This is a genomic window from Allochromatium palmeri, assembly GCF_009720725.1.
Lineage (GTDB): Bacteria > Pseudomonadota > Gammaproteobacteria > Chromatiales > Chromatiaceae > Thermochromatium > Thermochromatium palmeri.
On sequence record NZ_WNKT01000013.1, the window covers coordinates 1 to 57,671 of the forward strand.

Here is a 57,671-nt window from a genome sequence, read left to right on the forward strand (position 1 = left end):
CTCAGGGGCACGCCACCAGGGGCGCAATGGCTATGTCACGCAGATTGGCAACGACTTTTTTGCCTGGTTCTCCAGCACCGAGCGCAAGAGCCGGATCAATTTCCTTGAACTCCTGCAAGCGGGCGAGCCCGTCTATGGCCTCAATGATGAGGCACTGACGTACTGGCGCGAGCAGGGCCTGGCGCAGGCGTTGTGCCACGCGCTGGCGGCCTCACCCATCCTGGAGATCGCGACCACGGCGGCGTGGGAGGAACACCTCAAGGCCCTTGGGATCACCAAGGAACGCCATCGGCGCATCGCCACCGAGGGGGCCTTGCTCGGCGGGCTGTTGGCGAAAGGCCTCTCGCGCGAGCTGGTCATTGTCAGCGATGGGGCCGGACAGTTCGCCATTCTGCTGCATGCCCTGTGCTGGGTGCACGCCGAACGCCTGATTCACACACTGATTCCGCTCAATGAGCGCCAACGTCTGGATCAGGAACGGGTGCGCGACGAGATCTGGACGCTGTATGCCGACCTCAAGGCCTATCAACGCGCCCCCGATCCCGCCGCCGTCGCGGATCTGCGCGCGCGTTTCGAGACCATCTTTAGCCAGAAGACCGCCTTCGCGACCCTGAATCAAACCCTCAAGCGCCTGAAGACCCATCAGCGCGAGCTGCTGCTGGTGCTCCTGCGCCCAGACATCCCGCTGCACACCAACGGCAGCGAGAACGACATCCGGGGCTACGTCAAATGGCGCAAGATCAGCGGCGGGACGCGCAGCGATCTGGGGCGCCGCTGCCGAGACACCTTTGCCAGTCTCAAGAAGACCTGCCGCAAGCTCGAGATCTCGTTCTGGGATTATCTCAATGACCGCATCGGGCACATCGGAGACATCCCGCCCTTGCCGCAAATCGTGCGCGAACGGATCTTGGCCGCTCAGGCTGTGCCGTGAGTTATTGAGAAGTTACGCATGGAAGCGCGTCAAGTCGCATCAAAACGCCTCAATTTCGTCCTGTAGTGGTACCTGAATTGGTACCTGCCCTTTTGATCCTCCCCGCGTCCTTGCTGGCGTTGCGCACGATTGGCGCGGCTTCGGGCTAGGCGGCGTTGCGCTCGACCACCTTAAAGGCCACCTTGCGGATTGAGATCAGGTGCCATGCAGCAGGCGGCGGGACTGGTACCGCGTGGTACCTGGACGTTATTCACTTCGCGTTGAAATTTTAGGGATGCCTCTGGAGCGGTGATAGGTTGTGCCGATTGGCACGGCCTTGCGTGGCGCCGGTCTTGCCTATCGCTTGATAGGTGAAAGTCTCGATACGCAAGGCCATGCCAACAGGTTTTGCCTATCGTCGCCTCGAAAGCGTCTCCAGTTTTTCCACGGACTGCCTACTAAGCGGCTTCGGTACGGCCTGCCCCGGCCTTGGGCGTGGTAGCGCGTCCGACTCCCGACAGTTGCAGCAGGGCAATACAGGCACGCAGCCGTACCGACGAATCGAACTTGTAGTGGATCAGTTGCTCCAGTTCGTCCAGGGCAGACTGTGATAGCTCCATCAAACGCCCGCCGATCTCTGCGCGAACCTCCCCGGTGATGGCGTCAACGGCGGCTTGCCATGCGGGCAGCTTGCGCCAGCGTGAAACCGTCTCCGGCCTGATCCCCAATTCAGCGGCGATGTTGACCCCAGAGATCAGTGTGACGAGGACATTTCGCATAGCGTATGGTGTGTCTGGAAACGGTCGACGCCATGGAAAACACCGTGATGGATTCGTAGGATAGGCAGGGCGCTGCAATGTTCGGGAGACAGGCATTTTCCCTACCCTACTCCCCAGACGCTGGTTTGTCGCCAGGCAGACCAACCTGCCCCCCCAACCCGACCGGCTGGAGATCCCGATGCTCTTCGACCCCGTGCCTATCCGCTCGCTGTCACTGAACAATCGCCTTGTCATGGCCCCGATGACGCGCAGCCGTGCCATCGAGGCCAACACCCCCAACAGTCTGATGGCCGAATACTACGCCCAGCGCGCCTCGGCCGGACTGATCGTCTCCGAGGCGACCGCGACCTCGCCCAATGGACTCGGCTATCCGCGCATTCCGGGACTATACGACACGGAGCATGTCCGGGGCTGGCGGATGACCACCGAAGCCGTGCACGCGCGTGGCGGGACGATCGTGGCCCAGCTCGTCCACACCGGGCGTGTGGCGCATGTGGCGAATCTGCCCGCCGGCGCTGAGGTGCTGGCTCCGGTCGATGGCGTGTGCCCAGGTGAGATCTACACTGACACCCTGGGTCTGCAATCCTTCAGCCCCGCCCGGGCGATGACCGAGCCCGAGATCACCCAGGCCATCGAGGAGTTCGCCCAGTCGGCGGCGCTGGCGATCGAGGCCGGATTCGACGGCGTGGAATTGCATGCGGCCAATGGCTACCTGATCGAGCAGTTCCTCAATCCCAACGTCAATCAGCGCACGGATGGTTACGGGGGGAGGATCGACGGTCGTAACCGGTTCGCGCTGGAGGTCACGCAAGCGGTCTGCGCGGCAATCGGTGCCGACCGGGTCGGGATCCGGCTGTCGCCCTACGGCGTCTTCAATGCCACGGGGGCCTTTGCCGAGGTCGAACCCCAGTATCTTGCACTGTGCGAGGCGTTGTCGGCTCTCGGACTGCTGTATCTGCATGTCCTGGATCATTCGGCCATGGGGGCGCCGCCGGTGCCGGACACGCTCAAGCGACAACTGCGTCAGCGTTTCGACGGTCCCTTCATCCTGGCGGGCGGTTTTGATCGGGCGAGCGCGGAAGTCGCACTCGCTGAAGATCGCGCCGACCTCATCGCCTTTGGCCGTCCCTTCCTGGCCAATCCCGATCTGGTCGAACGGATGCGGGCCGGGGTCGCGCTGAACACGCCCGACATGGCGACTTTCTACACGGCTGACGCCAAGGGTTATACCGACTATCCAACGCTTGGGTCTTGAGTCTGCCTATGGATCAGGAGCGTGAGTCTGGGATACAGGCGCATAGGAAACCTCGCTCGATTCAGTGGCTGTCGTTCAGGTGCTCCCGGAGTGAGGTGTACTTTCAATAACGGACACTTCCACTCCAGTTATCCGGCCTGTTCGTAATAACGCGGCTCGAACACGGCAGGAGCCAAATAGCCAAGGCGCGAGTGGCGCCGTTGGTGGGTATAGACGATCTCGATGTACTCCTGGACCGCGCCCTGGGCTTCGCGGCGTGTGGCAAAGCGGTGGTGAACCAACTCGTTTTTCAGGCTGCCCCAGAAGCTTTCCATCGGCGCGTTGTCGTAGCCGTTACCGCACCGCGACATGGATAGCGCCAATCCGAACTGTGTGACCAGGGCGCGATAGTCGTGGGCGCAGTACTGGCTGCCACGATCGGAGTGATGGATCAACCCGGGTGGCGGTCGTTTGCGCTGTATCGCCCGGCACAGCGCTGATGAGTGGCGACCCCTCGAGGGTGCCCGTTGTCAGCGAAAACGGAGCCGACCGACATACATGCCCTCCCCGACGCCTGGCAGGACATCCTCGCCCCACGCATCGCCAGGCCCGACACGTTCTCGAGCAGGGCGAGTGCCGGTACCTTTCACCTTCGTCGGCAATCTGGCGCAGCACTCGATCGGGAACACGAAGGGACGGCGGGCCTTCAGACGGGTCTTTTCGCCCGTCGACCGGCTCAAATGCACCAGTGAGTGGTGCTCCCTGATATCACCCTCTGAGCCCATGGGACGTCGCTTTCGCGTGCTCCCCTGAAGCGGCGAGCCCGGCAGCGTCGGTGCGCACCGATCGCTCCTCCGACATCCCGCAACCGTTGTTGGCATTCTTCTTGTTCAGGTCATGACGGAAGGGTCGATGACCTGCAACCCGAATACCGCGCTGGGATCTGAACGTATCGCTGTCGCGCTCTGGGGAATCGCAAAACGGCTCGGAACGATCGACACACGAAACAACCATGGGAGCTCGCCATGCCAGACTCATCGGAAGGACTACTGCACGAAGCGCCGGAAACACTGAGCACGATGGCGCGCGACATGCATCGCGCGCTGATTTCTCTGCAGGAAGAGCTGGAGGCCGTCGACTGGTACCAGCAACGTGCCGAGTCCTGCGTCGACGAGGACTTGCGCGCCGTGTTCGAGCACAACCGGCGCGAGGAGATCGAGCATGCGGCGATGCTACTGGAGTGGTTACGCCGGCATGATCCGATCTTCGCCGCTCATCTACGAGACGACCTCTTTTCCCACGCACCGATCACCGACGTTGAGGCCGCGGCAACGGAGGATCCACAAACCCAGCCTGAAGAACCTCGTGCCGACAGCGCGGGTTTCACGATCGGCAGCCTGAAGGAGCATCCCTAATGCACGCACACAACCGCACTTCCAGCGGTATCCCGGACGAACTCTGGGACCGGATCGACAACACCGCCGTCGAGGCCGCCAAGCGACTACTCACGGCGCGCCGCTTTCTGGGGGTCGACGGACCCTTTGGGGTCGGCCTGACCAGCCTGGAGCTCGGTGACGAGGCCTGCCTCGACGGCGGTGACGGCGACCTGGCTAGCATCGTCGGTAGCCGCTCGCTCTCGGTGCCGATGCTGCAACAACCCTTCAAGCTCAGCATTCGGCGTGTCGAGGGGCACCTGCGGCTGGGACTGCCGCTCGATCTGCGGCCGGTGGAAGACGCCGCCGAGGCGGTGGCCAGGCGTGAAGAAGACCTCATCTATCATGGCCTCGGCACGCTCGCCCTGCCAGGCCTGATGACGGCCGAGGGGCGCGACACACAGCCGCTGCATGATTGGTCTGCGGTCGAGCAGGCGCTCAACGATGTACTCGCCGGCGTCGAGCGGCTCGATGCCCAGGGCTTCAACGGCCCCTATGTCCTGGCGCTCTCGCCATCGCGCTACAACGCCCTGTTCCGCCGTTACCAGGGTTCGGACATGCTCCAGCTCGACCACCTGCGCCGACTCTGCCAAGGCGGGGTCTTCAAGGCGCCGATCCAGGGCGCCGTACTGCTCGATACGCGAGCCGGCGATCTGAAGATCGGCCAGGATCTGCGTGTCGGCTTCGCGGCCAGCGACGGCGTCCATCTGCGGCTCTTCGTGTCGGAGAGCTTGGCCCTTCTGCTCGACGCGCCCGCAGCCATCTGTACCCTTGAAGAAGCCTGAATGGATCAGCGGCAATCGCCACCGACGGCTACCCTTCATCGGATCAGAACCTCGCGCCGCTGATCGAGCTCTCAACTGAGCAGGATCGGCCATCTAACTTATGAGGCTCGCCAAATGTCCAAGCAGCCAACGTGTCGATTCGATGGACGTCAGGATTCATCGAAGCTGGCGGCATTGCGTGTCGCCGCCGCCTATTTCCTCGCCGGCCTGCTATGGATCCTGATCTCTGATCGGCTCATGGCGGGACTCAGTCCGAGTGCCGATGCGATGGCTTGGCTGCAAAGCCTCAAGGGTGGGTTATTCGTCGCCCTGACGAGCCTTGGACTGTACTTTCTGCTCCGACTCAGTTATCGCCAACTGGGCGCCAGCGAGGCGCGCAGCCGGATCGCGCAACACCTCTCGGGCGTTGGCGTCTGGGAATGGACCCTGGGGACTGATCAGGTCTACTGGTCATCCGAGGTGAGAGCGATCTTGGGTGAGGAGTCAAAGGCACTCGTGGGGACCATCGACGCCGTCGAGGCACGGGTGCATCCCGACGACCGGCAACGCTGGCGGGACAACGTGCGCGCCTGCCTCAATGAGGGCAAGGGACACGATATCGAGTTTCGCATCCTCAAGCCCGATGGCCAAATCGCCTGGGGCGCGGCACTGGGCGACATCGAGCGCGACGCCTCGGGCCAGGCCTGTCGCCTGGTCGGCGTGCTCATGGATGTCACCGCGCGCAAGCAAGCCGAGCAAGACCTGCATGAGCGCCTCGCCCTTGAGGCGGCTTTGGCCGATGCCGCGACGCGACTGGTCCAGTCCAGTGACGAGACCTTGGATTCAGCGATCGGTCAGTCATTGCAATGCATCGGCCATGTGATGGCGGCCAATTGCGGCCTGTTGATCCGCGTGGATAACAACAGCGCGTTGAGCAGCAGCCATCCGTTGAGCAGCAGCCATCCCTGGTCAGCTCAGGATCCGCCCAAACACCAAACACCTGTGCTGCAGGCACATCCAGAGATTCTTCATAGCGCACTCGCACGCCTGAGACGTGACGAGATCCTGCACCTCTCGACGTCTCGCGACCCGGTCGGCGATCTGGCGCCCCTGGCGGCCTTCATGGGTCGGCATGATCTCCCAACGCTGGTGCTCGTCCCCATCCTCAGGGAGGGCCGTCTGCTGGGCGCGGCGAGCTTCGAGTCCGCGAAACCGAGTGCGGTCTGGACAACGCCAGATGGGCGACTCTTACGCACCCTTGGAGCGATTCTCGCCGCAGCACTCGACCGGCAGGCCGCAGATCGGCGCAATCGGGAGCATACCTGGTATCTGGAAGCCCTCGACCGGGTATCGCGGACCCTCGTCGAGCAGCGCCCGCCGAAGGAGCTGCTACGGAGGCTGACCGACCTCATCCTGGAGATCTTCGCGGCCGATCGCGCCTGGCTGCTCTATCCCTGTGATCCGCACGCAGCCAGCTTCCAGATTCCTGTGGAATCCACGCGCCCCGATTTCCCCGGAGCCTTCGCCGAGGGTACCGAGGTGCCCATCGATGGGTTCACGGTCGAAGTGATGCGCCTCGCGCTTGCCAGCGACAACCCCAGGATCCTGCACACCCAAGACATCGCGGAACCGCCTGAGTACCTGCATCGCTTCGGCGTTCAAAGCCGAATGATGATGGCCTTGCGTCCAGAGGTCGGAGATCCCTGGATACTGGGTCTCCATCAGTGTGCGCATCCACGCCAATGGACTGCGGTGGAGCGACGGCTGTTTCGGGCCATCGCCGAGCGGGTCGCCTCCGCGCTCTCGAGCCATCTGCTCCTCGATCAGGTCCGCGACAGCGAGAATCGCTTGCTCGAGGCAGAGCGCATCGCCCACCTCGGGCACTGGGAACTGGACATTGCCCGCGATCAGCTCAGTTGGTCCGACGAGGTCTACCGCATCTTCGGCGTCAGCGCCAACCAGATGATGACCCCCGAGCGGCTCGCCCCGCTGATCGACCCGGCCGATCGGCCTGCGGTCGATGCCTCACTCCAGGCCGCCATCCACGAAGGCAAGGAGCATGCAATCGACTATCGTATTCACCGCCAGGACGGTGAGCAGCGTTGGATCCACTGCAAGGCTCGCCGACATCTGGATGCCAAGGGTCGACCCTTGAAACTGACGGGCGTCATACAGGACATCACCGAACGCGTGCGCGATGAGCAGCATCGGCGCCTCGTCGCCAGCGTCTTCGAGAAGTATGAAGCGCAGTTGCACCACCTGTCCCAGCATGACGCCCTGACCAACCTGCCCAACCGTCTGTCGCTCGACGAACGTCTCGCGCAGGCGCTCAGGCGGGCCGAGCGACAGCATCGAACGCTCGCGGTGCTTTTTCTGGATCTCGACCACTTCAAGCACATCAACGACAGTCTGGGTCATCCGACCGGAGATCGGCTCCTGCAGGCGGTCGCCAAACGCTTGACGGAGCAGCTCCCCCGCGACCATACCCTAGCCCGGATCGGCGGCGACGAGTTCGTGCTCCTGCTCGAGGACATCGCATCCCCGGAAAGCGTGGGACGGGCCGTCGAAAAACTACTCGCCTCCGTCGCGCAGCCCTTCGACCTCGATCAGCGTCGGCTGACAGTGTCCGCCAGCGTGGGGATCGCCCTCTATCCGCGCGATGGTCAGGATCCAGCGACCCTGCTGCGCAACGCCGACGCCGCCTTGCATCGCGCCAAGCGCGAGGACCGCGACAACTATCAGTTCTACACGGAAGCCCTCACCCGCGACGCCACGCAGCGGATCTGGCTGGAGAATGGCCTACGCCAGGCGCTCGCCCGCGAGGAATTCCGCCTCGTCTACCAGCCCCAACTGGATCTGGCCTCCGGATGCTTGATTGGCCTCGAGGCACTGATCCGCTGGTCACATCCCGAGCGCGGCGAGATCAGTCCCGGGGAGTTCATCCCGATCGCCGAGGACATTGGCTTGATTCATCGCCTTGGCGACTGGGTCCTACGCGCCGCCTGCAGGCAAGGCGTCAAGTGGCTGGAGCGCGGACTGGAGGTCGGTCGCATCGCCGTGAACGTGGCTGGCCCTCAGCTCAAGCGCGGCAACCTCGCCGCGAAGGTCACGCGGATCCTCGCCGAAACCGGCTTGCCGGCCAAGCACTTGGAGCTGGAAGTCACGGAGGGCTTCATCATGGCGCAAGCCGAGGCGGCGATCGCCCAGCTCGACGCCATTCGCGACTTGGGCGTCGCCCTGTCCATCGACGACTTTGGCACTGGTTACTCGTCGTTGAGCTATCTCAAGCGGCTCCCGATCCACAAGCTCAAGATCGATCAATCCTTCGTGCGCGACATCCCGGGCGACCCCGATGACATGGCGATCTCGACCGCCATCATCGCCATGGGAAAGAGCCTGAAACTCACCGTGATCGCCGAAGGCGTGGAAACGCCGGAGCAGGCCCGTTTTCTCCAAGAACAGGGGTGCCAGGAGGTCCAGGGCTATCTGTACGGCCGGCCGGTGCCCCCCGAGGAGCTGGAAGAACGGCTCGCCTCGGCGACGCGCGGCTAGCCTGAGCATCCAGCGCGCCCGCCTCATCGGCGCTGACCCGATACGCGGAAGCGCGCCATCAAGGGCAGATGGTCGGACGCCAAGCGCGTCTGGCGGGTGCGAACCACCCAACTGGACTCCAGCTCGAGCGATCCGCCATACCAGATGCGGTCCAGCGCCAGCAAAGGCCAGAGCGCGGGCCAGGTAGCCCGCCGCCCGACCCGCTCGAGACGCGCGTCAAGAGGTTTCAAACGTCGGCTCGGGTACCATTCATTGAAGTCGCCGAGCAGAATCACTGGCGTCGTATCACCTGAACCCTGTCGGATCGCATCGAGACGTGCGGCGATGCGCGCGATTTGGACTCGCCGTTCCGCCACCCTAAGCCCAAGATGCGTCGCCAGACAATGCAGTGAGCGCCCAACAGGGCCATCGGACTCAGCGCGGCCTGGGTCGGTCAATCCGAGCCGGATCTCGATGAGACCACGCGGCTCGCGTCCGGGTCGGCTCAGATCCAGGCGCGCGCGCTGACGCACCGGCAACCGCGTCAGCAAGACATTGCCATAGTGGTGGGCGTCGGAGCGCATGGTCGGACCCAGGACGGGCGCATACCCCTGCTCGATGAGCCGGCTGAGCAAGATGATGGGAGCGGGTGCGTGCGGCGTCTCCACCTCCTGCAGCGCCACCAGATCGGCATCAAGCGACAGGATCACCTCGGCGATCCGCGGCGGATCCAGGCGCCCATCGCCTCCCAAGGCACGATGGATGTTGTAGGTGGCGACCCGGAGCACGGGTGGCGCAAGGCTCATCGCCGAGCACCTCGCGCGGCGGTCTGTCCCATCGCCGTCGACGGCGCTTGCCGATCGCTCAAGCACCCTGCTCCCGCCGCAGCATCCGCCGGCCCAGCCAGGCCAGACCGATGAGCGCGAGCAAACCGACCAGCACCAGCGCCAGCGAGCGCAGACTGGCCTGACCGAGCAGGGCGACCAGTCCCTCGGCGAACACCGCCATGGCCAGGATGGCCGGCGTCATGCCCAGGAAGGTACCGATCAGAAAGTCCCGCAGTCGCACATGGGACGCACCGGCAATGAGGTTCAGCACCGCGAAGGGCGCGACCGGCACGATACGGACCGTCATCACCGTCAGGATGCCCCGGTGGGCCAGGCGCCGGCTCAGTCGCTCCAGGGCGCCGCCCGCCATCCGCTCGAGGCTGTCGCGCGCGGTGTAGGCACCGATCCCATAACCGCCCAGCGCCGACAGCAGGGATCCGGCCATCGCCACCAAGGCGCCGGTGAAGGGCGCGAAGATCAGCGACGCCACCAGGATCAGAAAGGTCACCGGCACCCCCGCCACGGCGGCTAGGCTGAAGCCGGCCACGGCCAACGGCGGACCCCAGAGGCTGCGCCCCAGACCGCGCGCCGCCTCGGCGAGCAGATGCGGATCCATCCAGGCGCCGAGCGGTGTCCAACGCCAGGCCGCCGCCAGCGCCAGGAAGAGCAGCAGCAGACCGCCGCCGATCAGCAGTCGACGCCGCAGATGCGGCGTATTCTCCTGGCCGACGACGATGTCCGCGACCCGCTCCGGGGCCAAGGGCCGGTCAGGATCGATCAGACGCGCATCTGGCAGTTGTCGATCCCATTCCGGGTCCACTCGCCCGTCCAGTTCGACCAGTCGGGGTCTTCGGTGGCGCTGGACCGACCCGGCAGGCGGCTCCGGCCCGTTCGCGTCAGCGGCGCGTAGTTGCTCAATGGCCTCGGTGACCCCGCCACCCGTTTGCGCCGCACGCTGCTCGGCGCGGGCGACGACATCCGGTTCCAGAGAGAGGAAATTGGCGATCAAGCGGTGCCGAAACCCGGCGATCGTCGCCCGCGCCTGCGTGCTGTCGGCCACGATGCACAGATCGCACTCGCTATCGAGGCCCATGGAGCGGTTGCTCAGGTTCGATGAGCCGACGCGAAGCACGCGATCATCGGCGATCATCAGCTTGGAGTGGACCATCATGCAGTCATCGCCGAGTCCAGGCACCTCCGGATAGTAGACCCGTAGACGTCCGTGATGGTCGACATCGCGCAAACGCGCCAGGATCCGGGCGCGCAGGATGTCCATGGTGTGCTGCTCCAACCAGTGACCCGTCTGGCGCGGTAGGATGATGACAACCCGAGGCCCGCGTGGTTGCGCGAGTGAACGGCACAGGGCGTCGGCGATGGTCCGCGCGGTCAGGTATTGATTCTGGACGTAGAGCAATTCCCGGGCGCTCGCGATCATGTCCAGATAGAGCCGCTCGGACTCGCGCACCTCCGCGTGGCCGGCGTATTCGGGCAGGGTGCGCGCGATGCCGATGGGCTGGTCGCGCAGCATGGGGGTGATCCCGCGGGGCCAGGGATCGGGATCCGCGCGGCGAGCGTCCGGCACGTCGCGCAGGGCATCGGACAGCCGACCGCCGGCGCGCTGCCAGCGCTCCCGAAAAAGCGCCAGCAGCGCCAACGCCGCCTCGCCGTCGACGAGCATTTGAACGTCGTGATACGGCGGATAGGGATCGCCGTCCGGATCGCGCCGACGTGGATCGTCGGCAACGTGGGCGCTGGTGTCCCAGCGCCATTGACTGAGATCGAAGCCGCCGCACCAGGCGATCCGCCCATCGATCAGGACCAGCTTCTGGTGTTGACTCGCCAAGGCCGGATGAGCGTTGTCCATGATCAGATGCAGGCGCGGATGGTCCGGCCATGGACCATCGCCGAGTATGGCCGACTCGCGCTCCAGTGCGTAGATGGGCGCATGCGCCCAGAGCAGCAGCGACACCGAAAGGTCTGGATGACGTTCCAACAAGGCGATCAGGAGCGCGCCGAGCGCCGTCGGCAAGGCGTCGTCGCCGACCGTCTCCTCGGCGTCGCCGCGCACCAGCTCGACACGGCTATGGAGATCCCAGGCGGAGATGGCGATGCAGCGGCGCGCGCCGATCAGGCTGCGACGCAGCGCGGCGAAATAGCCCTCGCCGTCCACGCATGCCGCCACCCGGTTGGCGTGCGCGACGCGCCAGCAGTTCCGGCCGGGTTCGAGTGCGAATGTGGGCCGCCGATCGCGGTCGCTTGGGGTAGCGGGTAACACGTCTTCCATCGATTGCTCCAGCGAATGCCGCGATCGCGTCGGCTCGCGCTTGGTTTGAACGGTCGGTCCGCCGCAGTCAGCACCTGGCATGCCTAGCCCATAGGGATTCTCAGACTGAATTGCAAACAAAGCGCCAGACGTCAGCCCTTGAGCGAAAAAGGCGGGTCGACCTGTCTCAAGACGCGCCTGACAATCGTCCATGCGGGGCATTCGCACCAGGCCCGCCCCGATATGGGTGCATTTCAACCGATTGAAGCGCGGCACGGAGCGACTGACGGAGCCCGAGCCTGTGTCGTCTCGGGCACGAACTTCGCTTGAGAGGCGCCATCTGTCATCGCTACCATGGTGTTCGAGCGCTAAGCGTGCTCGATTCGTAGTCGGCGCGCCGTCAATCGACAACTCAATCGGACGATACCTTTGAAACCAGACCCACAGCCGGATCCAGGCGACCTCATCGCCACCGAGATCGACCGTCTGCGCGAGATGCTCGCGCACGACCAGGGTCAGCGGGCACGCCGCCTGCTCAAGAAGATGCATCCGGCGAAGATCGCCAGCCTGCTTGAGACACTCACGCCGCCGCAGCGGGTAGCCGCCTGGCACCAGATCGATGCGCGCACGGAGACCAAGGTGCTCGCACATCTGTCCAGCGCGCTACGGGCACGGCTGGCCCGCGACCTCGAGGCCGACACGGCCATGGAGTCACCCCATTCCGACGCCGGCGCGGACGGTGCCGACACCCCGATGGCGGATGAGCCGGAGACCCAGTTGCGTCTGGTCCTGGAGGCACTGGAGCTGGGCAAGCTCAAGCGCATCGCGCGCCTGTTCCGCAAGTTGCATCCGGCGCGCATCGCCGGACTGCTGGAATCGCTGCCGGCGACCGAGCGCGGGGCCGCCTGGGACATGATCGAGACCGAGCGCACTGCCAAGGTTCTGCGCCATCTGCACGAGGAGGTCCGGCGACGTCTGGCCGCCGAGATGGACCTGGAGCATCTGGTCGAGGCGGCACGCGGACTCGAGCCCGATGACCTGGTCGATCTCATCCAGGATTTGCCGGCGGCCACCGGGCGCCAGATCCTGGAGGCCATGGACCGGCGCGAGCGCGAGCGGCTACGCTCGATGCTGTCCTATCCCGAGGACAGCGCCGGCGGCCTCATGAACATGGACCAGATCGCGGTGCGCGCCAACATCAAGATCGGCACCCTGCTGCGCTATCTGCGGCTGCGCGAAGACCTGCCACCGAACACCGACAAGCTCTTTGTCGTCGACCGCCAAGGCCAGTATCAGGGCATCTTGCGCACGCGCCGCGTGCTGACCGCGCGCCCTGAGACGCGGGTCTCGGAGCTGATGGAGACCGACTTCGAGCCGGTGCCGGCGGACCAGGCGAGCGACGCGGTGGCGCGGCGCTTCGAGGAGGAGGATCTCAGCTCGGCCCCGGTCGTGGACACGGACGGCCGCCTGCTCGGGCGCATCACCATCGACGACGTGGTCGACGTCATCCGCGAGCAGTCCGCGCACGCGATGATGGGCATGGCCGGTCTGGACGAGGAGACCGACATGTTCGCCCCGGTGCTGGCCAGCAGCCGGCGGCGCGCGGTCTGGCTCGGCATCAATCTGATCACCGCCTTCCTGGCGGCCTGGGTCATCGGTCTGTTCGAGGGCACCCTGCAACAGGTGGTGGCGCTCGCGGTGCTGATGCCGATCGTCGCCAGCATGGGTGGCATCGCCGGCAGCCAGACGCTCACGCTGGTCATCCGCGGGCTGGCGATGGGCCAGCTCGCCGGGGGCAACACCCGCCTGCTGCTGTTGAAGGAGGCCGGGATCGGACTGCTGAACGGCCTGCTCTGGGCGCTGGTGGTGGCGGCCCTGGCCATCGTCTGGTTCGGCAACTGGACCATCGGCGCCATCATTGCTGTGGCCATTCTCCTCAACCTGATCTGCGCGGCGGTCGCCGGGGTCGCCATTCCGCTGCTCATGCGCCGCCTCGGCATCGACCCCGCCCTGGCCGGCAGCGTGGTGCTGACGACAGTGACCGACATCGTCGGCTTCTTCGCCTTCCTGGGACTCGCGACACTCATTCTGCTCTAGCCGAGGGAGCGCGTTCGCCGCTCGCGACCGTGCAGAGCCCGTCGACAGCGGGGCATTTGAGCCCCTCATCGGTCGCTATCCCCCAACCATGCACGCCAAGCCCCTGCGGATCGATCTGCTACGCCCGCGGGCGCTTGAGCGCGGCGCGATTGGCATTGGGCTTGCTGAAAACCCCTTCGAGATGACGCGCATCGAGGCGCTGCACCCATCTCGTGGGCTAACCGCCCATTCCATCGAAATCTCGCTATTCCTGACCACCTCCACCATGAGGAATGCCGCATGAAACCGATGACTCCCATGAACGTCACACTCTTCCTCGCGCTGTTCACGCTGAGCGCGATGAGCCAAGCCGAAATGGCCAATGATGCAGCGGCGAGCGACACCCAGCCCCCCTCGGTCGAGGCGATCGAGCAGGACACTCAAGACCTGCTCGAATCGCTCAAGGCCTACGGCGCCGATCAGCGTCAAGAGGCGGTCGAAGCCACCAAGACGGCGCTCGACGCCGCCGACAAACGCATCGATACGCTCCAGACTCGCCTCGACGACAACTGGGACAGCATGAGCGAGGCCGCCCGCGAGAAGGCACAGGCCAGCATGAAGGCTCTGCGCGAGCGACGCACCCAGGTCGCCGAGTGGTACGGCAGCATGAAGAGCAGCTCCGAAAGCGCCTGGGACGAGATCAAGGAAGGCTTCGCGCAAGCCTATCAGGCACTGGATGAGGCTTGGGACGACACAGTTCAGGCCTTCGATTCCGAGCACTAGCCCCGAGTCAGCGGTGCGCCCGAAAGCACGCCAGGATCGGTGTCATCCGAAGACGGCTGCGACAGCCGTCCAACCACGTCTGAAATCAAACTCGATCCGAGGAGAAACATCATGATGCATTGGGCTCTCATCTTTCTTATCGTCGGCATCATCGCCGGGGCACTCGGCGCCTCGGGGGTTGCCAGTGTCGCGACCCAGATCGCGTGGATCCTCTTCGTGGTCAGTCTCGTACTTGCCGTGATCTTCTTCATTCGCGGACGCGGTCCGCGGGTTCTCTAGAGCACAGCTTTGTCCGCGATCTCCGGCTGGCTTCTTGGAGTTGGCCGGGAGACCGATCCCAAAGCCGCGACGACACACAGATATCCGTTCGTGGAGGAAAGACGTCATGAGGCATTCCATCACCCAATCGATCTGGCAGCTCTTGCTGCTGTTTGCGCTGATGAGCGTGCTGGCCGGCTGTAACACCATGGCCGGCGTTGGCGAAGACCTCGAGGCCGCCGGCGATGGTATCGAGAAGTCCGCGAAACGCGAGAAGGACTATTGAGATCCTGACCCAGACCGCCGGAGGCGATCGGGCCTCAGGGAAACGGCGGGATACCGGTGGGATCCGATCCCAGCACCGCGACCTCGGGATGGCGCGCTTTGATCCGGTCTTGGATCGCTCCGATGGCGGCGTGATCGCCAGCAAGAACGAGCAGCAACTCGCCACGACGCAAGGCGCTGAACTGCGGCGCGATGTCGCGATTGGCGATTCTGGCTCGCAGCGCGGCGAAGACACCGCCGACGCCCGCCCCAAGGACGAGCACCGATACAGCGAATAGGACGTCGCCTATCAACCACAACGCGGCCGTGATGGGACTAGCGAACAGGGCGCCAAGGATGCCGCCTTCGACCAGTGCCCGCCCCCAAGTCCGGTGGATGATCAGTGTCACTGGCAGATCGGCCCCTTGCGGCCTGCCCGCGGCATGGACGCAGACCCGCGCCGGCTCGATTCCCTCACTCAAGAGTTCGTCGATGAGCTGGCGGACCTTCCCGAACGTCCGCGCCTTCAGATAGATGTTCGTCGTCATGGTGTTCTCCTTTATGTGGATGCGGGATTCCGGTCAGATCGCGTCTGCGCATCGTGCCGCACGCCTACTGTCGGATGACATCCCCAGTCCGAGCCAGGATCGACTCCAGACGGCGCACGAACCGCGATGTAAAGCGCTCCCCAGAGCCACCTCAAACCAAGGCACACCACATGCCAACCAAGCCGACCCAGAGACCTGTCGGCAAGATCGCCGCACGACAACGGTAACGGGGGCTTTGCACCGCCGACTGTGGTTTTACACCAACGCTTTGCAGAGGCCCTGGGAGGATCACGACCCGTATCGGCGGACACCGCGGTCAGGCGCCTCCTGTGGGCGCGCTGCCGCAAGTCCAGTGTCGTCGGCATCGCCCACCAACGGCTGGCGCACGTCTTGCTTATACCCAAGAGATTCAGTGCCACGCGCACCGGATCGCCGCGACTGGCGCCGACCGAACCACCAAGTGAACACGCCGCTCGCACAGCGTCGTCGTGAACCCTCGACCAACGACCCTGGAGACCACCTCATGACACATCGCCTACCCGATCTACCCTACCCCGCGGACGCCCTCGAGCCACGCATGTCCAGCGAAACCCTGTCGCTGCATCACGGCAAGCACCACGCCACCTATGTGGAAAAGCTCAATGCCCTGATCGAAGGAGCGGCGTTCGGCGACGCGACCCTGTCCGACATCGTGGCCCAGGCCCACGGGGGCATCTTCAACAACGCGGCTCAGGCTTGGAATCATGCCTTTTTCTGGAATTGCCTTCGCCCGGACGGCGGAGGTGATCCGCGAGGCGATCTGGCGGCCGCGATCGACCGGGACTTTGGCAGCACCGAGGCCTTGCGTCAGGAATTCTCGAGTCAGCTGATGACGCTGTTCGGCTCCGGTTGGGTCTGGCTCGCTAAAGACAGCGATGGCAAGCTCAGCGTCGAATCCTGCGGCAACGCGGGCAACCCGATCACCGATGGCAAGTTGCCGATCCTGACCTGCGACATCTGGGAGCATGCCTACTATGTCGACTACCGCAACCAGAAAAAGGACTACATCGATGCCTTCTGGCATCTCGTGAACTGGGACTTCGCCGCCGAGAACTTCGACCGTGACGCACCCTTCGAGCCTTGAACGAGACTCATGGACAAGGGCTACGACAAGGACGTCATGGCACTGGCCCTGTGACTGCTCGAACAACCCGGTTACAGCGTCGCTGGGCGCTTCCAATGTCAGCGCTGGCTGGCCGATGTCAATGGCCATCACTCCTCCCCGTCTCAACCGGCACCGACCGAATGCCGGCGTCCTATCTCACAACCGACAGAAGAGTTGCATGCGATGTACGGATTTTCCACAACACTGAAGATTCCCTTCGACGAGGTCGTCGCTCGCGTCACCGCTGCCCTGAAGGACGAGGGCTTCGGTGTCCTGAGCGATATCGACGTACAGGCCACGCTGAAGGCCAAGCTGGGGGTCGAGAAGCGGCCCTACCGCATCCTCGGCGCCTGCAATCCGCCGTTGGCCAATCGGGCCCTGGAGGTGGAACCCGATATCGGGTTGCTGCTGCCCTGCAATGTGGTCGTGCGCGAAGAGGTCGACGGCGCGATCGTCGTCGCCTTCATGGACCCTGAGTCAGTCCTGCAACTGGTGGACAAATCTGAGGTGGCCGAGATCGCCTCGGAGGTCAAGGAGCGGATGGAACGGATCCGCGACGCCCTTGCGGCGGCTTGAGGTGATTTGACCCACTAGCCCCAACCGCCCGCCCTGCGAAGGAGTGCGCGCGAGGGGCCGGGCGACTAGACCGATTGCCCAAGCCAGACTGCGACCACCAGGTGACGACATGGCAATTCTCCTGTAGAGCGAAAGGTCGAGCCGGTGTTCGAGGCCTTCGGACTCCGGGAGAGCGCGAACAAAATCGGCACAGATTTCGCCTTTTATCTATCACCGATACCACCCTGGAAGAAGCGGCTCTGTCTTTCGGCTGCTCATGAATGCGATGACGACTCACACACGACGAACCCTGCTGCTGTTGTTGCTGACGCTGGTCGTCGGAACAGCCCTCTCCGCCTGGCTCTTCCGCGAGACCTTGTTATCAAACGGCAGCAAGGAAGACTCAGCACGGGGACGACCGCCACCGACGGTCGAGACCGCGCAGGTAGAGCGCGCGATCATTGCCGATCACATCCGCGCGACCGGCACGCTGCAAGCGCCGGAGGCTGTGACCATCACCGCACGCACAGCCGGGCGTGTCGCCAAGATCCACTTTGAGGAGGGCCAGCGCGTCACCGCGGGCGCGCTCCTGGTCGAGCTGGAGCGCGATCGCTCCGAGGCGGCGGTCGAGCGCGCCGCCGCGCGTCTGGAGCAACGCTCCAGCGCCGAGGCGAGACGTGAGGAACTGATGGCGAAGGATTTCGTCTCCGCCGCGGAGCTGGACAGCGCCGAGGCCGCTGCCCGGGAAGCCAAGGCACAGTTGCGCATCGCCAGAGAGGATCTCGACGACCGGAGTATCGAGGCGCCCTTCGCCGGCGTCATCGGGCGTCGCCTGATCAGCATCGGCGCCCTGCTGCAGCCCGGCGACCCGATCGCGCGTCTCAGCCGCACCCAACCGCTGGATCTGTTGTTCATGGTCCCTGGCGTGGAGATCGGACGCATCGAATCCGGCCAGCGCGTCGAAGCGACGACGCCGGCCTATCCGTCGCGCCGCTTCGACGGCGCCCTGACCCTGATCGGCACCGAGGTCGATCCGGGCACCCGCACCCTGCCGCTGGAGGCAACCTTCGACAACTCGGATGGCCTGCTCAAGCCGGGGATGTTCATGCAGGTAGCATTGCTCGTCGGCCAGCGCGACACGCTGCGCGTCCCCGAGGCCGCCGTGATCACCGAGGGGCCGAACACCTTGGTCTATGCCTTGAGACCACCGGCGGAGGATGAAAAGAACAGCGACGCCACGGTCGAGCGCCGACGGGTCGAGACCGGCACGCGCCGCGACGGTTGGGTCGAGATCCGCGGCGGCGTGACGGCGGGCGAGCGCGTCGTGGTCGCCGGACTCCAAGGGCTGCGCGACGGTCTCGCCGTGCACCCGACCTCCGCGACCGAGCCATCCGGTGCCGGCGCGCCCCCCGCCGAGTCAACGGAGGCGCGGCGATGAAGCCGACGACCCTCGCCGTCACCCGGCCGGTTGCGGCCACCGTGCTGTCGCTGCTGTTGCTGGTGCTGGGCATCGCCGTCGTACTGACGCTACCGGTGCGCGAGTATCCGGATGTCGACGAACCGACCGTGACCGCCACGGTCATCTATCCCGGCGCCTCCGCCGAGGTGGTCGAGCGCGAGGTGACCGAACCCATCGAAGAGGCGCTCAGCGGCATCGACGGTGTGCGCCAGATCCGCTCCAATTCGCGCGACGGACGCAGCCGCGTCGAGGTGGAATTCACGTTGGACCGCAACCTGGATCTGGCCGCCGCCGACGTGCGCGACCGCCTCTCCACGGTGCGCAACGAACTGCCCGAACAGGCCGAGGCACCCGAGATCGCACAGCGCTCGCTCCAGGCCCAGGTGGTGATGTGGCTGCTGCTGACCAGCGACACCATGGACCGCCTGGAGCTGTCGGATCTCGCCGATCGCGTCCTCGTCGATCCCCTGTCGACGGTCTCCGGCGTGGCGACGGTGCTGTTCGGCGGCGAGCGCCGCTATGCCATGCGCATCGATCTGGATCCGGCCAAACTGACCGCGCACGCACTGACCGTGCTCGACGTGGAACAGGCCCTGCGCGCGCGCAATCTGGAACTCCCAGCCGGGCGTCTGGTCTCGGACAGCCGCGAGCTGACCCTGCGCACCATGACCGAGCTGGAGAAACCGGAGGCCTTTCGCAAACTCATTGTCGCCAACCGCGACGGCGCGCAGGTGCGCCTCGGCGACCTCGCCCACATCGACTATGGACCGGAAAGCTATCGCACCGCCGTGCGCCTGGACGGCAAGGATGCGATCGGGCTCGGCATCGTCCGACAGTCCGGCTCCAATCTGGTCGCGGTCTCGTCGGGCGTGCGCGAGCGTATCGAACAGCTCGCCAACCGCATTCCAGACGATGTCGATCTGACCGTCGCCTATGACTCGGCGACCTTTGTCGAGGCCTCCATCCGTCAGATCCTGCTGACCCTGGCGATCACGGTCGCGCTGGTGGTGGCCGTGGTCTTCTTTTCTCTGGGCTCCTGGCGCGCGACCCTGGTGCCCGCAGCGACCATCCCGGCCTCGGTCGTCGGCGCCTTCATCCTGCTCTACGCGCTGGGCTTCTCGATCAATGTCTTGACCCTACTGGCACTGATCCTGGCCATCGGCATGCTCGTCGATGACGCCATCGTCGTCAGCGAAAACGTCTTTCGTTTTTCCGAGCGGGGCAAGCCACGCCTGTTGGCCGCCGATCTGGGTGCCGGCGAGGTGGCCTTCGCGGTCCTGGCGACCACCACGGTACTCTTGGCCGTCATCGCCCCGCTCGGTTTCCTGACCGGCGACGCGGGACGTCTGTTCAGCGAATTCGCAGCCAGTCTCGGCGGCGCGCTGGCACTGTCGAGCCTGGTCGCCTTGACGCTCGGGGTCACCCTGGCCTCGAAGCTGATCGCCGCCGAGCGCATCCAGGACGGCGCGCTCTATCAGGCGATCTCGCGAGGCTTCGAGCACACCAGCAACGGCTATCTGCGCCTGCTGCGCGGCGTGCTCGGATGGCGTTGGCTGGTCGTCCTCTTGTCTCTGGCGCTGCTCGGCGCGACGGTCTGGCTGTATCGGGAGCTGCCGCGCGAACTGTCGCCGCGCGAGGATCGTGGGGTCGTCTTCATCCCGGTGGCCGCGCCCGAGGGCGCGACCCTCGATTACATGCGCGACATCCTGTCGAAGATCGAGACCGTGCTGCTGCCGCTGACCGACAATGAGGGACCGGCACGGCATGTGATCTCGCTGGTGGCGCCGCGCAGCGCCGGTCAGGGGCCGGTCAACTCCGCCATCGTGATCCTGCGGCTGAAGGATTGGAGCAAGCGCCGGCAGAGTCAGTTCGCCATCACCGCCTCGCTACAGCCGAAACTGGCCGCCATCACCGGCGCTCAGGTCTTTGCGATCGATCCGCCCAGTCTCGGCGGATCCAACGCCGGGCAGCCGCTACAGATGGCACTGGTGGGCGAGAATCTCGATCAGCTCCATCAACTGGCCGAGCAGGTGCTGGCACAGACCGGTTCGATGCCGCAACTGGCACAGGCGCGGCTCGACTATCAACCAACCAATCCGCAGCTGCGCATCCGCATCGATCGCGACCGCACGGCGGCACTCGGTATCGAGATCGCCGACATCAGCCGCACGCTCCAGCTCCTGATGGGCGGCGAGGACGTGACGGACTTCTCCATCGATGCGAAGACCTACGAGGTCATGGTCCGCGCCCGTTCAGCCGATCGCGCCTCGCCGCAAGACATCGGCGAGGTCAATGTCCGAACGGCGGACGGCTCGCTGGTCGCCCTGAGCGGGCTGATCGAGACCGAGGTCATCGGACGCGCCGCCGAACTGCACCGGGTCGACAGGCTGCCGGCGGTGACACTGAAGGCCACGCTCACCAGCGGCACCGCATTGGGCGATGCCCTCGCGGCGCTGGAGGCCAAGGCCGCCGCGCGCTTACCCCCGGAGGTCGAGATCCGTTGGCTCGGGGCCAGCCAGGACTATCAGCGCTCTGGCCGGACCTTTGCGCTCGCCTTCGCGCTGGCGCTCACCATCGTCTTCCAGGTGCTCGCGGCCCAGTTCGAGAGCTTCGTCCAGCCGCTGGTGCTGCTCGCCGGTGTACCGCTGGCGGTCTTCGGCGCCCTCATGGCGCTGTGGATCGGCGGCGGCTCGATCAATCTCTATAGCCAGATCGGCTTCATCCTCTCCATCGGCATCATGGCCAAGAACGCCATCCTGCTGGTGGAATTCATCAACCAGCTCCGCGATCGCGGTCAGGGGCTACGCGAGGCGGTCGAGGCCGCCGCCAAGGCGCGCGCGCGGCCCATCCTCATGACCTCGATCGCCACCTTCTTCGGCGCCCTACCCCTGATCCTGGCGATGGGACCGGGGGCCGAGACACGCAAAATCCTCGGGCTCGTGATCCTCGGCGGCGTACTGTCGGCGACCCTGTTGACGCTTTTCCTGGTGCCCGTGCTCTATCTGCTGCTCGCGCAGCGCACCCGTCCCCGCGCCGCTCTGGCGCGGGCGCTGGAGGAGCAGCGTGCAAAGGACGCGCAAGCGAGCGCGCAGGAAACCTGACCCGAACGACCGGCTGAAATGCCCCGCGAGGTGGCTCATAGAACCCCAGGACGAAGCCTGCTGCCCGGCGCTGGCACGCCCACGGCCTGGCATTGAATCTGCGTGGCCTCTGGGTAGCGCCGAGGGGCTTTCAAGACCCAAGGCGCAGTCTCGCCGCAAGGCGATCCCTAACAGACGCGAATCCGCGAGGAGGAAAACAATGCAATTGCACGAGATCATGACCCCGGACGGCCACATCATCCAACACCGTGACTCCATACGACAGGCTGCCGAGCTGATGCGCGATCTCGACATCGGCATCTTGCCGATCCAAGAGAAGGATCAGCTGACAAAGGGCTCCTGGCCCGACACTGCGGAAGAGCGCTGGCATCCGGGCAGGTCCGGGGCCTCGATCTTTTAAACCGCGCCCAGTGCGAGAAACGTTCGTTTTGTAGCTTCCCCAGCTTTGCGCCATGACGGACGTCTCGGTGAGGCGCGGTTTAAACGGTCTGTCTGGGCATGCCCGTCTCCCAAGCAGCCCACGCTGCCCAAGCAGACTCGATCCACACCTCAATCGGTGGTGGACCCGGCTCCGTCCGAAGACCGCTCACACGCGGACTGAGCCCGGACCGGCGGAACCCTCGACGTCTGGGCAATCCCAACCACGCCCCTCGCGTTCCAGTAGCGCCTCGGCCGCTTCGGGCCCCCAGGATCCCGCGACATAATTTGGGAGATCATGGGGCGGATCGGCCCGCAGCCGCTCCACGATCGGATCGACGATCGTCCACGACTGCTCGACCCAGTCCTCGCGCGCGAACAACGTCTGGTCGCCTTTCATGACGTCCAAGATCAGCCACGCATAGGCACGCGGCGGCGACTTGATGCCGAAGGCATCGGCATAGAGAAAGCGTGAGGTGACAGGCGTGAGACAGATCTCGGAGCCTGGCTGCTTGGCGATGAAGGTGTGGAGGATCCCCTCGTGCGGAGCCAGCCGAAAGGTCAGCACATTCTTGTGCAACGACCGGTTCGATGCCACCGAAAACATCGGGGTGGCAGTCGGCTTGAAGTGAACCGAGATCTCGGTCAGCTTGCGGGCCATGCGCTTGCCGGTGCGCAGATAGATCGGCACGCCGGCCCATCGCCCGGTCTGAATCTCGAGCCGCAGTGCCGCGAAGGTGGCGGTCCTGGAGTCCTCGGCAACCTGATCTTCCGCCCGATAGCCGACGACATTCCGACCGTCGACCGCACCCGGACCATACTGTCCGACGACGACCTCCGCCGAGCTCGGCGCCCGGATGGCGCGCAAGACCTTCACCGTTTCGTCTCGCAACGACCGAGCGTCATAGGCGACCGGCGGCTCGGCCGCAACGATGCACAAGAGCTGAAGGAGATGGTTCTGCACCATATCGCGCAACACGCCCGTCTTTTCGTAGAAGGTGCCCCGGGTGTTGATACCGATGTCCTCGGCGACGGTGATTTGAATCTGGTCGATGTAATGGTGATTCCAGATTGGCTCGAAGCTGGGGTTGGCGAAGCGGAAGACCAGCATGTTCTGCACGGTCTCCTTGCCAAGGAAATGATCGATGCGAAAGATCTGGTGCTCGTCGACCACCTTGACGAGCCTTTGATGGAGCCTTTGCGCCGAGGCGCGATCAGCGCCAAAGGGCTTCTCGATCACCAGACGGCGCCAGCCGAGCTTGCCCATGTCCCCTGTCTCGGCGGACCGATTCAACAGCCCCGTCCGTTCGAGCTGCTCGGTCAGGGTACCGAACAAGGATGGCGGCGTCGCCAAATGGAAGATCAGGTTGTCCGGGATGCCGATCTCGCTCCTCAATCCTTCGATACGCTCGCGTAAATGCTCGATGTCCTCGGTCGAGCCGAAGTCGCCGCGCATGTAGAACAGCTTTTCCTCGAGATTGCCCCAGATGCTCGCGTCGAAGTCGCAATAATGCTCGACATGCTCGCGCATGCGTCGCCGAAATTCCTCGTCGGACCACTCGGAGCGGGCCATGCCGATCACCGCAAAGGAATCAGGCAAGAGAAGCCTTTTGGGCCAGCTCGAAGAGCGACGGCAGCAAGGAGCGCCCGGTGAGGTCTCCCGATGCGCCAAGGATCACCATCAGACAGGCGTCGGGAGGGTCGTGACGCATGCCTCGGCAGTCGGTGTCCATCGGTATCCTCATGATTCACCCTCCATCAGTTGTCGTTTCCACGGGAAACAGACGCAAATAAACCGTGTCTCCACCGAGGTCGCTGAAATCCACATCATTGAACACAAAACAAAAATCACGCATTTCACTCTGGACGCAGTTGTAGGTTTAACGGTCTTCGCTTCGCTTTCCTTGGTCGGCGGAAGCGGTCGATGGGCTCGACGACATCTCCGGTTGCGCCACGCCCATCGGCGACTCGTCCTCGCGCTTGCTTGCTGTCTCGCGCGAATACCGCGACTGCATCGGACTCTCGGTGACTCGCGAGGTTTGGGTGCGCGATTCGAAGTAATCGGAGTCGCGTTTCATGTCGTAGTAATTTCCGGTCTCGGCCTGTACACTCGCCGCGATAGGCGTGAAGACCGTGATGACAAAGGCGATTGGCCCAAGTGTGCGCCAGTTGATCATCGATTGCCTCCTCTGATGGAAATTCGTGGAAAGCTGGAACTCTTGATCAGCTCCAGCACTCGCCGCGCTACTGTCTTGCGTGCCGACAGCAGCACGGGCTTCGTTCTGGACGTTGCGGCCAGCATCAGCGCCCCACCCCGGCGATGCGCCGGATCTCGCCCACCTTGGGCGGCTCGCCCAGGATCGCGTCGATGGCGGCCCGATCCAGGCTCTCTTCCTCCAGCACCGCCTCGGCCAGGCGCTCGAGCCGGTCGCGATGCTCGTCCATGAGTCGGCGCGCACGCGCCTCGATGTCCGCGACCAGCTCGCGGATCTCCTCATCGATCAGCCTGGCCGTCGCATCGCTGAAGTCCTGAGACTGGCCCATCTCTCGACCAAGGAACACCGGCTCGTCGCCGCGGCGGAAGGCGACCGGGCCGATCCGTCGGCTCATCCCCCAGCGCGCGACCATACGTCGCGCGAGCTCTGTGGCCTGAGCCAGATCGGACTCGGCCCCCGTGGTCACCTCGCCGAAGACGGTTTGCTCGGCGACCCGGCCGCCGAGCATGACGCCGATGCGATCGCGCAGATAGCTTTCCTTGTAGGTCCGGCGCTCCTCCTCGGGAAGCTGCTCGGTCACGCCCAGGGCCTGTCCTCTCGGGACGATGCTGATCTTGTCGAGCTGGTCGGCAGCAGGTAGCAGCCACGCCATGAGCGCATGGCCGCTCTCGTGGTAGGCGACCAAGCGGCGCTCGTCGTCACCCACGCCCCGATCACGCTCCGCGCCCAGGACGATCTTGTCCCGGGCCGACTCCAGCAGTTTCATGTCCACGGCCTCCTTGCGCTCACGCCCCGCCAGCAAGGCGGCCTCGTTGAGCAGGTTCTCGAGGTCGGCGCCGGAGAAACCGACCGTCCGCGCCGCGATCAGCCCCAGATCCGTATCCTCCGCCAGCCGTATCTTGCGCGCATGCACGTCGAGGATGGCCTTCCGTGCCTTGCGGTCCGGCAGCTCGATGTGCACCTTGCGGTCGAAACGGCCAGGCCGCAGCAACGCCTTGTCGAGCACGTCCGGGCGGTTGGTCGCGGCCAGGACCACGATGTCCTCGGTGGGCGTGAAGCCGTCCATCTCGCTGAGGATCTGATTCAACGTCTGTTCGCGCTCGTCATGTCCGCCGCCCAGTCCCGCGCCACGACTGCGACCAACGGCGTCGATCTCGTCGATGAAGATGACGCAGGGCGCCTCCTTCTTGGCGGCCTCGAAGAGGTCGCGCACCCGAGAGGCGCCGACGCCGACGAACATTTCGACGAACTCGGACCCGCTGAGACTGAAGAAGGGCACGCCCGCCTCGCCCGCGACCGCGCGTGCCAGAAGCGTCTTGCCCGTCCCGGGTGGACCGATGAGCAGCACGCCCTTGGGCATGGTGGCGCCGATGCGACGAAAGCGCTGCGGGTCGGCCAGATGGTCGACGATCTCCTGCAGGTCGGCCTTGGCGTTCTCCAGACCCGCGACGTCATCCATCCCGAGGTTGCTGTCCTGATGGCGGAAACGCTTGGCCTTCGCCTTGCCGAAACTGAAGAGACCACCGTCCTGTCCACCGCCCATCAAGCGCTTCTGCATCCGCTGGCTGAGATAGAGGAATCCGCCGAGCAGGATCGCCCAAGGCAGCAGGGTGGCAAGCACCCGAGTCCACATCCCGGACTCGGCCGGCTTGGCGGCGATCTCGACCCCTCGTGTCTCCAGGAGCGGCAGCAGATCCGGATCCTGGACCTGCGGCATAGTGGTCACCCACTCCTCGCCAGCGTTGACCCGCAGGGCGCCGTCCTGGGATTTGAGCGGCGCGGTTGCGGCTCCATCTGCGGATTGAGCATCCGATTCGGCTGCGGTCCCAGGCAGCGGATCCGCGAACCGTCCACTGATGTGGTCGCGCTCGAAGGTGACCTCGGCCACCTGATCCTGCCGCACGGCCTGCTTGAACTGGGTGTAGCTCAGCTCCGTCGGGCCTGGCGCCAACCAGGGCCCAACGACCATCCAGAGGACGAAGGTCACGCCCAAGGCAATGAGGAAATGACGCTTCAGGCCCTCGCCCGCTGGCAGGCTGGGATGCTCCTGCGGTGCCTTGCGTGTCGTCTGATGCTCTTTCATGTGGTCTCTCCGGTCGTGAGGCTCGCATCGCATTCTCGCCGCTGTCCATCGTGAGGAGCCGATTGGCCTCTGGAATGCGGATTGCCGCCTCGCCTGGGCACCGCGCGCCGACGAGACAGCTGGCGGCGGCTGAGCAACGACGCCCTCTAGACGTTGCCGCGCACCCGTCGCACCCCTTCAGGCTCGGGCCCGGAAAAGGCCTGAGGCGCCGTCAATGCGTCGATGACCTCGAAAACGTCGATCATGCCGACCAAATTACCGTCCGCGTTCGTCACGCAGATCGCCGGCTGTCGACTGCGGCAGATTAGATTGCGCACCTCCTCCAAGCGGGTCTCCATCCCGCAGCTGACTGGGTTCCGTGTCATGGCCTCCGCAACCGTCTTCTGGGCGCCGCGCTCGCCTTCATCGCGAGTGAACAGATCGCGCAGCGAGAGGCTGCCGACCAGCCGTGGCCCATGACAGACCGGCAGCAGCCAATGGCCGGACTGGCGCATCGCCTCGGCGGCTTCCCATAGGTTGCAACCGGGATCCAATGTCGTGAAGTCTGTCATCATGGTTTGGATCAGCGTCATGCTCGATACCTATTTTCTTCTTTCCTGATAGTGACTTGCGCATCGCGGAGATGCCGCGACGACTAGATAAGCAGCGCAGTTCAAGCCCTAAAACGCTTAGAGCGGTTTCCATGCCAACTAAGGATGTGGTGAAAGACACAGAACCTTGGCGGGCGCCCGCGCGGCAGCTTAACTAAAGACCCGTATCCGGCAACGCGAACCGCGAAGACGCACGGGACACGAAGAAAAACAAGAGTTTGCCTCATGCATGGCCATCAGCCTTTAGGTGAAGGTGACCTGCCGCGCAATTTATTGAAATCCTTTGCGCTCTTCGGATTCTTTGCGGTTCGACCGCCCTTTTCAGCTGAGACTTAAAAGATCCTGAGCCCTGCCCGTACATCCCGCTCACGCACGCCTTCGCAATCGGGTGATACGAGCCAGAAACCGGTTGTTTTGGACCAAATCCAAGATGAATGCGAGCGTTGCTTAGGCAGCTGGCAGCGATTCCGCCTGCCAGCCGGTCATGCCTCCAAGCACATTGAAGACTGCGTTACCGCATTGCTGCGCTAGCCGTTGTCTTTCAGAAGCTGGCCCAGTGATTGCCTTTCTGTTTTGTCAATCCACTCAAAGAGAGGAGACCCATGATCGAGGTCCACGAACAGCCTAACAGTAACATCGTCGAGATGACGGTCTCGGGCTCTATGAAAGGACTGACCTCAACCTATCACCTACTGACGCGGATCCTTTACGGTATCGCCAGCCTGGCCCTCACGGCGATCAGTCTTGCGATGATCGGTGTCGCCGGATTCGATGTTTGGCACGCTGCGGACGCCAGCGAACCGCTCAAGTACGCCATGCTCGACGGCATCGGGTTGGTGGTGGTGTCGCTGGCGGTCTTCGACGTCGCCAAGTATCTGATGGAAGAGGAGGTGCTGCGCGACCGCGAGCTGCGCTCGGCGACAGAGGCGCGCGAGACGCTGACGAAGTTCTTCGTGATCATCATCATCGCCGTGACGCTGGAGGCCCTGATCTTCGTCCTCGGCGCGGCCAGCAAGAATCTCTCACTACTCGTCTATCCGGCCATTCTCTTTGGCGTCTCCTCCCTGATGATGGTTTCGCTCGCACTCTATTTGCGCCTGAGCAGCCACGCCGAAGAGCGGCTCCCGGCGCCCGAAGATTGAGACAGAAGGATCTGAAGCGTCAACCGACGGCTTTCAGATCTCATCCTTGACCTGCGCATAGGTGATCAGGGCGAAGAGCCCGGTCCCACCAATCACGTTCCCAATCAAGGCGGGAAGGATTCCGGCCAGAACCGCCTTCGCCCAGGACATCTCCCCCGCGAGCGCGAGCAGGAACCACTCGGTCGATCCGGCGACGACGTGGGTCAGTCCACCGAGCGCGATCATGGAGGTGATCAAGACGATGATCCCGAGTTCGCTGCCCTTGGAACTCGGCATCGACCAGACGATGGATGCGACCATGAACCCGGCCGGGATCCCGTAGAGCAGGGTCTGGAGCGCCGAGTACTCGAGCAAGTGATGCGATACCGCGAGGGCCGCCTCCAGTTGCACCGGTGGCACGATACCGCCCAGCGTCGCCACTAGGGCGGAGATCAGCGTGCCGACCATGTTGGCCGCGAAGACGATGGCCCAGAGCCGCGCGGTTCGTTGAATTCTGAACCGGCTGCAGTCGCTCAGGACAGGCAGCACCACCGTAATGGTGTTTTCGGTAAAGAGCTGGAGGCGACCCAGAATCACGATGACGAAACCGACGCTGTACCCGAGGCTTTCCAGCACGGACTGGAGTGGACTCTCCCGCAATGCATGGTGCAGGAACGCCGTGCAGTAGACCGAAAGACTGAGCGCAAGGCCCGCGGCAATGCCGGACCAGAACAGGGAATTGACCGGGCGTGACAACTCCTCCACGCCTTCCTGGCGCACGACCTCGAAGACTTGCAGCGACCGCAGACCTAGGTGCTCCGAGACTTCCTGCGCTTCCTCGCGGGTGAGCCCCGCACCTTGTTCGCTTCTAGACATGGCAAAGGCCGCGGGTCGGCGGGAGGAGCAATCGCAACAAGGGCGACACGCGGCCGCGTCGAAACATGATCGTCATCAGCAACCCCAGTGCATCCAGAGACAGGCATACGATGACCCGAAGCAAAACCCGCACCGATTCGATTCGGTTGCTGGTCAGCCGCGGTCCCACGCTGGGCCAGTTGACGCTCTTCCTCATCCCCGTGTGCTCTATCTGCTGCTCGCGCGGCACACCCGCCCCCGCGCCGCTCTGGCGCATGGTCAGGCCGCCAAGGCAAGCGCCTGCTGCTCGATGGCCTGGCTCGAGAGACGATGCCGCTCACGCAGCGCCTCGGGCGTCGCCGAATGCGGCTCGCCGCTCACACCGAGATGGAACACTCGACCGAGACGCCCGACCTGCGCGGCGACCGCCTCGCCAAGCCCGCCGGCGCGATGGTGATCCTCGATGACCAGCAGGCCGCTGGTCTCGCGGGCGGCGCGCTGTAGCGTCTCGACATCCAGGGGCTTCACCGAGTAGGCGTCGATGACGCGCGTCCTCAGCCCGCGCTCGCGCAGATGTGCATGGGCCTCCAGTGCGGTGTGCACGGTGATGCCGGCCGCCACGAGCGTCAGGACGTCCTGCTCAGACTCGGCCAGGGTCTTGCTGCCGCCCACCGGGAAGCCTTCCTCCGCTGCGTAGAGCACAGGCGTCTTTCCGCGCGTGGTACGCAGATAGACGATGCCCGGCGTACCGAATGCGGTTTCGGTGAGTCGCTCGGCGCTCACGGCATCGCAGGGATAGAGGACGGTCGTTGCGTCGAGGGCGCGCAGCATGGCGATATCCTCCAGCCCCATTTGGGAAGGGCCGTCTTCCCCGATCGAGACCCCGGCGTGACTGCCGCAGATCACCAGGTGCTCCAGGCGCGAGTACGACGCCATGCGCATGAAGTCATGCGCGCGGGTCAGAAAGGCGGCGAAGGTGGCGACACAGGGCCGCTTGCCGCTGGCGGCCAATCCCATGGCGGCGCCAAGCATGTTCTGCTCCGCGATCTCGGCCGCGACGAAGCGTTCGGGAAAACGGTCCGCGAAGGACGCCGTCTTGGTCGACCCCTTGACGTCCCCGTCCAGGACCACCAGATCGTCGAGCGTCTCGCCAAGCTTCGCCAAGGCACTCCCGAAGGCGCTGCGCGTCGCGACCTCATCCCCGTGCGCATAGTCGACGGACATCCGCCCCGGCGGGAGGCGCGTGTCCCGCACCTGAGCGGCAACGACGTGACGCGGCTCGACGGCGATCCGCACGTCCGCCGCCTTGATCTCGGCCAAGGCGGCGGCGCATTGCTCGGCGTCGAGCGCCTTGCCGTGCCAGCCATGCGCCCCGGCGAGGAACGACACGCCCTGCCCCTTGACCGTGCGCGCAATGATGGCCGTGGGACCGGCGTCGCGCGTCTGCTCCAGGGCCGTGAGAATATCCCCGAGATCGTGACCGTCGATCTCCAGCGTGCGCCAGCCGAACGCCTTGAAGCGCCCGGCGATTACCGATGTGTCATGGCCATAGGGCGCCGGACCGCTCTGCTCGAGGCCGTTGGCATCGACGATGGCGACGACGCCGTCCAGATGCTGGTCAGCAGCGAACTGAGCCGCTTCCCAAACCGAGCCCTCGGAGCATTCGCCGTCGCCCAAGAGACAGAAGAGCCGCGCACGGATTCCGTCCAGCCGGTTGGCCAGTGCCATACCGTTGACCACCGCGAGCCCTTGCCCAAGGGAGCCGGTGGCGACGGGCACCCAAGGATTCTCGGGCGTGGGGTGGCCCTGCAGATCACTGTCGAGCTGACGCAGGCTGAGCAGGTCCGAGTCGATCGCGCCCGCCTCGGACAGCGCGGCCCACAGGATTGGCGCGGCGTGGCCCTTCGAGAGCAGGAAGCGGTCGACATCCCGCGCCTTCGGAGACGCCGGATCCCAGCGCATCTCCTCAAAAAAGAGTGCGGCCAGGATCTCGGCGCAGGACAGGCATGAGGTGGGGTGCCCCGACCCGGCGGCCGTGGTCATGCGGATGGTCTTGGCCCGGAGCTTGTCCGCCATCGCCGCCAGCGGCTCGTGCGCCGCCGAGCGCCGCAGTCGCTTGCAGCGTGCCTCCAGCCCCTGCAAGAGCGCGTCGTAAGGATCGATGAATTTCTGCACACCCTCGGCGACGAGCTGCTCGGTGACGGCACCGAGGTCGATATCCAGATCCGCGAGCCGGCTCAGGATGGTCGCCGCATCCGCGGCATCGTCCGTCAGCGTTCGCTCGACCCTTCCATGAGCGTCGAAGGCGTCCGCCGTCTTGTCCGGCATGGTGGACACCGTCTGCGGGCCGATCAGCGGCTCGATGTACATGACATCCGAGTAGTCCGGATCCTTGGTGCCCGTGCTGGCCCAGACGATGCGCTGCGGGTGAGCGCCCTCGTCGGCGAGATGCCGCCAGCGATGGCCGGCCAGCACCTCGCAGAAATCTGCGTAGACCAAACGTGCGTTGGCGACCGCGGCTTGGCCGAGCAGCGACTCGGCCTGGTCGCGCAAGGTCTCGCTCACGCCGGGATCGATGCGGTGACGAAGCTCACGATCCACCGCGACATCGATCCGGCTCAGAAAGAAGCTCGCCACCGAACTGACGGAGCGGAGATCCAGCCCATCGCGTAGCCGCTCTTCCATGGCGCGCATGTAGGCTTGCAGCGTCTCGCGATAGGCGTCGATGCCGAACAGCAAGGTGATGTTGATCCCTTCGTACAGCAGCGTTTCGGTCGCCGCGATCCCGGCTCGGGTGCCCGGGATCTTGATGTAGAGATTCCGCCGGCTGACTGCCTGCCATAGCTTGCGCGCACCGCGCATGGTCGCTTCCGCGTCGTGGGCCAGATGCGGCGAGACCTCCAAGCTGACGTAGCCGTCCGCGGTATGAGTCTCCTCGTAGACTGGAAGCAAGAGGTCGCAGGCCTCCTGGACATCGGCGATGGCGAGTCGCTCGTAGATGGCCTCGACATCGTCACTCTTGGTCAGGGCCGCGCGGATGCGCTCGTCGTACTGGCCCGACCCGGCCATGGCCTTCTCGAAGATGGCTGGATTCGACGTGATTCCGGAGAGACCCTGTGTGCGCATCCTTCGCATGAGCGTGCCGTCCTCAATGAGGCCTCGGGAGAGGTTGTCCAGCCAGAAGCTCTGGCCGTGGTCCTTCAATGTGAGCAGTCGACTCATGAGAAGCTACCTCGCTCGATCGTCGGAGGGCTGGCGCAATGCCGGTCACTCGCCGGCAAGGTGCCTTGCCGGCGTCTTCGTCGCCTACGTCAGCGAGGATCTACTGACCCTGCATATCTGACCGGCTATGTGCTGGCATGCTGGTGGTCTTGCACATTCTGTGGGGCTTCGTCGGCCCCAGGCGCTGGAGAGGACGCGGTTTACAAACTTTGCCCAGACATCTTGTCGGCCTTTTCCGACCCAGACATCTTTTCAGCCTTCTCCGACGGCGCCTTGTCGGTCGAGTAGCGCATGACGATCAGAGATCTGGCCAGCAACTCTGGACCACCGAAGAACTGATCGTCCACCGTGCCGGTGACGTTGACGCGATCACCTTTCCGCACCTTCAAATAGCCTTCGTCGTCGAGCGGATCGAACCCAAGCTGGTCAGTTGAGACCGTCAGCTTCCGCTTACCCGTATCCACAGTGAATTCATCGTCGCCGATCGAAGTCACCTGACCGCTGACCCAAGTTTGCGCGATGACAATCGGCACTGTGGTGGTGATGATTGCGGTGTCTTCCTCGTCTGCGGCGCTGGAGAAGAAGGTCGTCCCCAGTTTCTCCAGATAGACGCTGCCGGCCTCGATCGTCGTGGTCTCGAATAGGTCGTCGTCGACCTTGCCGACAACATTGACTTTGTCGCCGGGCAGCAGTTTGTAGGCGTCCGCATCACGATCACCATCGTCCATTTCGACGATCACGTTGCCGTCGCCATAGTTCAGGGTGAAGTGGTCGCGCTCGACCGACTCAACCACTCCGCCAAGGCTGATCCAGGTCTCGTCTGGCTGCATGTAGGGATCCTGCTCCGCGACGGCAGGAAGAGCGAATAAGGTTCCAGCCAGTGTGAGCATCAATGGGTTGCATCGCATACGGTTTCTCCTTCATTGGTCATCAGTTCCTCCGCGAGAAACCCCGTCCTTCAGGGCGGGGAGGGAGAGCGGCTACGACCGTGCAGCCACCGGAAACAGGTGCAGGCTTTCCACCTGCCGGGCCGTGAGGCTCTGCCCGTAAGGGCCTGGTGACGGTGCGGCGTCTCACGACGCCACACGCTCCCCTCGCCAATGTGTGCAACCGGCTCCCGCTGGCGCGGCGATCAAAACCTTCGGCGCTTTACCGTTCGCCTGCATGATCTCGACCTTTCAGAGCGGCGGACTGAGGAAGCATCCGCCGGTGAGTCTTAGCGACCTGTTGCATACGTAGCCCCTTTCGACCCTCCTGGTCAGGCGGGCTGAGGCTGGTCAACCCAGCTTGCTTTCACAAGCTCCGCCCTTCGGGGCGGGGTAGTTGACGAAAGAATCCCGGTCTCATCGTCCGGGGCCCGCGCCTTAAACCGCTCATCAAAATGGGGACGGCCACAAAAGGACGTTTCTCAACTCTGGACGCGGTGGGCGCGGTTTGATCAAGGCAGGCACCATGCCAAGCAAGTCTCTACGGCCTGAGCTACGTGGTAGTCACGAAGGTCCATGTCGGTGATCGTGCGCGCCGAACATGCTGGCCGCGCAAGTACTGAGTCGATCAAGGCGACGTCGTCGCGAGACCTGAGTCACCGGGTACACTGATTCGTGGCATCGGCTCAAATACCCCCACCAGTGGTTGCCTACAACCATTGCCCCCTGTCTTGGCCGGACGCGATCCCCTGTGCATCAGCGCGGCCTGCGCTGAGCCTCGCTGTCGTCGAGATGTCTGATCCGATGCCGCGAGGAATGGCCTGATATCTGCGTCTGCTGCCATTGCTGAAGTGCGATATCACCTCGCGTCATCCCGGAGACATCCCATTCTTCGTCAAGCAGATTCTCAAGCAGGTCGAGAGGGGGCGGGCCTCGGGCTGAAGAAGCGCCCGACGACGCTTGGCTTGATCTTCGCAAGACATTTGCTGCTTCTTTCAACAACGACGGAGGAATTCAAATGACCGAACGAGAAGCCTACGTGGACCAGATGAAGGCCAAGCTCGAACAATGGAACGCCGAGATCGGCGTACTCGAGGCCAAGGCAAAGGTCGCCGGTGCCGATGCCAAGGTGAAGTACGACGAGTACCTCTCGACGCTGAAGGAGAAACAGGCCGACGCCTCGGCGCGGCTCGAGGCGTTACGCGACTCGAGCGGTGACGCCTGGCAGGACATCCGCGACGGCGCCAACCAAGCCGCGGACGCCTTGGGCGAGGCCCTGAAGTCCGCGAAGTCCAAGCTCCATTAGTTGTTCCATTAGTTGCCCTTGACCTTTGCCGGCCCCTGTGAAGCGGTCGGCCGGGCATGAGGGTCTGGGTCGATTGGCCACCCTGCCTCGACCATCAAGGCAAGCAGGGCCAGTCGGCTCCAGGCTCTCGATACAGTTCCAGAACACCGGTTCTCGGTGGCCTGAGCCAGATCGGACTCAGCCCCTGTGGTCACTTCCCCCACGTCCTTAACCAAAGACGGTTTGTTTGGCGACCCGGCCGCCGCGGGTCTCAATCCGGACCACCCGCCGTTTCATCGTCCATGGCACGGTGCTCACAGGGGCCGCGGCCGCGGCTCAGGTTACGCGCGCTGTTGATCAGGGCCACATGGGTGAAGGCGAGCGGAAAGTTGCCCATCAGGCGCCGTCTGTCGGGGTCGTACTCCTCGGATAAGAGACCGACATCGTTGCGAACCTCAAGAAGACGCTTGAACAGCTGGCGGGCCTCCTCTCGGCGCCCAGCCATGGCCAGATTGTCCACCAGCCAGAAGGAACATGGCAGGAAGGCGCCCTCCTCGATGCCGATGCCGTCGACGTCCGAGCCCCGGGCGTAGCGCATGACGAAGCCGTCCCAGGTCAGCTCCCGCTCCACCGCCTCCATGGTCGCGCGCACCCGGTGATCCTCAGGCGGCAGGAAGCCCACCAGCGGTAGCATCAGGAGGCTCGCGTCCAGGGCCTTGCCGCCGTACTCCTGGACGAAGACGTTGCGCTCGCGATCGACGCCCCGGCTCAGAACCTCCGCGTGGATCTGATCGCGAATGCGGGCCCAGCGCTGCGCGGGCCCCGAAAGGCCGAAGCGCCGGACGGCCTTGACGGCCCGATCGAAGGCCACCCAGGCCATGACCTTGGAATGGGTGAACGGCCGGCGCGGACCGCGGATCTCCCAGATCCCCTCGTCGGGCTCCTGCCAGCCTGTTTCGAGGAACTCCAACAGCGCCCGCTGCAGCGCCCAGACGTGCTCGCTCGAGCGCACGCCGGCGCGGTTCGTCACATGCAGGGCGTCGAAGATCTCGCCGTAGACGTCGAGCTGGAGTTGGGAATGGGCGGCATTGCCGATGAGCACAGGTCCGATATCCTGGTAGCCGCCGAGCCAATCCAGCGCGTTCTCCTCGACCCGCCGCTCGCCGGCGATGCCGTAGAGGATCTGCAGATCCCGCGGCCGGCCGGCGGCGACCCGCAGCAGCCACTCGCGCCACGAGCGTGCCTCGTCCACATAGCCCGAGACGAGCAGGGCGTAGAGCGTGAAGGTGGCGTCGCGCAGCCAGCAGTAGCGGAAGTCGAAGCTGCGCCCACCCGACCAGCTCTCCGGCAGGCCCAGGGTGGGCGCGGCGATGATGCCGCCGGTGGGCGAGTAGGTGAGCGCCTTCAGCGTCAGAAGCGAGCGCTCGACGGCATCCGCGTAGTCGCCCCGATAGGTGGAGCGCCGGCTCCAGTCGCGCCACCAAGCAGTGGTCATGTCACAGGCGGCAAGCGGATCGATGGGCAGCGGCGACCGCTGCTCGGACGGGAAGTAGGTCAGCACGAAGGCGGTGGTCTGCCCGGCACCCACATCGAACTCGCTGAGCGTGCGATAGTCCTCCCCCGTGAGCGGCGCCTGCGTGCGCAGTTCCAGGGAGTCCGGACCCGCAGTGGCGACGATGCCGCCTTCGATCGACTCTACCCAGGGCACCACGGCGCCGTAGTCGAAGCGCACGATCAGCTCCATGCGCATGGGCACCTGACCGGCCAGACCCTGAACCACCCGCACCACATCGTGGCGCCCTTCCCAGTGGGGCATGCAGTCAGTGATACGCACCCGCCCGGAGGCGGTCTCGATCTCGGTCTCCAGCACCAGGGTGCCGTCGCGATAACGGCGACTGTGGTGGCGGATCTCCTCGCGCGGAGCGATGAGCCAGCGACCGTTCTCCGGACGACCCACCAAGGCACAGAAGCAGGCGGCCGAATCGAACCTCGGCAGACAGAGCCAGTCAATGGACCCATCGCAGCCGACCAGGGCGGCCCCGCGGGTGTTGCCGATCAGTGCATAGTCTTCGATGGACAGGGCCATAGGCGTCTCCCAGGCTGAACCGATCGTGAATCCCGGAGCATGGCCGATCCCTGGAGGGGTCGCCGGCGCCTGTCGAGCACAGCGCGGCTCGGGGCATCATCAGGTCCAAAGCAACAACCCTACCAGCCCAGGCTTGGCGGCGGCATCGGTCGGACCAAGTCGCCTGGCTGAGTCCCGTTGTCCAGGCAGCACGTCGGTTGGGCCTATCCACCGCCGTCGGTTCAAATCCACCGTGGCGGCCCAGGGTGTTTCCGATCCTGGAGCGATTGGTCTTTATCGTGGCCGTCGAGGTGCAAATTCTTAGGCGATCTTCAGGAAAGACTCTGCGCATCCTACAAGGGTTTAGAAATTGCTTAACAGCAAAGGGTGAAAAATCCTATAAACCCTATAAATCCTGTCAAGAATTATGATATGGGGCGTAGAATAATCAACAGACCCAGTCTCGGAAGCGCCTCTCAATCTCCCCGGAGACTCAGCCATGCCCCTGCGTGACAACGGCGGGAGATGGAACGAGCGTCATCGCCGCAACGCCCTACTGCTGATCGTTCTGCTGCTGGTTCTAGGGATCGCGGCCATCGGTTGGAGTGCCGAGGGCTTTCTGCGCCGCGACATCCGCGCCGCCACCCACGATAAGCTCACGGCGATCGCCGCGCTCAAGGCCGATCAGATCCAGGTCTGGCTCGCCGACAAACGCAAGAGCCTACAGGCGCTGTCCGGTTCGCCGCCGTTCCTGGCCGCGCTCGAGGAAGCGCTCGATCCCGCCACACCGGAGCCGGCGCGGCGGACCGCCGAGGCGCGGGTGACGGCTCGGCTCGAGGGCATGCGCCGGGCGAACGACTATGCCGCCATCCTGCTGCTCGACGAGCGCGCCCGGATCCAGCTCGGCGTCGGCCTGGCCGAGCCCCCGACCAACTGGTCCGCGCTCATCGCGACCCACCACACGCCAGGGGTGCACCTGCAGGACTTCGTTCGCGCGCCGACGGCGGACGGGGTCGGACGCATCGAACTCGGACTCTTCGCACGCCTGGAGCAGGCCGCCACCCCCTCGCCGCTCTGGATCTATCTGCGCATCGATCCCGAGCGCTTCCTCTACCCGTTGATCCAGCGCTGGCCGGTGCCGAGCGCGAGCGCCGAGACCCTGTTGATCCGCCGCGAGGGCGATGCGGTGGTCTTTCTCAACAGTCTGCGTCATCGCCCCGACACCGCGCTGCGTCTGCGCCTGTCGATGCGGCAGACGACCCTGCCGGCCGCCCAGGTTCTTGCCGGGCGCGAAGGCATCTTCGCCGGACGCGACTATCGGGACGTGCCGGTGCTGAGCGTGCTGCGCCTGATCACCGGCACGCCCTGGGCCATGGTCGCCAAGGTCGACCGCGAGGAGGCCTATGCCAACCTGGCGACCTTGCGGGCCATGGCGGTGCGCGTGCTCGTCGCCTTCATCCTGATCGGCGCCGTGGCGTTGTGGCTGTGGTGGCGCGGTCAGCAGCAGGCACGTCGCGCCGAGTTGCTCGAGCGTGACCTGAAACAGCAACGCCTCGCCGAGCGCTTCGATTATCTCAGCCGCTACGCCAACGACGTCATCCTGCTGCTCGATGCCGAGGGCAAGGTGCTGGAGGCCAACGAGCGTGCCCTGAGCCACTATGGTTACAGCCGTCAGGCGTTTCGCCAGTTGCACCTCGACGACCTGCGCGCGCCGGGCGAGAGCGAGCGCCTAGCGCCCCTCTGGGCGCAGCTGCCGCAACGCGATTCGCTGGTCTATGAGGTTCTGCACCGGCGCCAGAACGGATCGGTCTTTCCGGTCGAGTGCAGCGTGCGGCGCATCGCGCAGGGCTCGACTCTGGTCTACCAGGAGATCATTCGCGACATCACCGAGCGCAAACGCGCCGAAGAGGCGCTGCATGAGCAGGAGCACATGCTCAACGACATGAGCACCATGGCCCACATCGGCGGCTGGCGTTTCGACCCAGCCACCGGCCAGGGCAGCTGGACGCCGGAATGTGCCCGCATCCACGACCTGCCGGAGGATGCGCCCATCGATGTCGCCGCCGGCCTCGGCTACTACAAGGATGAGCATCGGCAGACCATCGAGGCGGCGGTGCGGGCCGCCGGCGAGGAGGGCCGCCCCTACGACCTGGAGCTCGAGATCGTCTCCGCCACCGGGCGGCGCAAATGGGTCCGCACCATCGGCCATCCGGTGCTGGAGCAGGGGCGTGTGACTCAGGTCTTTGGGGCTATTCAGGACATCACCGAGCGCAAGCGCGCCGAGCAGGCGTTGCGCGAAGCGCTCGACACCCGCGAGGCGGTCCTTCAGAGCATGAACGACGGCCTGGTGATCGCCGACCCCACGGGTATGATCATCGACATCAATCCCGCCGCCCTGCGCCTGCACGGCTTCACCCGCAAGGACGAGGCACTGCGCGTACTCGCCGAGTATATCGACTTCTTCGAGGTGCGCGACCTCGCCGGCGAAGAGCAGCCGCCCGAGCGCTGGCCGATCTCCCGTGCCTACCAAGGCGAGGTCTTCACCCATCATGAGCTGCGGGTGCGCCGACGCGACACCGGCCAGACCTTCATCGGCAGCTACAGCGGCGCCCCGGTGCGCGACCCTCGGGGCCGGCTGCTGTTCGGCATCATCACCATCCGCGACATCACCGAGCAGAAGCTTGCCGAGGAGCAGATCCGCCAGCTCGCCTTTTACGACCCGCTCACCGGGCTGGCCAATCGACGTCTGCTCGAGGAGCGGCTGGCGGTGGCCATGGCCCAGGTGAAGCGCCAAGGCGCCTGCCTCGCGGTGATGGTGCTCGACCTCGACCACTTCAAGGAGATCAACGACACGCTCGGCCATGCCACCGGGGATGCCCTGCTGGTGGAGGTGGCAAGGCGAATGCGCGATGCGGTGCGCGCCACCGACACGGTGGCGCGTAGCGGTGGCGACGAGTTCATCCTCGTCCTATCCGACGTGGAGTCCAAGGATGCGGCCTACTTGGCGGGGAAGCTGGTTGCGCGTCTCTCCGAGCCATTGCATCTGGAAAAGCAGACGCTCAGCGTCAGCTGCAGCCTCGGCATCACGCTCTCAACCGGAGACGGGGACACCGCCGACGCGCTGATCAGGCGCGCCGATACCGCCATGTACCAGGCCAAACAGGCCGGACGCAACCGCTATCAATTCTTCACCGAGGAGATGCAGCGCGAGACGCTGTCAACGGTCTGATTGGGGGATAGCAGCGACATTCCGCACCCGCTCACCTGAGCGCAGGATTTCACCCGCCTGCGGTTGCGTACAACCCCTGTCCCAATCTTGCCGTCAGCCCGACGGCGGATGGACGCCGTCGCCCTGTGTCTCATGGTCCTTGAGTCCGTATTTCTGGATCCGGTAACGCAGGGTCTCGCGGGTCGTGCCCAGGGCGCGCGCGGCGGCGGTGACATTGTGGCCGCTGCGCTCCAGGGCCGTGCGAATGATGAAGCAATCCATTTCGTCCAGGGCCATGCTGCCGTCGAGCGGAATGGTCAGCCGATCGCCGTCGACGCCCGGCCCGGCCCTGTCCTCGGGGCTCGGCGTCAGGCCGCTGCCGAGCTGCATCCACTCGATCGAGAACCGCTCGCCACGGGCGAGGAGCACGGCGCGCTCGACGACGTTGCGTAGCTCGCGCACGTTGCCGGGCCAGCTGTACGCGCGCATCCGCTCGTAGACCGCCTCCGGGATCTCGCGCACACGGCTGCCGGAGCGGGCGTTGTACTCCTCGACCAGCACCGGCACGATCTGGCGCAAATCCTCGAGCCGCTCACGTAGCGGCGGCAGGTCGAGACGGAAGACGCTGAGTCGATGGTAGAGATCGCTGCGGAAGTCGCCGTCACGCACGCGCTGCTCCAGGTTGCGGTTGCTCGCGGCGATGACTTGCACATCCACGTCGACCGTCTTCTCCGCACCGAGGCGGCGGACACGGCGGTCTTCCAGCACCGTGAGCAGCTTGGTTTGCAGCTCGAGATCCATCTCGGCGATCTCGTCGAGAAACAGGGTTCCTTCGTGGGCCTGCTCCAGATAGCCGCGGTGGCGCCCCTTGGCGCCGGTGAAGGCCCCGGACTCATGCCCGAACAGCTCGGACTCCAGCAGCTCGCGCGGCAGCGCGGCACAGTTGACCTCGATCATGGGTCCGTCGGCCCTGGGGCCGGAATGATGCAGGATGCGCGCGACCAGCCCCTTGCCGACACCGGTCTCGCCGCCGATGACCAGGGCGCTGAAGGGAACCTCGGCGAGCCGCCCGATCATCTCGCGCGTGGTGCGCGTGATCGCGCTGGAACCGATATAGGATTCCACGCCATAGCGGCGACCGCGATCCCGGCTCTCGCTGCGCAGACGCCGTTGCGCCGCGGCGGCGCGGCGGGCCCCGGAGACCACCAGTTCCAAGCGCGCCAGCGCACAGGGCTTCTCCAGGAAATCGTAGGCGCCCAGACGCAAGGCCCGCACCGAATCGGAGACGCCGCCGTAACCGGTCAGCAGAATCCACTCGCCGGTGATCTTCGCCTGCCGCACGGCCTCCAGCAGATCCAGCACGTTGCCGTCCGGGAGGCTCATGTCGGCCAGGATGACCTGCGGTTCGAGACGTTCGTCGAGCAGCCGCCGACGGGCCTCGCCCAGGGTCGTCGCGTGCTCGGCGTCCCAGCCCTTGCCGGTGAAGTGCCGGGTCAGCTCCTGGCCGAATGCCTCGTCGTCTTCGATGATCAGCAGCGAATTGCCCATCAGGGTCTGGTCTCCTCTGGGTAACTGTTCGATAACAAGCGATCCATCTTAGCCCCTCTTCCCTCGCGGGAGAGGGGTTGGGGAGAGGGGTTGGGGAGAGGGGGAGAAAGGACCGCAATGGCCAAGTTGTTTTCGAGCCGTTACTTAGCGGTCGGGATGGGGCGCGACGGCACCCATCGGACACGGGGGCTTTTGAACCGCCCGCCGGTTCTTATCCACCAACTCCAACACGCACCCGACACGCCTCCGGGCGAGGCTGGGACCAGACGCGGCGACCTACTCCAGGATCCGCCTGAGATCGGCGAGGCCGACGGGCTTGAGGAGATGCGCGTCGAACAGGTCCGCCTCCTTGCCGAGGGCGATCGCAGCATAGCCGGACACCGCAACCAGCCTGAACCCTTGGCGCTCGGGGAGCTCGGCCAGACGACGCGCGACCTCGATGCCGTCGAGATCGGGCAGTCCGATGTCGAGCAGGATCAGGTCCGGGCGCACCTGGGGCACCGCCTCCAGCGCCTCTCCTCCACTCAAGGCGCCCGAGACCGCATGACCGAGCGCAACCAGTAGCTCGCTCGTCGCCTCGACCACCTCCGGGCTATCATCGACGACCAGTACCCGTCTGCGGACCGCGGCCGTTCTGCCGGGGACGTTGTCGACAGCCGCGGTCATCTCGGCCGGTGGCTCGGCAGCGAGCGGGAAGGTCAGCGTGACGCGACTGCCAAGGCCGACACCGGCGCTGTGGACCGCGACACGGCCGCCATGCAGCCCGACCAGGTTCTTCACCAGGGTCAGTCCCAACCCCAGGCCACCCTCGGCGCGCGCCAGCGAACGCGGTCCCTGCACAAAGGGCTCGAACAGCGATGGGATGGTCTCCGCCGAGATGCCCTGACCGTTGTCCTCGACCATGATCCTGGCGGTGTCCTCGTGCCGGGTCAAGGTGACACCGATGCGCCCACCCGGATCCGTGTACTTGACGGCATTGTGCAGCACATTGCTCAGCACCTGGACCAGCCGCGTGGCATCGCCGCGCACCGGCACCGGATCCGCCGGCAGATCGAGCACGAGTTCATGCCCGCGCGTGCGGACTTCGCGCTCCACGACCTCCAAGGCCTCGCGCACCAGCGCTCCCAGATCCTGCCGCGCCGGCTGTAGCTCGATGGAGCCCCGGGTGATGCGGGCGACATCCAGCAGGTCATGCACCAAGCGCTCCAGGTGACGTGACTGGCGATCGATCACCCCGTAGGCCCAATCGAGCGTGGCCTGATCCCGGTTGCCCAGGGCAAGCCGATCCAGGGCATGGCGCATCGGCGCCAAGGGGTTGCGTAGCTCGTGACCGAGCATCGCCAGGAAGGTGTTCTTGCGTCGGTCGATCTCGGCGAGTTGCTCGGTCTGTTCGCGCAGATTCGTCTGCAGGGCCTGCTGCTCGCTCACATCGAGCGCGAGCGAGAGGACCGAGACCAAGCGGCCGTCGCTGTCGCGCAGGACCGAGTTGTACCATTCACACCAGATGGTCGTGCCGTTCCGGCGCTGGTTGAGATGCAGACAGTGATTGTGCTCGACTTGGCCCTCGACCAAGGCGTCGATCATGTCCGCGAACGGCTCGCGCTCCTCTTCGGGAAACAGACCCAGGGCATGCAGCGAGCGGTTCAGGGCCTCGGCTTCGGTCCAACCGAACACCCGCTCCGCCGCGGGCGACCAGCGCAGGATGGCGGTATCGGCCGACCACTCCATGGACGCGACCGGCGACTTGTCGACATGCAGCTTGAGCCGCTCCAGGGTGTCGCGGTACCGCCATTCGGCCTGCGTGGCGCGGGTCACATCGGCCAGGATACCGACGCAGCCATAGACGTCGCCGGTCTCGTTGCGCAAGGGTGCGGCGGACGCGATCAGGTGCTTGACCTCGCCGTCGGCGAAGAGGACGTCCTCCTCGAAACTGTGCACCGACTCGCCGGTGCGCGCCGCTCTCTGCATGGGCAGCTCGGCGGACGCGAGCTCACGCCCCGCGTGGAAGACCCGAAACGCCAGCGCGGTGGCATCGGGGCCGGACAGGGACGGGTTGGTGTGCTCGGGCAGGCGCAGGATCTCGGCGCCGGCGCGGTTCATGTCCATGTTGCGGCACTCGCGGTCTCGACCGAGATAGATACCCACGGGCGCGGCCTCGAAGACTGCGCGCAGCTCGGCCGCCCGCGCCCGGTTCTCGGCATTGAGTCGCTCGATGGTCTCCTCGTTGCGGCGCCGCTCGGTGATGTCGACGACCAGCACGAAGAAGCCGGTGACACGCCCGTTCTCCTGCCGGTCCGGGATGTACTCGACCTGGCAGCAGCGGGTGCCGGCCCCCTGGTAGGGCAGCCAGGCGTCGAAGGCGATGCCCTCGCCCGCCAGCGCCCGCTCCATGCGCGGGCGAACCAGCTCGAAGGCCTCCCGACCGAGGATCTCGGCGACTGGCTTGCCCAGGATCTCCGCCCGATCGAGACCGAACCAACGCTCGTAGGCCGCGTTGTTGAAGCGGTAGCACAGGGACGCATCGACGCGCGCGATCAGCGCCGGCAGCGCATCCGTGACTTGGCGCAGGGTGCGCTCGCTGTCGGCGAGCGCCAGCTCGGCGTGCTTGCGCGCGGTCATCTCGGAAAAGGTGATGACGACCCCGTTGATCGGCGTGGTCTTGGTGCAATAGGGCAGCAGACGGCGCAGATACCAGTGGCCCTGCTCGCTGTGGACCTCGCGCGGTTCGACCGCGGCTCCCGCCAGCACCAGGGTCGCGTCATCGAGCAGATCCGGATCCTCGAAGCCCCAGCCGAGATCCTTCAGCGGGCGACCGACATCGCTCGGGCCGAGCCGCAGCAGGACGTCGGTCGCCGGGGTCCAGCGACGGATACACAAACGCGGATCGAGAAACAGGGTGGGCACCTCACTGCTCACCAGGAGGTTGTTGAGATCGTCGTTGATCTCTTCCAGCTCGCGGATCTTTTCCGTGAGCTGGGCGTTCATGGCGATCAGCGCTTCGTTGAGCACGTGTGGCTCCTCCTTGGCGACCTCCAGTACCTTATTGGTAAAGCACCGCTTCTCGTTCGTCGAAGTACCAACATGGAGGATCGTCTCATCAAATGGTCTCGCCATCGGAGAAGCACTCGGAAGCTTGATCGGGCAATGCGCTGTAACAGGCAGCGCCCCGTACCGTCCGCGCGGATGAAAACGCTCTACCCCTTCCCAAGGTGATCAATCGACATATTCTCGGAAATGGTGTCGTGGGGGATGAGTCGATAAATCCACGGCTTGCCTCCGTGCTTGAGGCTGTAGCTTGTTGCGTTTTCGCACCAGTTTTCGGCAGCGTCCTTTTTCGCCAGCACATCGGCATCATTCAACGCGGTACGCTTCTTCGGTTCCAGCATGTAGATCGCGTCTGCTGTCTCGGCGACGAAGTCGGGCTGATACTCGGAATGATCCGCTCCTAGCCTGTAGAAGATTTGGAACAGGCCTTTCGCGGGCTTGAACCACTTCTCCGTTTCCCGATCCAGAATCACAGCGAGGATACGTTCCGCCTCGGAGTCGAATTTCTGGACGGGATAGAGGCAGCGTTTGAAGCCGCCGAAGAGATACTTCGCCATGTTGCTCTTGTCCTTCGGCGACACCCTGAAGTCCAGTGGCTCCTCGTTCGCGGTAGCGGTGTAGGCACTCGACTTGAGCTCGGTGAAGCCTTTGCTGATCACGACTTCGTATTCGACTGCCTCGTCCTCCCAATAGTGCGCCTGCATTTGGGCGTGGATGAACGCGGCGATCTCCTTTTGGTGCCGCCAGAGCACTTTTCCTGCTTGTTCTTCGCTGAGGTAGCCTTTCAGATGCGTCACTGTTTGACTGGCCAGGTCGTAGAGAAGGTCGGCGTGCTTCTCGTAGTCGATGTCATCAAAATCCACGAGTCCGCTGACGACGTAGTTCTCAAGCCGCGTCTCTTTCAATCCGCCTTTGCCGAGCCCGATCACTTCGTGGGTGCCGGTGCGAAGCAACTGCACCCAGAGCTCGTCGGAGATGGGCTGAAAGTTCAGACCGGAGAGGTCCAGCTCGAATGCCTTGAAGCCGGAGTCCACCTCGCCCTTCGGTACCACCAGGATTCGAGGAATGTCGATGGTTTGCTGCACGACCAGTTCAGCCGTCTTCTTCACGATGGCCGCGATGTCCGGCTGTTCGGTCACGCCTTCCAACTCCAATTGGGTTGGGGTAAAGGCAGCGGCAACTTCCCGCACCATGTCAGCTTGGACTTCGGCGTTGGCGAGGCTGTGAGTGGTCGGTACGCGATCCGGCTGGCTTTCGAACTTCTTGATGACGGTGTAGGCCGCCTGGGCAACCTTCTGCTCTGCGGCTGTGGTGAATACCGTTTTCTCTGCCGACGGCGCAACGGTTGTAGACGTGGAGGTTTGTGCGGGGATGGTCCCGAGCTGGCTGGCCAGCTTGCTCTGAGAGATGACCGTCTTGGTCTTCTTCTCAAGCTCATCGGGATCGAGGATGACGGTCTGCATGCGAACCTGAGAGTCGGGACGGTTGGCCTCGTCGACGATCTCCTGGAACTTGTCATGCGCCACGATATTGAGGCGATCGACGGCGGTGACGCCGACGCGCTTACCGTAGGGCAGGCGCAGACCGCGACCGATCGACTGCTCGATGAGGATACGGGCATTGGCGGCGCGCAGCGGAACGATGGTATAGAGGTTGGTGACATCCCAGCCTTCCTTGAGCATGTTCACGTGGATCACGATCTCGGTCGGCTCGTCAGCGTGTTCCACCTTGAGTAGGCGGTTGATCATGTCCTCCTCTTGCGCCCCCGTCTTGCTGGAATCGACCTGGATGACCTTGCCCTTGTAGCCGCCGTCGAAGAAATCGTCCGACTCCAGCAAGGTCTTCAGTTGCGCTGCGTGCGTTGTGTCGCGCGCGATCACAAGCACGAAGGGCTTGACGATTTCACGGTTGGTTTCGCGGGCATAGGTTTCGAGCTGAACCTTGGTTTGCTCGTGCAAGCGAATGCCATCGGAGAGTTTCAGCTCTTCAATCGCCTCCTTGCTCATGCCGGCGGGATTGAAGTTCTTCCGCGTCACCACGGCGGGCTCCTTGACGAAACCATCGGCGATGGCACGGCCCAGGGCGTAGTCGTAGATGACATTATTGAAGGGTATCGCTCCCTTCGACGTTTCGACGAAGGGCGTTGCCGTCAGTTCGAGCCCAAGGACGGGCTTCAGCTCGTTGATGGCGCGCAGTCCAGCCTTGGCGCGGTAGCGGTGCGACTCGTCCATCAGCAGGACGAGGTCTGGCAGGGCCGCGAGGTAATCGAAGTAGCTTTCCCCGATGTATTCGGAGAGACGCTTGATCTTCGGCGCTTTGCCGCCGCGGACCTCCGAGTCGATCTTGGAAATATTGAAGATATTGATGCGCACGCCGCCAAAGAGCGAGCCGCTGGCCGGGTCACGCTGATCGTAGTTGTCGCCGGTGATGAGTGCCGGTTGGTTCACGACGAACTCGGCCATCCCCTTGAACACATATTTGGGCGTATTGGGCGTGAAATCCGCGATCAGCTTGTTGTAGATCGTCAGGTTGGGCGCGAGGATGAAGAAGTTGTTGATGCCGTGCGCGAGGTGCAGGTAAGTGACGAAGGCCCCCATGAGCCGCGTCTTACCGACGCCGGTGGCGAGGGCAAAACAGAGCGAGGGGAAATCCCGCTCGAAATCGGTGACGGACGGGTATTCGCTTTGGATCAATTCCAGGGCTTCGGACACGGCCGTCGATTTTCGGGGCGGCACGATCTCGGTGATCCGATCGAGGATCTCCAGCGATTGGCGCTGCGGCGGGCGGAGGCTCAGGCGTCCGGAAATGGCGTTGACGTGGCGGTTCATTCTGCGTCCTCCTCTCCATCAAAAAGTCCGAGCTGGCCGGGTTTCGGCGGGGCGTCGGGGAGATTTTCGACGCGGAGGCTGTAGTCGTCCTTGCCCCATTCGCAGCGGCTGAGGACGGCTTTGGGAATTTTTTTTACCGTCAGATTCGCGTAGCCCTCTTTGCTGCCACGGAAGGAGGTACAGACGACCAGCAGGCTGCGCTCGGGGCCGACTTCGTCGCTCAGTTGTTGGAGCTGCTCGTGCTTGAGGCTGGCGGTGGTGACGTAGATGAAGTCCTGCTCCGTGGAGTGGCCGTGCTGCCAGTAGAGGCTGTCGCTCGGGGCATAGGTGAAGCCCTCCAGCTTGCAGACCGCTTCGGCCAGCATGGCGGCGTTGTAGTCCTTGCTGATCACCCAGTTGTCCCACTTGTCCTTTTCGAGCAGGGAGGGCGCGAGCTTGTAGTAACGAAAACCGCCGCCGCCTTTCCAGTCGACCGCCTTGGTGATGCCGCCGGGGTCTTCACCGTCGATGACCTTCTTCAGGCGCGGGATGCAGTGGGTGTGGCAATGCTCGCCGAGTTCGATGCCGATCCAGCGCCGACCCATCTTGTGGGCCACGGCTGCCGTGGTGCCGGAGCCGAGAAAGGAGTCAAGGACGAGGTCGCCGGGGTTAGTGGCTATGTGAAGAACCCGTTGAATCAAGCGCTCCGGTTTCGGTGTTGGGAATGAGTCCTTCGCACCATAGAGAGCGTGCATTTCCCGCTTGGATTCATCCGTGTGTCCAACCTCCTCGTGGGGCCACCATGTCCAAGGGGCCATCCCCTCAATTTGACTCAGAAACTGTTTCCGTTGAGGCATGGCATTTCCGTCTTTGCCAAAGTATATTCGATCATCAGCGAGCAATTCTTCATACCTCTCGCGGATGACTTTCCAACACGAACCTTCAGGCGGAGTGAATATTTTCCCCGTTTCGGGAGATTCGATCTCATACATCTGATTGGGCCGAAAACCTTGGGCGGAGAAGGAAACCGCTCGCCAAAGTCCCCGTGGATCTTTGTTTGGATTTTTGTATACTTTCTTCTGTTTTTCCCCTAGAGGTAGCTTATTCCGCTTTTTCTTGAATGTTGCTATGTCACGTGCATAGACTAAAACATATTCGTGAGCGTCACCAATGGCCTCCCTATTTTCACGGGAATAACGCTTTTGCCAAATGTTGGATGCTACGAATGAATCTCTCCCGCAGATCTCGTCGAGCAACACTCTAAGGTATGGCATTTCAGAGTCATCAATAGAGACCCAAAGCGAACCATCTTTTGAATCCAAGAGATTCCATATGATTTTTAGACGCTCGCGAATCAACGACAACCATAGAGAATGCTCCAAACCGTCGTCGTAGTGAGAAAATGCTGATCCGGTGTTATATGGTGGATCAATGTAAACACACTTCACCTTACCCGCGTAGTCCTGCTCCAACGCCTTCAAAGCGAGCAGATTGTCCCCAAAGATCAGCTTATTATCGAAAAGATCTTTCCTTCCAACACGATGCAGTGCATGGTAAGACTTCTGCGGATCCTCGACCAGAATTCGCGGCTCTAGCTTTGGTCGGTTCTCCTTACCGATCCAGGTAAGTTCGAGTTTTTGTTTTCTTGTTGACATATCGATTAAATAGGTCCGCGATAAGTGTGATTTCGTGAAGATCGAGTCGTCGGTCTGGTCTATAGTAACGGGAGCGATCTTTTCAGTCAGATCATGAAGGGCCGCAGCTCATTCTTCGGTGCCTGGGATTTGATTTCCATTCTCGGTCACCGCGGGATTTTGCGTATTGGCTGCCCGCAGCACCTCGCCCCTGATGCGTCGGCAATCCTCGGAGTCACAAAATACCGACCGGAAATGGCGCGGGAAACTGTAGCCGCCCCCCTGCACAACCGAGATGTGTCCGAGCGTCCCGCAGGCACTCCAGACTTCTTCCGATACCGTGAGGGCAGCACCCGAAAAACTGGCGATCTCCTCGGCAGACAGCGAAGTGGCCTCTCCGGATTCCGGTTTCAAACGCAGGAAGATCAGATTCAGAATCAGCCAGCGTCCGTTCTCGAAGAATGCCTTGCGCGCTGGCTCCGCTCGGGCGAACTCGCGGAACTTGTCGAGTACGATCCGCTGGGCCTGCACGGCGCGCCAAAGACTCCTTGCTGAAAGCGAGGAGGCGAAGACCCGCGAATAACGACTGATCGTTTCACCTTCAGGGATCTCCGTGTCCCAAAGCGATTTTCGGTTGCTCAGAGTCCGAGCGACGAACTTCGGGGCGGTATTCCCCTGCATCAGACAGGCCGCCGCCGTGGTGGCTTCCAGAATGCTGAAATTGTAAGCATCTTGGGGGATGGCTTCATCGGAGATCTTGTAGTGGTAAGTGATACCGGATGGACTGAGCTGATTCGCGATCCGTTCCTGCTCCGGATCGAGGGCCACATAGTCGCGAGCGAGGATTTCGTTCTGGGTATTGGTGCTACGGGTGATCCTTTCGGCAAATTGCCGGTCATCCTCGCATCGCTCCATCGAGATGATGCGGATGAACGCAAAGCCCTCCGGTGCGGATCCAGGCGTGCAGGTCTTGGACAAGATCCCGAGGGTCTGGGCGCCATTGACGATGGAAAAGCCAAAGGCCCTGATGTTCTTCTGTTCCGCATTCGCACGATCCGTAGCCCTGACCTCAAGGCGCTCGCAGTAGGCCGTGAGGCCGTTGTTGAGATAGAGAAAGCTGCCGGGATCATCCCGAACCGTGCTTGCGATCTCCTCGTTGACTTCGGTGCTTCCTTTGTATCGGCGGATATTGGACGCGATGAGCCGATCGCCATGGGCGGCGCAAAGTTCGACCAGATCTGACAGAGGGATCAAACCGTAGACGATCTCGTGGGGATCCTTCAGCCATCCGGGCTTACGGATGCAGAGCGCGACTTCTTTTACTGCGCGGATATCGGCGGCCCCGATGATCCAATCGTGGACTGTCGTCAGGTTGAAGGCATCGAACCTGAAGTAGTCGTCGTCGGGTGAGTAGCGTGTCTTCAGCGTTTCGAACAAGCGCCTGCGATCATCGGAAACCAATCGGATGCCGGAGTAAACGAGCGCTGCACGCACGCTCAAAGTGCCGCCGCTCATCAGGTATTCGATGTGGGGTAGCTTTACGGACCACGCCGGATTGGCCCGGAGTTCCTCAAAGTCCCCGCGAAGCAAGGCGTCCAGGCCGGTCGAGAAGCGGGTGACTTCATGGAGCCCCGGCTCGCTCATTCCGTCGGTCAGGAATTTTGATTGAACACACCATAATGTGTTTGAATTAGCTGAGTGGTAGACCGCGTCGATACCGCCGTCGTTGCCACCATCGACCAGTGAGTCTGAGGCCTCCTGGAGCGAACAGCCGGCGACCTGGTGGATGGTGAAAGCGGCCAGAGCGCGGCTGCAGAAGTTCGTCTCCACATGATCCGGATCAGCGTGCGTAACCGGAGCGATCAACCCGTCGAAGTCCTGATGGAGCCGCGGCGGCAGATGCGTGATCTCAATGGGGCGGTCCGTGCTCATACCAGTCTCCAACGGATGGTAAAGAGATCTTCCTTAGAAGACTCGGATTTGAGTTTACCCTCGATCTTCTCGATGAGACGTTCGCGGTTGTTGTCGATCTCGTCCTGCGCGTCGAAGAGGTTGCGGCGGCGTTCCTTGCGATGGGATTCGAGAACCTTGATCTGCTTTTGACCGGCCAGCTTTTCCTCAAGGGTCAGCGCGGCGGAGGCGGCGCGGCGAGCCTCCTTGATCTGACGGTCGATGTCCTTGATCTCGCGTTCGAGGCCGACCTTCAGGTCGTCGGCCCAGTGGTCGAGTTTGGTGGCCTCGGCTTCGAAGAACTGGGCATTGCGCTCGGAGATGTCGCGGCCGATGCGGGCCTGCTCTCTGCGGGTGAGTTCGTCGAGGCTGTGTGGCGCAGGCTCGGAGAGGTCGCGCAAATGTTTGCCCGGTAGTGAGAGGAGGCGACGTGCGGTTTCTTCGTCGAGTGATTCTCCCGTGTCCGTTTGGACGGCGAGGATGAGGTAGTCCTCGCTCTGGCCAAGGGAATCGACGCTGTAGCGGGAGACATTGAGCCAGCCGGATTGACCGATATAGGGCTCAAGGATGGTGATCTTGCCCTCATGCGTCTCGTAGCTGAAGGCGATCTCCGCGGGGACGAGGGATCGCTCCTTGGCGGTGCGGATGACTGCTTCCGCCAAGGGGTGCCCGAGGCGGTATAGGTGGGCCTCGCCGGAGCGGCGGGGAAGCTCGTAGAGACCGGTTGGCGTCTTATGCGCGATCTCTGGGAAAGGCGCAGTGAGGAGGCGGAAGCAGCCCTCGCCTTGAAACTCGGCGTGACCGTTCAGTTCGTGCCGCGTGAGGCGCATGAGTTGCCGCTCGAACTGGCCGAGAACGGCCTTCGAGTCTTGGTCGCGGATCTTGAGCTTTTCGCGCACCTCGTCGTCGAAGTGTTCGAGGAGCTTCTTGCGCGTCGTGGTCATGGCTTCGTTGATCTCGAAGCTCAGTTCAAGCTGCAGGGCGTCGAACGCCTCTTTGATTTGCTCAGGCTGGCGGCACTGCCGGTAGATGGTGGCGATGCGTTTCTCGAAATCGACGCCGGAACCGATGGCACCAAGGACTTCGTCACTGGCGCCGAAGACGCCTTCGAACAGGTGAAATTTCTCGGCGAGGAGCGCGTAGACGCGCTGGTCGGCGGCGTTCTTCTTGTTGAGGAAGTTGACGACAACGACGTCGTGCTTCTGCCCGTAGCGGTGGCAGCGGCCGATGCGCTGTTCGACGCGCTGGGGGTTCCAGGGAAGGTCGTAATTGATAACGAGAGAGCAGAATTGGAGGTTGATGCCCTCGGCGCCAGCCTCGGTGGCGATCATGATGCGGCCTTCGTCGCGGAAGTAATCGACGAGGGCGGAACGCATGTCGGCGGTGCGCGAGCCTGTGACGCGGTCGCTGCCTTGGTGGCGGATTTTCCATGCCTCGTAGATCTCCTTCGAGCGCGGGTCGTTGTTGCCACCGTTGAAGAGGACGATGCCGTCGCTCCATTCGCTCTCGGCCAGAAGCCTCAGAAGGTAGTCCTGGGTGCGGCGGGATTCGGTAAAAATGATGGCCTTTTCGGCGGCCTGTAGCCCGGACACCTTCTCGAAAGCAATTTTGAGGGCGCGAAGCAGGGCATGGCCTTTGGCGTTTTTGGTGATGGAGGCAGCCAGTTCGGCGAAGGCTTCGAGCTCTGCGATTTCAGAGGCGAGGGCTTCGCGGCCGGCTTCGGAGAGTGGCTCCGTGGCTTCGTCTTCGGTCCATTCCTCGGCGGTTGCGTCGAGTGCTTCGTAGTCTTCGTCTAGTTCATCGACGAGGGAGAGACTTTCCTGTTCAGCCAGATCCTGTTTCAACCGGCGGGCCATGGTCTGTAAGGCGCCGGCGATGGCGAAGGTCGAGGAGGCGAGGAGCTTGCGCAGAACCAGGGTCATTAGAGTGCGCTGGGCCGGAGGCAGCGCGAAGAGGTTATCGCGTCCGAGGTAGTCGGAGACGAGCTGGTAGAGCTGATCCTCGCTTTGCTCCGGGGTGAACTCTTCGACCAGCGCGTGCCGTGCGGTGTAGGGCACATATTGGGTGACCTGGCGGCGTAGCGTGCGGTGACAGAGCGGCGCGAGCCGGGCCTTGAGCACGTCGAAGGTGCCGTCCTGGCTGAGATTGGCGAACTGCTGGCGGAAACTCTTGAGGTCGCCGAAGGCGTGATCGTCGATGAAGGAGACGAGACCGTAGAGCTCGAGTAGCGAGTTTTGCAGCGGTGTTGCGGTGAGGAGCACCTTGGGCCGTCCTTCGAGGGCGCTCTTCAGGGTGTTGGCGATGACGTTGCTGGGCTTATAGACGTTGCGCAGGCGATGGGCTTCGTCGATGACGACGAGATCCCAGGGTATCGCCACGACGTCCTCGGCCTTGTTCCGAGCGAAGTGATACGAGCAAATGACAAGACTTGGCTCGGCCGGTTGGAACGGATTGGTGCTGCCGGCTTTGACTGCCTGATTGTAGGAACGGGCTTCGAGAATCGTGGCAGGCAGGAAAAATTTTTCCGCAAGTTCCTGATGCCACTGCTTGCGAAGGTTCGACGGGGTAATGATCAAGATACGGCGCTTGCGCTCGGCCCAGCGTTGCGACAGGAGAATCCCCGCCTCGATGGTCTTTCCGAGACCGACTTCATCGGCGAGGAGCGCGCCGTTGGAAAAGGGCGATTTGAACGCGAACAGCGCGGCATCAACCTGATGGGGATTGAGGTCTACCCGTGCACCCGCCACAGCAGCGGCGAGCTTCCCGACACTGTTGGATGACCAGCGGCGGGTTAGCTCGTGGGCGAGGTATTTGGCTTGATGGTGGGTGAGTGGCATGTCTGCTCAGGTTCGCGCACGTGGCTATGCGGGGATCGAAATGGACCGTAAAGTCTCGGCGTCGCTGGCGTGGGTGTAGCAGCTGGGGGAGATACCGCACTCGTTCTTGGCAAACTCGGCGTGGTCGATGATGCGGCAGATCCAGCTGATCCGCGCTGGCGAGCACTTGGCAGATTTCATTCCATTGCTGCCCACTGCTCTCGCCCTCATCCTCAATTCGGACACGGACATGCTTGCCGCAAAACCATAACTTTTGATATTTAAACCGCGTTGACTCCGGCGCTTGCTTACAACGGCGCTACGCCGCCCTTCTTCAGCAAGCGTGCGGCGACGCGAAACAGGTCAGGCATATCGAGCCGATTGTCTCTGCGCCTGAACATGACGCCGATGCGCTCTAGCGCCGTAAAGAGTTCTGCCGCACCAGCGGCTTTGATGTCTGGAAAGGGCGGCATGTAGCCAGTCTCTTGTGCGTCCGTCTTGAGTGCTCTCACCGTTCCGGTTCGCTCCCAAACGCTGTAGACCTCCTGTTCCGGCTGCGGCAGCAGTAAACCGGCGAGGGGCGCCAACACACCCTTAATCCAGGGGAACTCTTGGTGCAATTGGTCGACGCGGGTCTTGGAAGCCGCCCGCAGACCATGGCGAATTCCCTCGGCGGTGATGGCCCGATCATCAGGGGGCGTACCCTGTGCGGCCGCAGCGGTCATCATGCGAAGGAAGCTTCGAGGGGTAACTTCCTGGTACGCATCGGCGAGGTGCGCAATCGGCCAACGGTATGTATTCCCTTTCTTATAGCCATAACTTCCCTTGCCCATGTATCGTCCGGCCAGCCGAGTCATGACCCGCTGTTGATCCGCCGGGTCTCGCGCCAAAGACCAGCGGCGCGTCAGGATGGTTTGCCTGTCGGCGCTTCGCAAACCCTCGCGACCGAGGGTCCGCTCGAACGCAGAGGCGGCTTCAGGGTCTGGCGCAAGCGCGATTCTTGCGAAGAACAAGCCATACAGATCCGTCGGCGACCATGTCAATCGGACCGCACCAGTGCGCATCTTTGGCAACTCGACAAAGCGTAGGGCATCATCGTCCAACTGATCGGGACGGATAAACAGCTTCGGCCGTAGCCTACGGTAGGCCCGCAAAGCCCAGACGACCTCAAGGAGCGCCTCGGTGAGGAGACGGCGACGAGCCCAGGTCCGGGCAACCGTATCCAAGGCGTCATAGAGAATAAGAAGGGTTGTGCCTTCATCACGCAGCCGTTGGTCGTGACGGTTCAGCAACGCTTCACGTTGCTCCCAATCCTGTGCCTGCGGGAAGAAGTCCTTTGGCTTTGCCAAGGATTCTCCAGCAGAGCGTTCAACGGCGCTGATCACGCTCGCCCACCAGAAGGCTTTCGCGTCTTCGATGCTTGCCTCGGCAGGCAAGGCAGCATCGATCTGCTCTGCGGAAATACCGTCAGGGCCTCCGATCCCTGTATAACCGAACTGAGCCGTGACCTTCTCTAAACCAAGTCTTGGATAGGCGCTGGCTGCGGCGGCGCGGGTCTCGTCGCGACCTAGCACACCCGCCCAAAAACTCTTTCCACTGCCACGAGCGCCAAGGACGATCGGCGTGTTCGGATCCAACGCCGCGGCATGAGCCTCGGGTGCGTAAATGTCATCGAGGCTCGCCACATGAACACCGACGGCGTCGTTGGAAAGATCGCCGGGGATCTGTGCGATGGCGGCACGAATGTGGCGATAGTCCTCACTCTCAGACCGCATCGGGGGACTCCGTATCATGTGCCGCGCTTGGGACCGTATCCGCCGACAGACTCGCCTGGATCAGTTCCAGCAAAGATCCAAATGTCGCGCTGTAAATCTTTTCCGAAAGGAGATCTCGCCGCGTGAACGGGTCGAATCCCCGGTAATTCTGGTCGTCAAGTACCTGTACCGCTGCCACTAGCCCCTTGTCCTGGTCGGCAAATACTTGCTCGTCTGAGATCGCATCGTCCCAGGGCACATCGCCGAAAGGCTCTGCCGGAAGTGGGTCCGATGATGCAGCGACCCCACGTGGAGTCAATCCAACCTCCGTGGCAATATCGCGGCAGCGGTCCATAAAAGCTTCCCGGCGTTCGCTTTCCAACGGTGCTTTGCCTTGAACGATCGTCAGACGCCACAGCCATTCAGGTGACGGACCATCCACATTTACGAAGCACGCCAGGTGAGCGAACAACGCCTTGAATCCCTGGAGCGTCTGCGGCTCATCCAGCCCAAAAAGCAACACCTCCGCACCGAGTCCCAGGAACGAGGCTGCCGTGGACTCATGCAGACCGGCGCGAGCGTCGACTAAGATGGCGTCGTACTTGGTCGGGTCAGAGAACCGCTGGATCAGATCCACCACCTGTCCTCGGAACGACATGACTTGGCCGTCTGGACCGACATCCTCTGCATAGGCGCGTGCAATCTTCGCCAGCACATCCGATGGATGAGCCAGAGCACGTCGGCCGAGTGCGGGCATCACGTCCAATCGACCATGTCCACCCGCTAACGCAGAGGGAGCAATCAAATCGTTCAAAAATGAGTGATCCAGACCAGAAAGGCCGTTTTCAACGAGCGCATCAAGGGTGCCGAATTCGGGGAGCGCTCGATCGTCCAATAGCATCGGGCCGAGTCCCGGAGCTTCCAGGTCCAAATCGATGACCAGGACGCGGCGCCCTCTGTAGGCAAGGTCTGCCGCCGCCACGGCGAGAGCCGTCGAGCGTCCGACACCGCCCTTGATGCTGGCGAAGACGAACCTCGGCGGCGGCGGTGATGGCTCAGCGGGCGCAAGCAGCCAGTCGGCGCCGACCAATCGGCGATCTAGCAAGCGGATTCGATACCCGTTGGCATCGACGATCACACTGCTGGGATCGTCGAGCACGCGCCTTGCGCCAATGTCGTCGCATCCGGCTAGAACACGATCGTCTCGGGCGTAGGCGCCGAGTTGCAGCCGCAGGGAATCCGACACGCGCTCGACGACCTCCAGTTCAAGCGGTTTGGCGGCGAAGAAGGCTAGGCGACCGGCGGTATCCCGAAGCGCAACCCCAGAATGCAGCACATCATCACCCAACTCGGCCGCGACCACCCGCGCCAGAGCAACGAGGCTATCGTCGAAGCGAACTATCATGACAGCATCCTCTTCAGGTTCCGATCGCCCCAACGGCATCCTTGGCTTGCTCTCGCCATCGCTCCACCCAGTTCCGGTCGATATCATCGCCTTTGCAGTAACGCATATCAGTATCCCATTGGCCCATGAAGTTGGAGCTGTCGATGAACTTCCGCAGCGGCATCGCGGTGCGGCCCAGTTGAGAGTCCCGCAGTAAGGTCTTCAGCTCAGGAAAATGGGCGTAAAACGGGTCTTCCCTGCGCTTGTCCTTCGCGAGTGGCCGCAAGCCCGCTTCCGCCATCATTGCCTTCACCGCACATTCGGCGGCAATGCCGTAGAGGTAGCCGGCCACGTCCCGGCGCTTGCCCGTGTCATACAGTACATGCGCAGCTTCGAGGTGGCGGCGAGCGGATGCAGGAAGGTCAGTACCGTAGGCCATCTATGGGATGTACCCTCAAGTGGGGAACGATTAGCAAACGATGTTCGAGGCGCTTGCCCAACCCCAACCTCATGCGCAAGCAGGTCTTTGCCCACAGCAAAGAAGCGGCTGGGGGATATTACCCCGCAGTCGGTCCTAGCCGCTGCGGCCCCCCCGACTTGGGCAGCTTGCAGGATAAACCGGGCGCTGATTCCAGCAAAGTCATTGACCATGCATGCGGTCGAGCTGCCCGGCCCGAGCCTCCAACTCGGCGCGCGGTGGATCGTCGCCATCGACCCGATAAGCCATCAGCAACCACAGACATTCTAGCGCCCATCGTCAGACGCAGGTTTCGCCATCCCCTCCCCGCGCAGCAGGATGATCTCCTGCGTCGGATA

42 protein-coding genes and 1 pseudogene are annotated in these 57,671 nt (G+C 63.6%); 19 read left to right on the plus strand and 24 right to left on the minus strand.

The window, feature by feature from the left end; genetic code table 11:
• The coding region (locus tag GJ668_RS08040; RefSeq protein ID WP_155449641.1) for an IS66 family transposase at positions 1–931 on the plus strand (931 nt) is incomplete at its 5' end.
• A gap of 437 nt (positions 932–1,368) precedes the next feature.
• Here the strand turns inward: GJ668_RS08040 and GJ668_RS08045 are convergent.
• The gene (locus GJ668_RS08045) at positions 1,369–1,689 is read right to left on the minus strand and encodes a hypothetical protein (protein ID WP_155449642.1); all 321 of its coding nucleotides are present in this window, start codon (positions 1,687–1,689) and stop codon (positions 1,369–1,371) included.
• Between the two features lie 178 nt (positions 1,690–1,867).
• Here GJ668_RS08045 and GJ668_RS08050 point away from each other — a divergent pair, with 178 nt between their 5' ends.
• Positions 1,868–2,944 (plus strand): alkene reductase, encoded by a 1,077-nt coding sequence (locus GJ668_RS08050; RefSeq protein WP_155449643.1) that lies wholly within the window; start codon positions 1,868–1,870, stop codon positions 2,942–2,944.
• Positions 2,945–3,072: 128 nt separating this feature from the next.
• Here GJ668_RS08050 and GJ668_RS08055 read toward each other — a convergent pair.
• A pseudogene (locus GJ668_RS08055) lies at positions 3,073–3,420 on the minus strand (integrase core domain-containing protein); the annotation flags it as partial.
• A 528-nt stretch (positions 3,421–3,948) separates the two neighbouring features.
• On the opposite strand from GJ668_RS08055, the gene GJ668_RS08060 reads away from it, so the two are divergent.
• The 3 genes from GJ668_RS08060 to GJ668_RS08070 all read left to right on the plus strand — a co-directional run bounded on the left by GJ668_RS08060 (position 3,949) and on the right by GJ668_RS08070 (position 8,672).
• Entirely contained in the window at positions 3,949–4,338 is a 390-nt protein-coding gene (locus GJ668_RS08060) for an encapsulin-associated ferritin-like protein (RefSeq protein ID WP_155449644.1), read from the plus strand.
• Positions 4,338–5,141: a family 1 encapsulin nanocompartment shell protein gene (locus GJ668_RS08065; RefSeq protein ID WP_155449645.1), complete on the plus strand. Its 804-nt coding sequence runs from the start codon at positions 4,338–4,340 to the stop codon at positions 5,139–5,141. Before GJ668_RS08060 ends, GJ668_RS08065 begins: the two co-directional genes overlap by 1 nt.
• Positions 5,142–5,255: 114 nt before the next feature.
• Positions 5,256–8,672, plus strand: coding sequence for a bifunctional diguanylate cyclase/phosphodiesterase (locus tag GJ668_RS08070; RefSeq protein ID WP_155449646.1), 3,417 nt, complete (start codon positions 5,256–5,258; stop codon positions 8,670–8,672).
• A gap of 23 nt (positions 8,673–8,695) precedes the next feature.
• Here GJ668_RS08070 and GJ668_RS08075 read toward each other — a convergent pair whose 3' ends face one another.
• Both GJ668_RS08075 and GJ668_RS08080 read right to left on the minus strand, forming a co-directional pair.
• On the minus strand, positions 8,696–9,457 hold the full coding sequence (locus GJ668_RS08075) for an endonuclease/exonuclease/phosphatase family protein (protein ID WP_155449647.1): 762 nt from the start codon (positions 9,455–9,457) through the stop codon (positions 8,696–8,698).
• 58 nt (positions 9,458–9,515) lie between these two features.
• Complete coding sequence (locus tag GJ668_RS08080; RefSeq protein ID WP_155449648.1) at positions 9,516–11,762, minus strand: VTT domain-containing protein; 2,247 nt, start codon at positions 11,760–11,762, stop codon at positions 9,516–9,518.
• Positions 11,763–12,170: 408 nt separating this feature from the next.
• On the opposite strand from GJ668_RS08080, the gene mgtE reads away from it, so the two are divergent.
• From mgtE to GJ668_RS08105, 5 genes are all read left to right on the plus strand, one after another.
• Positions 12,171–13,838: a magnesium transporter gene (gene mgtE / locus GJ668_RS08085; RefSeq protein WP_155449649.1), complete on the plus strand. Its 1,668-nt coding sequence runs from the start codon at positions 12,171–12,173 to the stop codon at positions 13,836–13,838.
• A gap of 88 nt (positions 13,839–13,926) precedes the next feature.
• Complete coding sequence (locus GJ668_RS08090; RefSeq protein WP_155449650.1) at positions 13,927–14,121, plus strand: hypothetical protein; 195 nt, start codon at positions 13,927–13,929, stop codon at positions 14,119–14,121.
• Positions 14,118–14,600, plus strand: a complete 483-nt coding sequence (locus tag GJ668_RS08095; protein ID WP_155449651.1) for a sll1863 family stress response protein — start codon at positions 14,118–14,120, stop codon at positions 14,598–14,600. The genes GJ668_RS08090 and GJ668_RS08095 overlap by 4 nt, the downstream gene beginning before the upstream one ends.
• 111 nt (positions 14,601–14,711) lie before the next feature.
• A complete protein-coding gene (locus GJ668_RS08100) occupies positions 14,712–14,879 on the plus strand; it encodes a DUF1328 domain-containing protein (protein ID WP_155449652.1) in 168 nt (55 codons plus the stop codon).
• 106 nt (positions 14,880–14,985) lie between these two features.
• Complete coding sequence (locus GJ668_RS08105; RefSeq protein ID WP_155449653.1) at positions 14,986–15,144, plus strand: entericidin A/B family lipoprotein; 159 nt, start codon at positions 14,986–14,988, stop codon at positions 15,142–15,144.
• Positions 15,145–15,178: 34 nt separating this feature from the next.
• On the opposite strand, the gene GJ668_RS08110 is transcribed toward GJ668_RS08105, so the two are convergent.
• Positions 15,179–15,670: a hypothetical protein gene (locus GJ668_RS08110; RefSeq protein ID WP_155449654.1), complete on the minus strand. Its 492-nt coding sequence runs from the start codon at positions 15,668–15,670 to the stop codon at positions 15,179–15,181.
• Positions 15,671–16,193: 523 nt separating this feature from the next.
• Here GJ668_RS08110 and GJ668_RS08115 point away from each other — a divergent pair.
• The 5 genes from GJ668_RS08115 (at position 16,194) to GJ668_RS08135 (ending at position 22,329) form a co-directional block, all read left to right on the plus strand.
• Positions 16,194–16,793: a superoxide dismutase gene (locus GJ668_RS08115; RefSeq protein WP_155449655.1), complete on the plus strand. Its 600-nt coding sequence runs from the start codon at positions 16,194–16,196 to the stop codon at positions 16,791–16,793.
• 204 nt (positions 16,794–16,997) lie between these two features.
• A complete protein-coding gene (locus GJ668_RS08120) occupies positions 16,998–17,390 on the plus strand; it encodes a DUF302 domain-containing protein (protein ID WP_155449656.1) in 393 nt (130 codons plus the stop codon).
• A 265-nt stretch (positions 17,391–17,655) separates the two neighbouring features.
• Positions 17,656–18,807 carry an efflux RND transporter periplasmic adaptor subunit gene (locus GJ668_RS08125; RefSeq protein ID WP_186342971.1) on the plus strand — a complete coding sequence of 384 codons (1,152 nt, stop codon included), beginning with the start codon at positions 17,656–17,658 and terminating at the stop codon, positions 18,805–18,807.
• Positions 18,804–21,929 carry an efflux RND transporter permease subunit gene (locus GJ668_RS08130; RefSeq protein ID WP_155449658.1) on the plus strand — a complete coding sequence of 1,042 codons (3,126 nt, stop codon included), beginning with the start codon at positions 18,804–18,806 and terminating at the stop codon, positions 21,927–21,929. Before GJ668_RS08125 ends, GJ668_RS08130 begins: the two co-directional genes overlap by 4 nt.
• Positions 21,930–22,128: 199 nt before the next feature.
• Positions 22,129–22,329 (plus strand): CBS domain-containing protein, encoded by a 201-nt coding sequence (locus tag GJ668_RS08135; protein WP_155449659.1) that lies wholly within the window; start codon positions 22,129–22,131, stop codon positions 22,327–22,329.
• A gap of 186 nt (positions 22,330–22,515) precedes the next feature.
• Here GJ668_RS08135 and zwf read toward each other — a convergent pair whose 3' ends face one another.
• The 5 genes from zwf to GJ668_RS08160 all read right to left on the minus strand — a co-directional run bounded on the left by zwf (position 22,516) and on the right by GJ668_RS08160 (position 27,217).
• The gene (zwf, locus tag GJ668_RS08140; RefSeq protein WP_155449660.1) at positions 22,516–23,946 is read right to left on the minus strand and encodes a glucose-6-phosphate dehydrogenase; all 1,431 of its coding nucleotides are present in this window, start codon (positions 23,944–23,946) and stop codon (positions 22,516–22,518) included.
• Positions 23,939–24,079 (minus strand): hypothetical protein, encoded by a 141-nt coding sequence (locus GJ668_RS08145; protein WP_186342972.1) that lies wholly within the window; start codon positions 24,077–24,079, stop codon positions 23,939–23,941. The genes zwf and GJ668_RS08145 overlap by 8 nt, the downstream gene beginning before the upstream one ends.
• Positions 24,080–24,226: 147 nt before the next feature.
• Entirely contained in the window at positions 24,227–24,523 is a 297-nt protein-coding gene (locus GJ668_RS08150; protein WP_155449662.1) for a hypothetical protein, read from the minus strand.
• 124 nt (positions 24,524–24,647) lie between these two features.
• A complete protein-coding gene (gene ftsH / locus GJ668_RS08155) occupies positions 24,648–26,645 on the minus strand; it encodes an ATP-dependent zinc metalloprotease FtsH (protein WP_155449663.1) in 1,998 nt (665 codons plus the stop codon).
• A 146-nt stretch (positions 26,646–26,791) separates the two neighbouring features.
• The gene (locus tag GJ668_RS08160; protein ID WP_155449664.1) at positions 26,792–27,217 is read right to left on the minus strand and encodes a CBS domain-containing protein; all 426 of its coding nucleotides are present in this window, start codon (positions 27,215–27,217) and stop codon (positions 26,792–26,794) included.
• A gap of 620 nt (positions 27,218–27,837) precedes the next feature.
• On the opposite strand from GJ668_RS08160, the gene GJ668_RS08165 reads away from it, so the two are divergent.
• On the plus strand, positions 27,838–28,377 hold the full coding sequence (locus GJ668_RS08165; protein WP_155449665.1) for a general glycosylation pathway protein: 540 nt from the start codon (positions 27,838–27,840) through the stop codon (positions 28,375–28,377).
• Positions 28,378–28,410: 33 nt separating this feature from the next.
• Here GJ668_RS08165 and GJ668_RS08170 read toward each other — a convergent pair whose 3' ends face one another.
• From GJ668_RS08170 to GJ668_RS08180, 3 genes are read right to left on the minus strand one after another with little or no spacing between them, the layout of a single operon-like run.
• Positions 28,411–29,232: a formate/nitrite transporter family protein gene (locus GJ668_RS08170; RefSeq protein WP_155449666.1), complete on the minus strand. Its 822-nt coding sequence runs from the start codon at positions 29,230–29,232 to the stop codon at positions 28,411–28,413.
• Entirely contained in the window at positions 29,225–29,488 is a 264-nt protein-coding gene (locus tag GJ668_RS08175) for a hypothetical protein (RefSeq protein WP_155449667.1), read from the minus strand. Before GJ668_RS08175 ends, GJ668_RS08170 begins: the two co-directional genes overlap by 8 nt.
• Before the next feature lie 2 nt (positions 29,489–29,490).
• Complete coding sequence (locus GJ668_RS08180) at positions 29,491–32,433, minus strand: transketolase (RefSeq protein WP_155449668.1); 2,943 nt, start codon at positions 32,431–32,433, stop codon at positions 29,491–29,493.
• Between GJ668_RS08180 and GJ668_RS20915 the strand changes: the two genes are divergently transcribed.
• On the plus strand, positions 32,432–32,554 hold the full coding sequence (locus tag GJ668_RS20915; protein ID WP_281350198.1) for a hypothetical protein: 123 nt from the start codon (positions 32,432–32,434) through the stop codon (positions 32,552–32,554). The genes GJ668_RS08180 and GJ668_RS20915 overlap by 2 nt on opposite strands.
• A gap of 79 nt (positions 32,555–32,633) precedes the next feature.
• Here the strand turns inward: GJ668_RS20915 and GJ668_RS08185 are convergent, their stop codons facing one another.
• A complete protein-coding gene (locus GJ668_RS08185; protein ID WP_186342973.1) occupies positions 32,634–33,263 on the minus strand; it encodes a hypothetical protein in 630 nt (209 codons plus the stop codon).
• Between the two features lie 1,114 nt (positions 33,264–34,377).
• Here GJ668_RS08185 and GJ668_RS08190 point away from each other — a divergent pair.
• Complete coding sequence (locus GJ668_RS08190) at positions 34,378–34,665, plus strand: sll1863 family stress response protein (protein WP_155449670.1); 288 nt, start codon at positions 34,378–34,380, stop codon at positions 34,663–34,665.
• Positions 34,666–34,915: 250 nt separating this feature from the next.
• On the opposite strand, the gene GJ668_RS08195 is transcribed toward GJ668_RS08190, so the two are convergent.
• Entirely contained in the window at positions 34,916–36,730 is a 1,815-nt protein-coding gene (locus GJ668_RS08195) for a glycoside hydrolase family 15 protein (protein WP_155449671.1), read from the minus strand.
• A gap of 478 nt (positions 36,731–37,208) precedes the next feature.
• Between GJ668_RS08195 and GJ668_RS08200 the strand changes: the two genes are divergently transcribed.
• A complete protein-coding gene (locus GJ668_RS08200) occupies positions 37,209–39,938 on the plus strand; it encodes a diguanylate cyclase domain-containing protein (RefSeq protein WP_155449672.1) in 2,730 nt (909 codons plus the stop codon).
• 93 nt (positions 39,939–40,031) lie between these two features.
• On the opposite strand, the gene GJ668_RS08205 is transcribed toward GJ668_RS08200, so the two are convergent.
• The 9 genes from GJ668_RS08205 to GJ668_RS08245 all read right to left on the minus strand — a co-directional run bounded on the left by GJ668_RS08205 (position 40,032) and on the right by GJ668_RS08245 (position 57,294).
• Positions 40,032–41,465 (minus strand): sigma-54-dependent transcriptional regulator, encoded by a 1,434-nt coding sequence (locus tag GJ668_RS08205; protein ID WP_155449673.1) that lies wholly within the window; start codon positions 41,463–41,465, stop codon positions 40,032–40,034.
• A gap of 276 nt (positions 41,466–41,741) precedes the next feature.
• Positions 41,742–44,474, minus strand: coding sequence for a PAS domain-containing protein (locus GJ668_RS08210; RefSeq protein ID WP_186342974.1), 2,733 nt, complete (start codon positions 44,472–44,474; stop codon positions 41,742–41,744).
• 185 nt (positions 44,475–44,659) lie between these two features.
• Complete coding sequence (locus GJ668_RS08215) at positions 44,660–47,338, minus strand: DEAD/DEAH box helicase (protein ID WP_155449675.1); 2,679 nt, start codon at positions 47,336–47,338, stop codon at positions 44,660–44,662.
• Positions 47,335–48,972, minus strand: coding sequence for a site-specific DNA-methyltransferase (locus GJ668_RS08220; protein WP_155449676.1), 1,638 nt, complete (start codon positions 48,970–48,972; stop codon positions 47,335–47,337). Before GJ668_RS08220 ends, GJ668_RS08215 begins: the two co-directional genes overlap by 4 nt.
• 108 nt (positions 48,973–49,080) lie before the next feature.
• Complete coding sequence (locus GJ668_RS08225; protein WP_155449677.1) at positions 49,081–50,883, minus strand: AIPR family protein; 1,803 nt, start codon at positions 50,881–50,883, stop codon at positions 49,081–49,083.
• Positions 50,880–53,738 carry an SNF2-related protein gene (locus tag GJ668_RS08230; protein ID WP_155449678.1) on the minus strand — a complete coding sequence of 953 codons (2,859 nt, stop codon included), beginning with the start codon at positions 53,736–53,738 and terminating at the stop codon, positions 50,880–50,882. The genes GJ668_RS08225 and GJ668_RS08230 overlap by 4 nt, the downstream gene beginning before the upstream one ends.
• Positions 53,739–54,025: 287 nt before the next feature.
• Positions 54,026–55,492, minus strand: coding sequence for a hypothetical protein (locus tag GJ668_RS08235; RefSeq protein WP_155449679.1), 1,467 nt, complete (start codon positions 55,490–55,492; stop codon positions 54,026–54,028).
• Positions 55,482–56,876: a KGGVGR-motif variant AAA ATPase gene (locus GJ668_RS08240; protein ID WP_186342975.1), complete on the minus strand. Its 1,395-nt coding sequence runs from the start codon at positions 56,874–56,876 to the stop codon at positions 55,482–55,484. Before GJ668_RS08240 ends, GJ668_RS08235 begins: the two co-directional genes overlap by 11 nt.
• 13 nt (positions 56,877–56,889) lie before the next feature.
• On the minus strand, positions 56,890–57,294 hold the full coding sequence (locus tag GJ668_RS08245) for a hypothetical protein (protein WP_155449681.1): 405 nt from the start codon (positions 57,292–57,294) through the stop codon (positions 56,890–56,892).
• Between the last annotated feature and the right edge of the window lie 377 nt (positions 57,295–57,671).

Bases quoted from the DNA above. Each gene is read 5' to 3' on its own strand.
- GJ668_RS08045 (WP_155449642.1), bottom strand. From the start codon at position 1,689: ATGCGAAATGTCCTCGTCACACTGATCTCTGGGGTCAACATCGCCGCT.
- GJ668_RS08050 (WP_155449643.1), top strand. From the start codon at position 1,868: ATGCTCTTCGACCCCGTGCCTATCCGCTCGCTGTCACTGAACAATCGC.
- GJ668_RS08060 (WP_155449644.1), top strand. From the start codon at position 3,949: ATGCCAGACTCATCGGAAGGACTACTGCACGAAGCGCCGGAAACACTG.
- GJ668_RS08065 (WP_155449645.1), top strand. From the start codon at position 4,338: ATGCACGCACACAACCGCACTTCCAGCGGTATCCCGGACGAACTCTGG.
- GJ668_RS08070 (WP_155449646.1), top strand. From the start codon at position 5,256: ATGTCCAAGCAGCCAACGTGTCGATTCGATGGACGTCAGGATTCATCG.
- GJ668_RS08075 (WP_155449647.1), bottom strand. From the start codon at position 9,457: ATGAGCCTTGCGCCACCCGTGCTCCGGGTCGCCACCTACAACATCCAT.
- GJ668_RS08080 (WP_155449648.1), bottom strand. From the start codon at position 11,762: ATGGAAGACGTGTTACCCGCTACCCCAAGCGACCGCGATCGGCGGCCC.
- GJ668_RS08090 (WP_155449650.1), top strand. From the start codon at position 13,927: ATGCACGCCAAGCCCCTGCGGATCGATCTGCTACGCCCGCGGGCGCTT.
- GJ668_RS08095 (WP_155449651.1), top strand. From the start codon at position 14,118: ATGAAACCGATGACTCCCATGAACGTCACACTCTTCCTCGCGCTGTTC.
- GJ668_RS08100 (WP_155449652.1), top strand. From the start codon at position 14,712: ATGATGCATTGGGCTCTCATCTTTCTTATCGTCGGCATCATCGCCGGG.
- GJ668_RS08105 (WP_155449653.1), top strand. From the start codon at position 14,986: ATGAGGCATTCCATCACCCAATCGATCTGGCAGCTCTTGCTGCTGTTT.
- GJ668_RS08110 (WP_155449654.1), bottom strand. From the start codon at position 15,670: ATGACGACGAACATCTATCTGAAGGCGCGGACGTTCGGGAAGGTCCGC.
- GJ668_RS08115 (WP_155449655.1), top strand. From the start codon at position 16,194: ATGACACATCGCCTACCCGATCTACCCTACCCCGCGGACGCCCTCGAG.
- GJ668_RS08120 (WP_155449656.1), top strand. From the start codon at position 16,998: ATGTACGGATTTTCCACAACACTGAAGATTCCCTTCGACGAGGTCGTC.
- GJ668_RS08125 (WP_186342971.1), top strand. From the start codon at position 17,656: ATGACGACTCACACACGACGAACCCTGCTGCTGTTGTTGCTGACGCTG.
- GJ668_RS08130 (WP_155449658.1), top strand. From the start codon at position 18,804: ATGAAGCCGACGACCCTCGCCGTCACCCGGCCGGTTGCGGCCACCGTG.
- GJ668_RS08135 (WP_155449659.1), top strand. From the start codon at position 22,129: ATGCAATTGCACGAGATCATGACCCCGGACGGCCACATCATCCAACAC.
- GJ668_RS08145 (WP_186342972.1), bottom strand. From the start codon at position 24,079: ATGGACACCGACTGCCGAGGCATGCGTCACGACCCTCCCGACGCCTGT.
- GJ668_RS08150 (WP_155449662.1), bottom strand. From the start codon at position 24,523: ATGATCAACTGGCGCACACTTGGGCCAATCGCCTTTGTCATCACGGTC.
- ftsH (WP_155449663.1), bottom strand. From the start codon at position 26,645: ATGAAAGAGCATCAGACGACACGCAAGGCACCGCAGGAGCATCCCAGC.
- GJ668_RS08160 (WP_155449664.1), bottom strand. From the start codon at position 27,217: ATGACGCTGATCCAAACCATGATGACAGACTTCACGACATTGGATCCC.
- GJ668_RS08165 (WP_155449665.1), top strand. From the start codon at position 27,838: ATGATCGAGGTCCACGAACAGCCTAACAGTAACATCGTCGAGATGACG.
- GJ668_RS08170 (WP_155449666.1), bottom strand. From the start codon at position 29,232: ATGTCTAGAAGCGAACAAGGTGCGGGGCTCACCCGCGAGGAAGCGCAG.
- GJ668_RS08175 (WP_155449667.1), bottom strand. From the start codon at position 29,488: ATGCGCCAGAGCGGCGCGGGGGCGGGTGTGCCGCGCGAGCAGCAGATA.
- GJ668_RS20915 (WP_281350198.1), top strand. From the start codon at position 32,432: ATGAGAAGCTACCTCGCTCGATCGTCGGAGGGCTGGCGCAATGCCGGT.
- GJ668_RS08180 (WP_155449668.1), bottom strand. From the start codon at position 32,433: ATGAGTCGACTGCTCACATTGAAGGACCACGGCCAGAGCTTCTGGCTG.
- GJ668_RS08185 (WP_186342973.1), bottom strand. From the start codon at position 33,263: ATGCAGCCAGACGAGACCTGGATCAGCCTTGGCGGAGTGGTTGAGTCG.
- GJ668_RS08190 (WP_155449670.1), top strand. From the start codon at position 34,378: ATGACCGAACGAGAAGCCTACGTGGACCAGATGAAGGCCAAGCTCGAA.
- GJ668_RS08195 (WP_155449671.1), bottom strand. From the start codon at position 36,730: ATGGCCCTGTCCATCGAAGACTATGCACTGATCGGCAACACCCGCGGG.
- GJ668_RS08200 (WP_155449672.1), top strand. From the start codon at position 37,209: ATGCCCCTGCGTGACAACGGCGGGAGATGGAACGAGCGTCATCGCCGC.
- GJ668_RS08205 (WP_155449673.1), bottom strand. From the start codon at position 41,465: ATGGGCAATTCGCTGCTGATCATCGAAGACGACGAGGCATTCGGCCAG.
- GJ668_RS08215 (WP_155449675.1), bottom strand. From the start codon at position 47,338: ATGAACCGCCACGTCAACGCCATTTCCGGACGCCTGAGCCTCCGCCCG.
- GJ668_RS08220 (WP_155449676.1), bottom strand. From the start codon at position 48,972: ATGTCAACAAGAAAACAAAAACTCGAACTTACCTGGATCGGTAAGGAG.
- GJ668_RS08225 (WP_155449677.1), bottom strand. From the start codon at position 50,883: ATGAGCACGGACCGCCCCATTGAGATCACGCATCTGCCGCCGCGGCTC.
- GJ668_RS08230 (WP_155449678.1), bottom strand. From the start codon at position 53,738: ATGCCACTCACCCACCATCAAGCCAAATACCTCGCCCACGAGCTAACC.
- GJ668_RS08235 (WP_155449679.1), bottom strand. From the start codon at position 55,492: ATGCGGTCTGAGAGTGAGGACTATCGCCACATTCGTGCCGCCATCGCA.
- GJ668_RS08240 (WP_186342975.1), bottom strand. From the start codon at position 56,876: ATGATAGTTCGCTTCGACGATAGCCTCGTTGCTCTGGCGCGGGTGGTC.
- GJ668_RS08245 (WP_155449681.1), bottom strand. From the start codon at position 57,294: ATGGCCTACGGTACTGACCTTCCTGCATCCGCTCGCCGCCACCTCGAA.